The organism is Streptomyces sp. NPDC107765, from assembly GCF_055657085.1.
The window spans coordinates 56,475-113,224 of sequence record NZ_JBVKBL010000023.1 but is presented as its reverse complement, the minus strand read 5'-3'; the positions used below and the strand labels follow the sequence as shown (position 1 = coordinate 113,224).

The following is a 56,750-nucleotide window of genomic DNA, read 5'->3' as shown; positions in this document are numbered from 1 at the left end:
CGCCGTCGAGAGCCGGGGGGAAGCTGCCGACCCCTTCGGCGTCCAGTGCCTGGGGGACCGGTACGCCGATGCCGGCGAGCGTTGCGGGCAGCCGCAGCCGGACCACACCGTCGCGCCGCAGCCCGCCGGTGGAGTCCGCGAGCAGCTCCAACGGCCGGTAGCGGGGCCCGACTTCGGTGTCCAGCTCGATCGTGGAGATCTGCCACTGCACCTGCGGCGGCGTGCCCTCGCCGGTCGGCCGGGTACCGGGGCACGGCTCGGCGGAGAACATGCCGGGGAGTTGGGGGGTGAGTGCCACGCCGAGGTTGAGCTCGGCACCGGCGAGTGGTGAGCCGTCCTGCTTCCACGCCTCGGTGTCGTCGGCCCCGTCGGCGAGCACCGCCAGCCACACGGCGCCGTCCACCGCCTTCGGTACGTCCAGCGGGAGGGCACCGGCCGTGGCCGGGTCGTCCGCCAGCAGCGCCGTCCGGTAGAAGACGGGTTCCTCGTCGTCGCCGATGCCGTGGGCGTCGAGCGCGGCCTCGGCCGCAAAGAGGAGGTCGGGGTCGGTGGGTGCCGGCGCGGCGAGCTTCGCGGCCGCCCGGACGTGCACGGGCAGCGCGGTGACGTCCTGCTCGGTCTCGAACCGCACGGCTCCGGCGCCCAGCGCCGTGGGGGCGGCGAGCTCGACGGCGTCGGGCGTGCCGTCGGGCCGCTTGCGCGCCGGGGTGAAGGCGACCAGGCCGCGGGCGGGCTGCGCGGGCAGCAGCGGCACCTTGAGCAGCCTCAGCAGCCATGCCCGGGTGGCGTCCGGAATCTGGTTGAAGCGGTGGAGCAGCTTCTCCCCGAGGAACGCGACCAGTTCCAGCAGGGTGACGCCCGGGTCGCTGGGGTTGCGGTCGGTCCATTCGGGTGTGTAGACGGCGATGCGTTCCAGTAGTTCGGTGCGGAGGTCGTCGTAGGAGCGGTCGTCCAGGGCGGGCGGTGGGAAGGGCATCTCAGGCCCCCCTCGTCAGGGCGGTGCCGACCGGCACGGCGATCCGCAGCTCGGCCGGACTGCCGTCGCGCACATGGGTGTACGAGACGGTGACGACGGCGATCGCCGGGTCCGCGCCGGGGCTGACGTCGACTCCGCGCAGCGCGATCCGCGGCTCCCACACCGACAGGGCCTCCTCCACGGCGCGGGCGATCGCGGCCCGGGTGCCCGGGGTGTTCGGAGACGACAGGAAACGGCGCAGTCCGCAGCCGAAGTCCGGCCGCATCAGCCGTTCGCCGGGTTCGGTGACCAGGATGATCCTGATCGACTGGTGGACGAGCGCGGCGCCGCCGGCCAGGCCGAGGGCGCCGCGCTGCGGCAGCGGCTCGACCGGGAAGGCCCAGCCGCGACCGAGCCTGTCGCCGTGGGGATGGGTCATGAGGTGGGCACCTCCGCGCGTTCCACTCGCGGTTCGTAGCGCAGGTCGTCGTCGGGTGCGGTGCAGTCGTGGGCGCCGCCGAGCACGGAACGGGCGATGCGGAACCGGTCGGCCGCCGGCAGGGCGGACAGCTTCGTGCGGAAGTCGCCCTTGGTGGGCTTGCCGAGCCCGGCCTCGCCGGACGCGTTCGCGGTGTTTTCCGCGAAGGTGTCCAGCAGGGGGTCCAGCTTGCCCAGAAGGGTCGCGTCGGCGGTGGCGTCCGCTTCGAAGTCCGGTGGTTTCGCGGCCAGTTCGGCCTGGAGGCCGGCGTCGATGTCCAGGCTCGGCGGGATGCAGATCTTCAGCGCCAGCAGGAACCACAGCCCGAACGCGAAGACGACGACCGGCAGGAACAGCCGCAGGACGAACGTCGCCACGATGGTGATCAGTGGGATGGAGAACGAGCAGATCTGGAAGCCGCCGTCAGCCCGGTGGTCCAACCGCATGTCCGGTGGGCTGCCGACACGGATGCCGCCGATGCCCGGACCGAGCTTGACCGCGGCCTTCAGCTCGTCCTGGTTGGGCAGGCGGATGGTCACCGGACGGTTGGCGGAGCCGCGCGGGTCGAGCGGGCCGGCCAGTCGGAACGGTTCGCTCGGCTCGCTCCAGGTGAGCGGCCCGTGGCAGTCGCGCTGGCCGGGCCGGCGTGGGCAGGCGGGGTCGTGGCGGCGCACATAGCAGCGGATCTCGTAGACCGAGGTGTCGTCGAACCGCGGGGCACGGTTGTGCCCGCGTTCTCCGGGGGTGGTGGAGCCCGCGGTGCCGGCGGGGAGTTCGAGGTCGGGCGTGGTGGTCGGGACGACGCCGAAGTACACGGTCCGGCCCGCGGCGTCATGGTGGGTGTCCGCGGGGTCGGGAACGAGCGGGTAGAGGGGGAACGCCGCCTCGGTGATCTCCTCGGGCAGCTCGCTCACCGGTTCCCAGCGGCCCAGGCCGGGCAGCGGGCGCAGCGGGGACCCGGGGCGTTCCGGCAGGGACACCAGCGCCCCGGCTGGATCGACGGCCAGCGGCCGCCAGCCCTCCAGCGCCCGTCGCACTCCGGCGGCCTGTGCCCACTGGTGCAGTGCCGCCCGGCCCTCGGCGACCTTCCGTTCGGCGGCGGCGCACTGCTCGGCCAGGGCGTCCCGCTGTGCCTGCCCGGTCCGCCCCGCACCGGCGGCCTGGTGGAGGCGTCCGGCGACGGAACTCAGGCGGGCCCGCGCCAGCGCGAGGTCGCGCAGCAGCTTGCGGGCCTTTGTGCTCGCCGCCGGTGGCACCGCGGCCTGGCGCCGACGGATGACGAAGCCCGCCTCGCACACGGCTTCCCGGTGCGGTGAGGGCAGCCCCGGCCGGTCGCAGTGCAGCTCCACTGCGACCGCGTAGTGCCGGTGGTGGGTGGCGAGGTAGAGCTTGCGCAATTGCGCACCAGGGAGGTGCACGAAGCCGGCCACGCCGGGAGCCGGGGCGGCGACGCGGTCGGCCCGGTCGTCGAAGACGAGGCGGCGCTGCGGATCGGCCAGGAACTCGTTCACCAGGCTCGGGGTCGCGTATTTCTGGAGCGCGGGCCCGGTGTGTGCGGGCGGTACGTCCCGCTGCCGGGGCCAGTGCCACCAGGGCGCGGTGAGCAGCCAGCCGTGCGGGGCGGGGGTGCGGGGGGTCACCGGCGGCTCACCACACGTTCCCTGCGCCGGGGGTGTACGAGGGGGAGACGACCGCGCTGGTCTGGAGCGTCGCGCAGCTGACGATCCCGTCGAACGACGCGGTCGGGGCGTGCACATTGACGGCGGGTGCGCTGATGTCGACGGGCGCGTTCGAGGTGATGCGCACCTGACCGGAGGCGGTCAGCGTCATCCCGAAGCCGTCGGCATGGGTCAGCCGCACCTCGCGGGAGCCGCCGTCCAGGACGAGGGTGTGGCCCGATTCGGTCTTCACCGTGACCTTGGGCGCGTTGCGGGTGTCGTCGAATTCCAGGACGCTGCCGGACCTGGACCTGATCACCCGTTTGTCGTTGGGGCGGGTGGCGTCGACCGGGGCCGTCTCCTTGCCGTTCCAGCAGGACCCCACGAGGTACGCCCGGTTCACGTCACCGGCCTCGAATCCGATCACCACCTGTGTGCCGACCTCCGGATAGGCGACGAAGCCCTGATCGTCATCGGCGTAGGGGCTGAGCAGTGTGGCCGGCACGCGCAGCTCGTCGCCGTCCGTTTCGAGGGTGGGCATCCGCACCTCGATCCGGCCCAGCCGGTCGGGGTCGACGATGTCGGTCACCAGACCCGGGTAGAGCCCGTACAGCGCCTCGCTCACCGGTTCCCTCCTGCCTCGGTCGTGTTGACGGTCGGCCGCTCGGCCTCGAAGTGGCTGCGCAGTCCGCCGGCACCGCGTTGATAGGTGTGGCGCACCCGGGTCGTGTAGTAGCCGTCGCCGTCGAAGGGCTTGCCGACTCCGGTGAGGGTGAGCCGGCTGCCGACGGTCATCTCCGGCGTGCCCCGGGTGGTGCCGACCGCCGTGACGAAGCGGCGCGCCCTGGCCCGGATCTGTGCCTGCGCCCAGACCTGGGCCTCGGCCTCGGCCAGTGGGACGAGCCGGGTGCGCTGCTCCGGGCGCGGCCCTTGGGTCTTGAGCAGGACGTTCGGGCCGGTGCGCCCACCGGAGACCTCGGCGGTGACCGCGGCCGCGTCGGCCTCCGCTGCGAACCGCTGCCGGTCGCGTGCGTCGTAACCGGAGACCCGCACCGCACTGCGCTGGTGAGCCAGGTCGGCCCGTACGGCGATGGTCAACAGATCGCTGCCTTGGGCAAGGTGGACCGTCGGAGCCCGGCGCTGGTCCCGGGTCGCGAAGTGCAGTGTGCTGCCGGTCGCCCACACCTCCGCGCCGATGAGTTCGGCGCGGGTCCGCAGGAACGCCAGGTCGGACTCGTTGGCCTGCTGGACCAGCGGGTACGTCGGTCCGGTGGCGGCGGTGTCGGCGGTCAGCCCGTGGTCGGCGGCGATCCGGCGTGCCACATCGGCGTCGCTCACCTGCCGGTAGGTGCGTGAACGTCGGCTCATCCGCAGCCTCATCAGGGCGTCCTCGGCGAACACCGTGACATGCGGGGTGTCGCCCTCGTCGAAGGTGACCTCCAGCGCGGAGACGGTCCCGGCGAAGACCACCCGTTCGTTGCCCGGCGGGCCCACGGAGACCGACAGTTCGCTGCCGAACGTCAGCGTGCGGCCGTCAAGGTACTCCACGACATCGTCGTTGGGCCGCTGCCTCGGCGCGACGGCGAGGAAGTGCGCCGACAGCGTCCGCAGTCCCGCGGTGCTCTCCTCGATGTCGAGACCCAGGCAGTCACGGGCCAGGTCCGGCACCCGCTGCCCGCCCACGTGGAAGACCGGGTCCGCTGCGGTGAGTTGATCAGGCACGGTCGGCCTGCCCCGTCGCCGGGAGGACCGGGCGGTCACACATGGCGCTCCTCCGAGGCGGTGCGGGAGGCGTCCCGGAGCTCGGCCTCGGCACGTTGACGGTGCCGGTCGCGCTCGGCCCGGTCCGGCTGATGGGCGGCCGGCGGCTCACCTGGCTGGTGCGCGTCCGGGCCGGCACCGATCAGCTCCACCTCGTTGCTGATCTCGCCGATTCGCAGCGTCATGGCCTTCCTTTCTCGCAGCGGTGGGAGGAGGGGGTGTCGTGCGGTGCGGGCAGGGCGCGCCAGCGGGGGACCGTCGGGTCGTCGGTGACCGGCGGTTCGCCGGTGCCGAGCGCCGGCCGCCGCACGAGGTCCCGCAACGGCACGCCGGCGCCGTAGGTTAGGCCGCGCTGGTCGAGCGGCTCTGTCCAGCCGGAGCCCCTCGAGGCGGGGTAGGCGTGGGCTGCGGAGGCCGGCGGGGGTGGCTGCGCGGCGCTCGGGGCGCCGAATGCCGTGCGTTGTGCGTCCGCGGCCGCCTCGGCGCGGCGGTCCGCCGCACCGTCGAGCGCCTTCTGCAGTCCGCCGGCCGCGGTCACCGCCCGGGGGTCGGCGTTCTCGTCCACCGGCACCGGGGTGTCCGCGGTGGCGCCGACGGTGACCCCTGCCAAGAGCCCCAGGTCGGCGGAGGCGGATGCGGAGAAGCCGATGGTGGCCCCGGCGGTGAGCTGTAGCGGGTCCTGTCCGCCCAGTTGCAGGCCCGCCCAGCCCGTCGGGTCGAGTCCCATCCGTGCGGCGAACTGCGGGGCGCTCTCCCCGGCCAGGGAGGTTCCGCTGCGGTCGGGGCGGGCCGCGGGCGGGCCGCCGGCCAACAGCCCCAGGTCGTCCTTGGCGCCGGCGCCCGTGTTGGATGCCGGGCCGACCCGCCCGGCTTCGTACTCCGGCAGCTGCTCCTTGATCGTCACTGCGAGCTTGGCGCGCAGCGGCACCCCGTTTCCGGAGAAGAGATCGAACTCCTGGTTGAGCGCGGTCATCACGCCGACCAGCTCGAAGGTCCCGTACGAGAACCGCACCTGGGGAGGCACCGATTTGGCGCCCTTGGCCGGCAGCAGGAACTTCTCCAGCTTCCTGGTGCGGACCCGGACGTCGATCGGCTGCTCGGTGGTTCCCTCGTCACTGGTGTCAAAGACCAGGTCGAAGGAGACGGTGGACGACGAGGTGCCGTCGTACTGCACCACGGGCCGATTGCCGAATGCCTTCTTCATGTCGACGTTGTTGGCCATCTGCACCCGCAGTGAGCCCGGGTTGAACTGCACCGTGACCGTCTCCGGCGGCGGGCCCCCGGGAACGGTGCTCACCTCCTGCAATGTGGCCTTGGCCAGCGGAGTGGTCATGGCGTCACCATCCGCAGGCCTTCATGAGCGAGGGTGAGTTCCTCGATCGCCACCTCGCCGGTGCGGGCGTTCAACTGCGGGCCGACGACCTTCGCCGGCAGCGCCCGGCGGAACGCCCAGGCGGCCACCGCCTGCTGTCCGGGCCCGAGGAGCTGCACCAGCCCGTCGTAGCGGCGGATCGGCCGGACCCCGCCGGTCACTTCGGCGATCCAGGTCCACAGCTCGGGTACGACCTGGCCGTTGCCGCCGAGCACCATGCCCCGCCGGAGCACCAGCCGGGCGACCTTCATCCGGCCCGCTCGCTGCACCACCCCGTCATTGCGGCCGCCCTCGGCGTACTCACTGACGTCCATCTCGACGTCCAGCCCACTGCATTCCTGGAACCCGCCGCTGCCCAGCCCGGAGGGCGCGGTGGGATCCGCCGGCCCGCCGGAGGGGGTAAAGGTGACCCGGAACCGGTACGCGGTCGCCAGGAGTCCGGTTTCGGTCATCCGTTGCCCTCCGTCCGCACCGTGCCGTCGTCCATCCGCAGCACCCGCACGACCAGGAACTCCAGCGGAGCGCTCGGCGCCACCCCGACCTCGCAGAGCAGTGCGGCTTCCCCCGCCGTGCCGCGATCGGCCTCCTCGGGGCCGGGCACCCGGACGAAGAACGCCTCGGCCGGGCTTCCCCCGGCGAAGGCGCCGGTGGCGAACAGATCGAGCAGCAGGTGCTCGACGGCCAGCCGGACACGGTCGCGCAGCAGGGCACCGTCGGGTTCGAACACCGCCCAGGCCAGGTCCCGTTCCAGCGTCCGCTCCAGGTAGCTGACCGTGCGCCGGGCGGTCAGCTGGGTCCAGGAGCGGTCCTGGGCGAGGGTGCGGGCCGCGGTCATCCGCACCCCGGTGCCGTCGAGCACGCAGACGTTGATGTCGGCGCGGTGCAGGACGCCCAGTGCCGCCGCGTCGGCCGCGCCGGTCCCGTTCATCCCGCCGGGGCCGTCGGCAACATCGACCGGCCCGGTGAGCAGTATCCGGTACGGCCCGGAGGCGAGCCCCCTGGTGTGCTCGGTCACGGCGATCACGCCTGCGGCGTACGGTGCGGGGGGCACGGTGACCAGCCGGTCCGCCCTCGGATCGGGCACCCCCAGCCAGCCGTGGTAGGCCGCGGCGTACGAGGAGTCGAAGGCCGACCGCCAGGCGAGTACCTCCCGCTGGCGCAGGCCTGGTGGCACATCGAGGAGGGCCACCATGTTCTCCCGCTCGGCGAAGGCCACCACGCGCTGCTGACGGATGATCAGCTCGGCCCGGTCCGCGCGCTGCGTGGGATCGAGGCGCAACCCGGGCAGGTCCACCTGCGGCTGCCGCGTCGGGCCGGTGCCGGGGATCGGCACACACGGGGCGAAGCCCGCGCCGGACAGCGTCGTAGGGGTGCTCACGTTCTCTTCCGGGGGCTGGTCGGCCGGTGCGTACAGGTCCGCGACGACCACGCTCGCGCAGTCCGGGAGGTCACGCAGCGCGTCCAGGCCCTCCGGCGGCGCCTCCGGATCGGTGGGATCGACACCGAAGAAGTCGTCCGGGACGAGGAAGGCGTACCGGTCCGTGCCGCACGTGGTGAGGGAGGCGGTGGCGGGTGCCAGCCGGGCGTCGGCCGGCAGTGCGGAGTCCGAGGCGGTCACCGGCTCGACCAGCCGGGAGGCGTCGGAGACCACCGTGCCCAGCCAGCGCGGGTGTTCCGTGGTCAGCCCGAGACCGGTGAAGCGTTCGCTGCGTGCGCGTGCCGGATCGCCGTCCACCACCTGCAGTACCCCGGTGATCTCCTCGGCGCGGTCCACCGGCCCGGTGATCGGCTCGTCCAGCACGGCCAGCCGCTCCCAGCCCCCGCTGCCCGGTGCGGGCCGTTGCGCAACGCCGGTGACCCGGCGCAGCTCGGCGGCGCCGCCCCGCGGGCGCAACCGCAGCAGCGTGCCGACCGGCAGCGCCGCCCCGGGGGGCAGCACCAGCGTCCGCCCTTCCACCACCGGCAGTGCGAGCTCCGCCACGGTGAACGTCAGCGTCGCGGACAGCAGGTTCCCCCAGCGGCCCTCGCTGCGCGCCTGCAGGCGCAGCCCGGTGCCACTGCCGGCCCCGTCCTGTGGTGCGAAGGCCAGCACCGCCCGGGCCGGCGGCTCGGGTGCCGGTGCGGGCTGGCGCGGTACGACCCGTACGACGTAGGCCCGGCTGCCGCCCTGGGTGAAGAACGCGGCCACCGCATGCGGCAGCAGCCCGGGACCGGCGTAGCCGCCGAACAGTTCCTCGTACTCCTCCCAGCTCTGCACCGGTACCGCCACCGACCGGGACCGCTCGGCGCCCGGGTCGTCGGTGCGTTCCCAGGCCGGACCGCGTGGTGCCACTCCGACGAACGCACAGACGTCCATCCGGACGCCCGCAGGCGGTGCGGGCGTGGCGTCCGGGGCGAGGTACACCCCGGGCGCGCCGAGGGCGGACAGCGGGGCGGCGAGGGCCGGGGGAGTGGTCGAGCTCATCTCACAGGCCCACGTACTCGATGCCTTCGTGGACCAGGTGCAGCTCCTCCATGGCCACCTCGCCACCGCCCTTGGCGGCCAGGGTCGGCCCGACCCACTTCTTGGGCTGGGCGTTGCGCAGCTGCAGCGCGAGCACCTTGTTGCGGGCCTCGTCGAGCACGGTGATGGTGACCCGGCGCGGCGCGTAGATGCCGTCGCGCACCTCCTTGAACCAGGCGAAGACCTCCGTCGAGCCGATCAGGCCCCGCTTGAGGGTCACCTCGTCGGTCTTGTTCGTGTTGGGGATCTTGCGAACCACGTTGTCCGGGTCGCTGCCCTCGCGGTAGTCGGAAAAGTTGATCTCGTTGCCCAGCCCGGAGACATCGGAGAACCCGGCCGTGATCGGGTCACCACCGGTCGGCGGTGCGTCGAACTCGACCTGGAAGTTGAACGCTCCGTACGGGTTGCTGCGCGTGGCCACCGCGGCCTCCTCTCAGCACGGCGCCGGTCAGGACCGGACGTCCGCGGTCCACTGTCCGATGCGGAAGATGACGAATTCGGCGGGCCGGACCGGTGCGACCCCGATCAGGCAGATCAACCGGCCGTTGTCGAGGTCGTTCTGGGTCATCGTGGTGCGGTCACAGCGCACGAAGTACGCCTGTGCCCGGGTCGCCCCGAGCAGTGCGCCGTTGCGCCACTGCAGGTCCAGGAAGTCCTCCACGGTGCGCACGATCTTCTGCCAGAGGTCGGGGCCGTTCGGCTCGAAGACCGCCCACTGGGTGGCCTTGTCGATGGAGTGCTCAAGGAAGAGGAAGAACCGCCGGACGTTGACGTACTTCCACTCCGGATCGCTGGTCAGCGTGCGCGCTCCCCAGACCCGGTTGCCACGGCCGGGGAAGAACCGCAGGGCGTTGATCCCCTCCGGGTTGAGCACTTGCTGGCGGCGGGTGTTGATGTTGGCCTCGAACCGGGTCAGGCCGTAGACCACCTCGTTCGCCGGTGCCTTGTGGACCCCGCGGGTGACGTCCGAGCGGGCATACACCCCGGCGACGAATCCCGAGGGCGGTAGCAACAACTTGCCGGGCTGGGCGCCCTGTTCGGGACTTTCGTTGGGGTCGAGGGTCTCGATCCAGGGGTGGTAGAGCGCGGCGTAGGCCGAGTCGAACTGGCCGCGGAACTGCCGGATCTCGTTGATCGACGCATTCGGCGGACCGTCCACGATGGCGATGCGGTAGGCGCCGGGAGCTTCCGCATGGGTGATCAGTGCCTGGACCGCAAGAGTGCTCTGCTCCTTGCTGTCCAGGTCCCCCACGTCGGGCAGCGCAACGATCGCGATGTCGTCGATCTCGGCCAGCGCCCCCAGACCGGTCGCCTTGAGGGTGGCGTCATCAGGGTCGGCCTCACGGCCCTCGAGGTCGCTGGCACTGGGCACCTGGCCGTCCACGCCGCCCGTCAGCTCGAAGTGACCCCGCACGGACTTGTCGACGTCGTCCACGCCGTTCGTGAGCGCAACGGCCAGCGGAATCGGCTCGGCGTCGCCTGTGTCGAGCCACACGACGGCGGCCTCGTCCTCGGGGTCGTCCTTGTCGAGGACCTTGCCGATCCACCGCCGGTTGTCGCGGTGGCAGCCCAGGCCCGCGATCCGGTCGGTCCGGTCCGGATCGACGAGGACGGTGACCTCCAGTTCGACCAGGACCAGCTGGTCCGTGGCGGACAACGGGTCAGTTGTGCCCTCGGCCCGGCGGAAGGTCTGTGCGCCCAGCGTGTCGACCTCAACGGTCCGCAACGCGGTGGGATCCAGCGAGGTCCTCGGGCCGGGCAGTGGCGCGCCGGCCGGCACTACCTCGACGAGCGAGCCGTTGCGGGCCCGGTTGGCGCGACGGGCGGCCGGGGCACCCGCCGGGGCGTCCACGGCCACATTGCGGCTGCGCACGGGTCGTACCTCGACCCGGACATTGCCCATCTGCCCGGGCCAGCGGGCCTTCCAGGCCGCGGTCGCCGTCGTGCCGCCGTCGTTGTGAACGACCACCTCGTGCGTGGCCACACCCGTCTTTCCCGGCGGCGGGACGTAGACCCGGGAGACGTACAGCCGCTGCCCACCGTTGAGGAAGAAGGCGCGGGCCGCGTGCGCCAGATAGGGCGTGCGGTCAGCGTTCAGCAACTCCAGCTTGCCGTAGAGCCGCTCGAACTCGACGAAGCTGGTGACGAGACGCGGCTCGGTGGAGGTCGGGCCACCGCCGTAATGCACCGGTCCGTATCGGGTCATGCCCGCGAAACCGGTCGTGCTGGTCGGCACCCCCTCGATGGACTTCGCACGGAAGCTGACCTCTTCGACGAAGACACCGGGTGCCAGATACTCGGGCATGGCTCCTCATGGGGTTCAGTGCAGGATGAACGGGCTCGGGGGACTCACCAGACGACCGAGCCGCACGGACACGGTCACTGTGGTGCGGACCGAATGCTCCGCGGGCACCGAGGCCCCCGCGGAGACGTCGTCCGGTATGCCGGCCGCCGGCAGCGTCTCCAGCAGCAGATCCGCCAGAGGATCGTCGCGGGTGCCCACCGGGCCGTCGAGCGGCGGAGCGGGCCGGGCCGCCAGATCGAGCCGTACGTCGAGGGCGAAGCCGGCAGGTCCGGTGAGCGCCGACGGGGGAACACCGAGGACCAGCAGGAATTCCCCACGGTCGTCACCGTGCGCCCCACCCAGCACATCACCGTGCGTCGCGTGCCGTGCGGTGACGCGTACCCAGCGCACCGGGGCGCCCGCCGCATCGACCACCCGTCCGCGGACCCCCGTGGCATTGCCCTGCGGACCGTAAGCCGTACCGGGGAACACCCCGATCCGCCGGGCACGCGACGCGGGCCGGGCGCCGGACGCCTCCTCGGCCAGCACAGTCGCGAGCGGAACGAACGGCACCTCCAGCCGGCGGGGCACATAGCGGCGTGCCGTGTCGTAGACCCGCAGGCGCACCGGCGGTGCCGTGCGGTCGCCGAACAGCAGCCGGAACCGTCCGGGGCGCCGCCCACGGGACAGGGCTGGCAGACCGATGCCCGGGTCGTACAGCATCGTCGCCGCGGCATCCAGGCTCGCCGGCGGCGGCACCTCGTAGGGCCGCGGCACCTCTTCGACGGCCACCGCGACATCGGCTGGCTCACCGCGCAGCGCGTCGATCACCTGGAGGCCCAGGGCGAGCCGGTGCGTCCGTACGACCGGGCCCGCGGCGCGGAAGAGGGCACGGGCAGTGGCGGGCACCGGGCCGGTCACTGCCGAGCCCCGGTGGCCACGGTGAGGGTGTCCGGCGCGGGCACCGGATCCTGCCCGGTGACGACCACGACCCGGGCGATGTACGGAAGGGAGAGCCGGAAGTCGACCGACAGGGCCTCGAAGGTGCGCATCAGGTCATCCGTGGACAGGTCCTCCAGCACCAACTGGACTCCCTCATCCGGCTCCCACCCACCGGAGGGATCCAGCAGGGGCCCCGAGAGGACGGCGACGTTCTCCAGCGCCTGCAGCGTGCGGCCCAGGATGAGGTGCTCGTGTTCGGCGTTGTCCGCCCACGCAGTGAGGAGGTAATGCAGGTCCAGGGGCAGATAGCTGCGACCGTCCTCGGCACCACGTGCCGACCAACTGGCCCGCAGGCTCTTGTCGAAATCGACGCGGTAGAGCAGCAGGGAGAGCGCGGGGAACTGGATCGACGAGTTCTGGGCGAGGTCCAGGTCGTCGGTGCGGATCAGCACGGCCTTGGTCGAGACCCCCGCGATGGGCTGCTCGTCGGCGAAGGCAAGGGTGAGCAGCCGCTCCAGACTCTTGCTCACCGCGCTGACACCGCCGAAACCCGCCATGTGCACAGCGTGGCCCCCCGACGTTCACCACCCGTCGGCTACCGCGTATCCGCCCACGTAGCGATATCCGTCAAGAACGCGTCAACGCACCGTCGGCATCTCCATCAGCGCCCTCGCAACCGTCCAAGAACACACAGGTCAGCCGCCGTCCACCGAGCCCCCGAGAAGCTGGCTCCCCCTCCCGCCGGTATGAGGCCGCCACCCGGGTGAAATTGACCAGTAGGGGGCCACGGCCCTTCACCACGTCCGGGACGTGGGAGGCGATACTGCGCAGCGTCCGCAAACGCATTTCCGTGCCTCTCCGGCGCGTGCTGACCTTGGGATTCCATGCCCGGAAATGACCACCACCCAGGACACGCCTCAGCAGACCCCAACCACCGCCTTCGGCTCCTGCCGACCTTCGAACTGAACTGTCACGGCCGTCCGGTCCGGCTGCCGGCGGCGGCCCAGCGGCTACTGGCCTACCTCGCCCTCCGCGAGCGACCGCAGGACCGCGGCACGGTCGCGGCCCGGCTGTGGACGGACCTGCCCGACGAGCGGTCCGGTGCCGCACTGCGCACCACCCTCTGGCAGATCCGGCAGGCGGCACCACGTGTGGTGGCCACCCATGGCTCACAGCTGCGCCTGTGCCCTTCGGTGGACATCGACGTGCACACCTCCGTCAACTGGACCCGGCTGCTGGAGAGCGGCGAGCACGCCGAGAAGTGCCTCCCGGACTCCTTCCGGTACGACCTGCTGCCCGACTGGCCGGACGAGTGGGTGACGACCGAACGGGAGCGGTTCCGGCAGATCCGCCTGCACGCCCTCGAAGCGCTGTGCCGCCGCCTGACCGAACTCGGCGAACACCGGTCCGCCATCGACGCCGGGCTGAGCGCGGTCGCCGCCGACCCGCTGCGCGAGACCGCCCAGCGCGTCCTGATGGAGGCCCACCTCGCGGAGGGAAACCTCTCCGAGGCGGTCCGGCAGTACCGCACCTACGCCGGCCTGCTCCGCCGGGAACTCGGCGTCGAACCCACCGCCCACCTCACCTCCCTCCTCCCTCAGGCAGCACGCCCCCGCCTCCATGCCCCCCGACCCCGAACCGGCGGTTGCACCACGAGTACCTGAGGCGGGTCCGGGGTGGTGACGGGTGGCGGGCGGAAGGGGGCCTGTCCTCCTGCCATGGAGGCACTCGTCGAACGACTGTCACAGCTGGATTCGCAGGTCGAAGGCGCGACCGCCTCGTCGCGCGCTACGACGCACCCAAGCCCGGATCGGGTCATCCCCTCCGGATTGCATCCTCCTGCCCCGGATCGGGCTCGGCTGGATTGTTCATGGTGTCACCGGCTCCCTTGGATGCGCTGCCCCATCCCCCAACGACGAGCCGACGTATCGAACTGTGAGGTCGGCACGTCGCCTCACATCTCACGGGGCTGCCTCGTCGTACCGATCAGACTGCATCCGATCAAGCCGCACCTGATCCGACCGGCACTCGATCCGACCCCCGCAGGAAGAAAACCGATCATGGAACCCATGAACGTGGCGATCATCTACTGCAGCTCCACCGGCACCGTACATGCCTTGGCGCAGGCGGCCGTTGAGGGCGCGGAGAAAGCCGGCGCCCACGTGCGACTGCGCAAGGTTGCCGAAACGGCCCCACCGGAGGCGGTCAACGCCAGGCCGGAGTGAGCCGGACACCTGGCGGACACCGCCGACGTCGCCGAGGCCGGTCACGACGACCTGGAGTGGGCCGACGCGGTGCTGTTCGGCAACCCCCCGCTTCGGCAATCCGGCCAGTCAGCTCAGGGCGTTCATCGACACCACCGGCCCGCTGTGGTTCCAGGGCAAGCTCGCGGACAAGGTGTACTCGGCCTTCACCGCATCCAACACCGCCCACCGCGGGCAGGAAACCACCCTCCTGGCGCTGGCGAACACCTTTTACCACTGGGGCGGCATCATCGTGCCCCCCGGCTACACCGACCCCATCCAGTTCCAGTCAGGCAACCCCTACGGCACCTCCCACGTGACCGGCGAGGCCTGCCCGGTGAGGTGGCCCTCCAGGCGGCCCGCTACCAGGCCCGCCGCGTCGTCGACACCATGGCCGCCTTCAAGGCAGGCCGCGCCGCCTGATCCGGCACGTACGCGACAACAGCCTTCGCCTGCTCCCTGCCTCGTTACCAGGCACGGGAACCAGGCGAAGGCCGTTGCTGCCTGTCTTCCGGGTGGGTGGTGTACCGGTCGTCCTGGACGGAGGCGCCGGCCTCACGCGATGTCCCTCAACTCCGCCAACACCATGGTCATCTCCGTTCTGGAACGCCGCCCGGAGATCGGCCTCCGCCGCGCCCTCGGCGCCACCAAGGGCGCGATCCGCCGGCAATTCGTCACCGCGTCACTCCTGCTCTCGGCACCGGGCGGGGCCGCGGGCGCGGCACTCGGCGCCGGGGCGACGCCCACCTTCGCCATGGCCCAGGACTGGGAGGTCGGGAGGTCGTCACACCCCTGTGGTCAGTCGGCGGCGGCCTGGGATCCACCTCCTGATCGGCATCCTGGCTTGCCTTTACCCGGCGATCCGCGCTTCGGGTCTCCCTCCGACGGTGGCTCCGCATGCGCCGTGATGTCCGGCCGCGCGGGGAGGGGACGAGTCAGCCTTCGTCGTCCAATGCCGCGAGGAGGGCCCTGGCCTCGGCGTGCAGCCGGTCGACGTCAACGTGACCACAGCAAACCTGCAACCCGGGGGAGGTCAGGTCTGGCCTGCCAGGAACCACGTAGTGCGACCGGTAGTTGAGGTACGGCAACCACGCGCGGTCCGCTTCCCGCCCGATCGCCAGGGTGGCATAACACCATTCCGACGTCGAAGCAGAGCCCCGCCTCGGCATCTCGTCGCCCTCGTCTCTCTCGTCCGTCTCGTCTTCTGCGAGGTCCACCTCCCGGCAGTAGGGCCGGGCCACCGTCGGCAGATCCAGCACCGCCTGGGCGAACTCCCTTACATGGGCGGCGTCTTGGAAAGGTACGAACTCCCTGAAGGCCGGCGAACCGGCCCAGAGCAGCCACCGTCGCCCCGCCTCCGTTGGCTCGTACACCACCGAAAGGATCGAAGGAACCTCCGTCGTGGCGTCGTCCCGCCATGCGTAGAGGAAGACCTGCTCGAACTGCTCGAGGCTAGTAATCATCGTCGTCGTCCGGATACTCCCACCCGATGTCTACCTTTGCTGACGGCGCGACCTCCTGCACCGCCTGATGGACGCGCTCCTCGAACTTTGGCTGCCAGCGGCCGAGGCCGCTGATGATCAACGGGTAGTCGGTGCCGCCCACCACCTCGAGTTGCCCCTCCCACTCCTCCACCGCAAGGCGGACCGAGTGGTCCATCCCCTCGTCATGTATCACTGCCTCAAGGGCCTTCAGTATCCGCTCCGCCTGCTCCGGGTCGCTCGGCCCGGTGACGGTCAGCTCAAGATCGATGTTGACTGACATGGGGCAAGGCTATGGGAAGGGCCGAGGTGCGTCGGGCCTGGCCTGCGCCTTCGCCGTCACCTTGGATTGTGCGCCGATGGCCAGTTTCCTACCTGCCCGTTGACCAGTGGGGAAATCTGGGCACCAAGAGGCTCGCCCCGGGCGGCTGCGGCCGCGCGATCACCCCGGGCTGTCGAAGACGCCGGCCTGGAGGCCCGGATCACCGGCCACTCCGGCCGACGCGGCGTGGTCACCACCGGCCGCAAGCGCGGCAAGCACGCCGAAGTAATCGCCGCGTCGCGTCCGTAACGGGCTGTACTACAGGTCCGAACGCGGCGGCACGGATCAGCCCGTCGAGGCGAAAGGCCGTACTGCGTGCGTAAGTTCCCGGAGGCCGGTCGAGGCTTCGAGATGCGGAGGTGCCCGGTCGGAGCCACAGTGGATGTGACACCAAGTGACTGGAGCTTGAATGGGCAACCAGGGCCCCACCGATTTCGGAAGTCTTTGATCCGCTCGGTCCCCCTCTCCGGCTGGACTCCGAGCCGGACGGACTCCCGCTTCCCCTTCGGCCGCTCAGAGGGACACTCCCGCGCTGGAGACTTCCATGACAAGGCTTCGCACAGCGCTCACGCTTCCCAACAGCAAGAGCTATCTCTTCTTCGATGACGACACGTACCACCGCTACGACGCGGTCACCGGTGTCCGTGAGCAGACCAACCTCAGCGTGTCGGAGAACTGGTCCGGTCTCACCCACAGCCCGGACGCGTTCTTCTGGTGGGGTGCCGGGAAGGCCTACGCTTTCACCGGCTCCACTTATGTCCGCTATGACGAGCGGGCCGACCACGTCGACCCCGATTACCTGCCGCCCAACCCGCCGTTCGTCCTTGCAGGGAATTGGACGGGCCTGCCCGAGGCGTGGGAGAGCGGCATCGACACGGCCCTCAATCTGGGCAACGGCAAGATTTACCTCTTCAGGGGGGACTCCTACGTCCGCTACGACATCACGGCCGACCGGGTCGATCCCGACTACCCGTTGCTCATCGACGGTCGCTGGCCGGGGCTCTTCCCGCGGGATCTGACGGCGGCACTGTACCCGGGCGGGCAGTTCGCCTACTTCTTCCGGGGCGACCGTTACCAGCGTTACGACCTCGACGCCGATGCGGTCGACTTCGAGGACGCCCTCGCCAACCTGAGCTTCACTCCGGCGCCCGCCGGCGGTGTCGCACCGGCCCGCCTGCTCACTGTGGACCAGGCGAACAAGCTGACCCTCGACCTCATCGCGCGCGGCAAACTCACGCTCAAGGGCGGCTCTACCACCCCGGCCGTCGGCCAGCGCCTGGCCGTCCAGCCACCGGCCATCGACGGCATCGGCTACGTCAACGCCCTCAATCCGAGCGCGGGGTTCTTCGACAACGTCGATCAGCGCATGCTGATCGCGCTGTACCGGCTGACCAGGTGGATCAACGCGTCCAAGCCGAACGTGAGCGAACTGCGACACCTCGGAATAGGGCATGGCAACGGCCCCGCCAACGACTGTCACAACCAGGGTCGTGCCCTCGATCTGTCGGGTATCTTGGGGGCGCTTGACGGTTCATCGTTCAACAAGTCGATCCTGACGGACTGGGGCGACCTACCGGCGATCCCGGGCAGCAATGTGCGGATCTCACCGTCCGTCGACGCGTTGACATTTCAACTGTTCTCGACCGCCTTCCGCTTCGGCACCTACGAATGTGAAGGAAACGGGGTCGGGGCCGGCAACAAGTGGCCCATGCCGGACCTGGGCGGGAGCGGGTTCGTCATCTACCCGGACTACGGGGGTGACCCGGCGCTGCGGCAGGCCCATCAGGACCACATCCATATGCAGGTCGGAAAGACTCGGGCATGATCCCCCACGACTGAGGTGAGTGTTGTGCGGCCGGGACTCGTATGCCGTGCCCGTCAGGAGGCGGAGCATCGGGTAGCCGGGGCCTGAAGGGTCGGCCGGAAGCGCTGTGGTGCGGCAGGCGGTCAACCTGAGAACGTTTGATGAGTGTGCCGACGGTAGGTCGCCTCGCAAATTACCCCACTTCTCGCTATGGGCGCGGACAGATCTGCTCGCCGAACGTCCCCCACCTGCACGCAGACTTGCTTATGGGCGCCGCAAGGAAGGGGTGTTCCCGACGGGTCGTGTCGGAGCCGGTAGGACGGATCGAACGGTGGCCGCTGGGCTTCGCGGAAAGATCGTCGGGTGGGTGTCGGCGCAGGCTACGGCCCGCCTCGCGCCAGTGGCGTTCATGACGGAGCAGCACGGCCATCGCCTCCCATAGTTCTCTCGCGCGTGCCGCTGGCCGGATGGTGAGGTGGCACGGTGACCAACCACGATGGGGCGGCGGCTGTCCGACCGTTGACACGGGCTTGGGTGAGCCGTCACCTGGAGGTCGGCGAACGGATTGTCAGGACCGAGGCACTGCACGGCGGCATCACTGCCGAAATGCGGAGGCTGACCAGGGCGTGCCGGCTCCTGGACTGATCGCGGATGTTCCGACCGCCGCGCACTGCGAGTATCCGTCGCTCCTGATGACACATCTGGCGGGCCGGACGGTCCTCAGTGATGAGGAATGGGAGCCGCGCGTTTCTCTGCTGGACCGTCAACTCGTGGCGATCCACGCGTTGCGACCCGCCGAGCGGCCCCAGGAATATGTGGCGTTGACGACCGCGGACACCGTGGTGACTCCGAAGGGTGCCGATGCGGCGGTATGGGCCACGGCGATCGCCGTGATCCGAAGGCTCGCGCCGCCCTATGAAGGGCGGTTCCTGCACCGGGACTTCCCACCCGGCAACGTGCTGTTCGACGTGCCGCCCCAGGGCCGGCAGGTGCCGCGGAAGGTGCCCGGAACACCGGCGTCGTCGACTGGGCACATGACTCCTGGGGCCCGGCGGATCTCGATGTGGCGCACTGCTCGACCCATCTCGCGCTGCTGCACGGGCCGGCGTGCTCAGAAGAAGTGCAGTTGGTGTCGCAACCATGGCAGGAGGCGGGGAGGACTGAGCTGACGGCGCGGGCTCTGGAGGAGCGGCTGGATGCCTGTGTCACTGTCCTGATGGACGCGCTGGGCTGAGCCAAGGCGGTCCAGGGCCCGGCCTCCGGCCTCATCGTTCACCCGCTCCACCAAGTGGGGAGTCGAGCAGACCTGGGGAATTTCGGGAGTCCGGGATTCTGGCGGCGGTTGCGTGATGGCTACGGTCCCCTGTGGATCTGTCACGCAGCTGTACTGGCGGCACCTCTTTGGGGCATGTCCGGGCCGGCAAGACGGGAAGGGCGACCGGCAGGTGGGCTCAGATGGACGTCGCCTTGGCCCGTGGGGGAGTGCATGAGGTCCCCCACGGGGCCGTGGGCGGTGGCTTTCAGTAGCCGATGGTGAAGCGGCGCTGCACGAAGCGCGGCAGCTCCGCCTCATCGATCAAGGCGATGGCCGCGTCCTCCACCGAGATACGGCTGCGGCCGTCAGCGTCCAGGACCGGCTGGTCGCCGCCGATCCGGAAGCGGCCGGTGCGCTCGCCGGGGCCGATCTCCTCCGCGGGGCTGAAGTAGGTCCACAGCCGGTTCGAGGTCCGCAGGACGGCCAGGGCATCGCGGTGACCGCGTACCGCTGCGGCGTATTCGCGGGGCAGCCCCAGCTGGTCTAGTGCGGCGTGCAGCAGCTCGTCGGAGTCTGCTCGCACCACCCCCGGTTCGATTTCGAGGCTGCCGGCGCCGCCGATCACGATGAGCCGGGTCTGGGGGCGGCTCTCCAGGGCCTTCAGCAGGGCTCGCGCCGCTGTCGCGTAGACGGTGGGGTCGGCGATCGAGCGCCGGACGGTGTCCGCGAAGTCCTTTGCGGCATTGCCCGGCTGGAAGCCGCTGATCAGGACGTCGAGTCCGGAAAGGGCGCCGGCGACGCTCTTCGCGTCCAAGACGTCGACGCTCGCCCAGGTGATGTTGTCTCGACGCTCCTGGCGCTGTGCCTGAGCGGCGTCCCGGCTGAACGCCTTGACGGTGTGGCCGCGGTGGAGGGCCTCGGTGACGACGCGGCTGCCGATTGTGCCCGTGGCACCGATAACTCCGATGTGCATGGTTCTCCCCTGTACATGCAGAAGTGGGACGCCACCAATCGTGACGCCGTGCAGAAACTATACGCCGTGAAGTATCCGTACGGGACGAAGTAAGTCGACGCTGTAGAGTGCCCGTTATGGCAGTCACAGGAAGCACCGGAAGGCGCGAGCGGCTACGGGCCGAAACCACCGCCGAAATCAAAAAGGTGGCACTGGCGTTGATGGCCTCGGGCGGGCCGGACGCCATCACCCTGCGGGCCATCGCCCGCGAGATGGGCATGACCGCCAACGCCATCTACGGGTACTTCCCGACCAGGGACGACCTAGTCACCACGCTGATCAACGACGTGTACACCGCCTTGGCCGACGCTGTGGACACGGCCTGGGAAGCCACGCCCTCCGTCGATCCCGCCGTCCGGATCGAGGCGTGGGCCAACGCCTTCCGGACCTGGGCCCTGGTCAACCCCCAGGGATTCCGCCTCATCTACGGTGACCCCGTGCCCGGCTACCAGGCCCCCGAGGGAGGCCCCGCCCCCGACGCCGCACGCCGGGTCTGCACCGGGCTCACCGCCCTCGCGGCAGCCGCCTGGCCCCACGCCCAGCACCTCTACCAGGGCAGCGCCTTCGACTGGTCCGACTTCGACTCCGGGCTCCTTGCGAAGGTGCGTCCCGCCTTCCCCGACTTGCCGCCCGCAGCCGTCGCCCTCGCCCTACGCATTTGGGGGCACCTGCATGGACTGGTGTCACTGGAGGTCTACGGCCACATGCGCAACCAGACCACCAGCCCGGAGAAGCTCTTCAGGGAGGAACTCGCCCAACTCGTACAGACGTTGGGCATCCCGCGTCGGCGCTGAGCATCCCAAGCGCCGACAGGCTCTTTCAACTGCGGAACTGCGCAGGCCCACAGCGTGAGGACGGAGACGTTCGAGGCTCTGTCCGCAGTTTCCATCCGTCGCGGCTTCGGTCTTCCTTCCGCCTGGGACTTGTCCGGCCGATCATGTGACGATTCCCCATCGTGTCGTTGATGTGGGCATGGGGCGGGGTGATCTGACGGATGCCGAGTGGGAACGGCTGCAGCCGTTCCTGCCGGTCAGCAACAGGCGTTGTGGCAGGTGGCGCGATCACAGGCAGGTGATCGACGGGATTCTGCACCGGATGCGGACCGGCGTTCAGTGGCGTGACCTGCCTGAATGGTTCGGCCCGTGGAAGACCGTCCATGAACGCCATCGCCTGTGGTCGGCCGACGGAACCTGGGAACGCCTGCTCCAGCAGGTTCAAGCCGAGGCGGACGCGGCCGGGGAGGCCGACTGGGACATCTCGGTCGACTCCACGCATCGTGCGGGCACATCAGCACGCGGCCGGCGCCCGCACCGAACCACCGCCGGCGCCCACCTCAAAGGGGAGCCGCAGCGGCAGAACGCCAGGACGAAACGCCGTGGCAGAGCCTGCTCACCCCCTGGTGGAGGTGGTGCAGGAGACGACGTCGAGGACGACACTCCGGCGGCGGACCGCACGGCCATCGGCAAGCGCGTCTTGGGCGACACGATGCACAAGGTGGCCGATAAACCAGCCCGCCCTGGCAACGTCACCAAAGGATGGATCGGCCGCGGCACTATGCCCAGTCTTGCCGGCCGGGCAGACCAGGCGGCGGAAGCCGATGAGTCCGTGGGCCGACACCCCGAGTTCACCGATGTGTGCCAGGACCGTCACGAGACACAAGAGCGGTGATCATGGCCACCGTCCGCCGCGTGCCTGAAGCGAGAGCGAGCACTTAACCGCCTGAGATGTCTCCTGCGGGCCGTTACCCGGGGATGTACTGATCGGCCCAGGCGCTGATGATGTGGGCGGCTCGCTGTGCTTGTCCCCGGGCGGTCAGGAGGTGGTCTGCTCCTTCGAGCGAGACGAAGCTTCGCGGGTGTCGTGCCTCGCGGAAGATCTCGCCGGCGTTGTCGATGTCGACGGTGTTGTCGGTCGGCGAATGCAGGACGAGGAGCGGCAGGTCCAACTCGCCGATCCGGTCCCGCAGGTGAGCACGGCGGACGTCTTCGACGAAGGCGCGCTTGAGGACCAGGGTCCTCCCGCCGACGAACCACTCGTGCGACCCGTCACTGAGCACGCGGTCCACGACCGCGTCGTACTGTCGCTCGACGTGGCTGGGATCGACCGGCGCCCCGATCGTGGCGACCGCGCGGACGCCGGTCGCCTCGGCCGCCGCGGCGAGGACGGCGGCGCCTCCCCATGAGTGCCCCACCAGCAGATCCGCCGGGGTCCCTCGCTCCGCCATCATGGCTGCGGCACGGACCGTGTCCTGGACCTTGACGGTGAAGGAACCGTCCCCCCAGTCGCCGTCGGAGTCCCCGATCCCGAGGTTGTCGAAGCGCAGCATGCCGATCCCCTCGCGTGCCAGCTGCTTGCTGACACGCGACGCGGCCGGCGAGTCCTTGCCGAGCGTGAATCCGTGCACGAAGATCCCCCAGCCGCGGATCTCGCCGTCCGGCAGGTCGATCACTCCGGCCAGTTCAGGGCCGACGACGCTCGGGAATCGCACTTTTTCGCTCATGTTGTGATCACCTAGGCAGGGGCTGTTCGTGGAGCAGGGAAGACAAGGGTGCCACCGGCCGGCGCCACGCGCGCGCTCAGGGCGGGGGAGCAGCGGGCGCGGTGCCTGCCGTGATCGGCGCGTTAGGCGGTCGGCTTCTGGTCGGAGGACTGCCCGGCGGTGAGCAGTGCGGCGATCTCCTCGGCGAGGTGCGGGCCGAGCTCGCCCCAGCCGTCCTTGTAGCCGTAGACGCCGGCCAGGGTGCGCGCCTCGTAGTCGCCGTTCATGATCTCGATGTCCGTGGCCGTGATGAGCGCCGGGTGGGCGACGCCGACGGCCGCCGAGACCTTCAGCAGCTCCTTGCGGAGGGTGCGCAGGTAGACGGCGGCCCGGGTGGCCTTCGAGGCCGGGTCGAGGCCGCGGGCCAGCCACGGGCTCTGGGTGGCGATGCCGGTGGGGCACTTGTCGGTGTGGCACTTCTGGGCCTGGATGCAGCCGATCGACAGCATCGCCTCACGGGCCACGTTGATCATGTCGGCACCAAGGGCGAAGGCGACCGCGGCGTTCTCGGGCAGGCCGAGCTTGCCGGAGGCGATGAAGGTCAGGTCGTCGGTCAGCCCCTGCTCGGCGAAGACGCCGTAGACCCGGGAGAAGCCCATCCGGAAGGGCAGCGACACCGAGTCGGAGAAGGTGAGCGGCGCCGCCCCGGTGCCGCCCTCGCCGCCGTCGATGGTCACGAAGTCGACACCACGGTCACCAGGCGCCATCAGCGTGGCCAGCTCCTGCCAGAACTCCATCTCTCCGACCGCGCTCTTGATCCCGACCGGCAGGCCGGTCTCGGCGGCGAGCAGCTCGACGAAGTCGAGCATCGAGTCGACGTCGCCGAACGCGGTGTGCCGCGACGGGGAAGCGCAGTCCTCGCCGAGCGGGATGCCGCGGATCTCGGCGATTTCCGGGGTCACCTTCGCGCCCGGCAGCATTCCCCCCAGCCCGGGCTTGGCACCCTGGGAGAGCTTGATCTCTATCGCCTTGACCGGGGCGCCGGCGACCACATCCTTGAGTTTGTCGATGCTGAAGCTGCCGTCCTCGTTGCGGCAGCCGAAGTAGGACGTACCGATCTGAAGGACGAGATCGCCGCCGTTGCGGTGGTACGGCGAGAGACCGCCCTCGCCCGTGTTGTGCAGGGTGCCCGCCAGCGCCGCCCCCTTGTTGAGCGCCGTGATCGCCGCGCCGGAGAGCGATCCGAAGCTCATCGCCGAGATGTTCACCACGCTCGCCGGTCGGAACGCCTTGGCGCGCCCGCGCGGCCCGCCCAGCACCTTGGCCGACGGCAGGGGGGCCTGCGGGTCGTGCACGTCGGGCAGCGTGCCGGCAAACGTGCGCTGCTTCAGGTAGGCGTGCCCCTGCGTGTGCTCGACGTCGTTGTCGGTTCCGAACCCGAAGTAATTGTTCTCCCCCTTCGCCGACGCGTAGATCCAGGTGCGCTGGTCACGACTGAACGGGCGCTCCTCGTCGTTGGAGGTCACTATGTACTGCCGCAGCTCCGGCCCGATCGTCTCCAACAAGTACCGGGCGTGCCCGAGCACGGGGAAGTTCCGGAGCAATGCGTGCTTCTTCTGGACAAGGTCACGAACAGCCACCAGCGCCAATGCTGTTGCGGTGGCCGTGGCGATGCTCCGGACGCGCATGAACTTTCCTCTCCTCGATGCTCGACTCCATGCCATACGGTGGAGTCGTCGTGCCGGGCGTTGGGCGGCGGGCACGATCCAGCGGGCGTCAGCGTCCGTCGGAGAACGCCCGATGATATTAGGGGCTCGCCCGGATAGGTACGGGGGGCAGGGTCGCGGGTGGGATGGTCTCCCCAGTGGTGGGTCCGGATTCCCGGTGACCGAGCCGTTGCCCGTCACCTTCCGTGGTGGGACAACGCGGGCCACCGACGCCGAAATCCCGCCGCACCGGGTGAGGTGGAGGAGGCACCAGCCCGCGGTGCCGACTTCGAGCAGTGGTGCCGCTCCGAGCTCTTCCAGGTGCTCGTTGACTTCCAGGTCACCTATCTCCCGCCGGACCGCTTGGTTGAGCGCGCGTCCGCAGGCGCGGGCGGGGGCCTCCAGGCCGCGTCATAGAGCAGGGCGACACCGCGATCCGCCGTCCAGAGTTTGTTCATGACGGTCTGCGCCGTGGTCATCCAGCCGTCCTCGTCGGCGCCCCAGGGTTCCGGGCGGGTGTAGGCGGCCCGCAGCAGTCTGTGAGGAGCTGGTGGTGATGTGGCAGCGCGAGGCGATCGAGGTGTCGGCTCCGAGGTACATCGCTGCGCTCAGTCCTCTTGGTCTTCCCATTCTTCGCCGCCTCGCATGGTGCGCCAGTCTTTGAGGTCTTCCAGTGCTGTGCGGGCCAACTCGGCGTATTGCACTGGGCACTCCCACAGTTCACGGGCCGAGAGCGTGGTGGGTACGGGGGTGTCCGGGTGGTCCTGCGGCGCGTACAGGTGGACCACCGCGCGGTACCGGTCCTCGGTGGTGGCCTCCGCGGCGGACCAGGGATGCTGCGGGTGCTCGCAGGAGGCGCCCAGGTCAATGGTTGCCACAGCGGCGGCCAAGTCGCGGGCGTACGAGGGCGGCAGGCCCTCGTATGTCTGGGCGATGCCCATCCACATGCACAGGAACAGGCCGATCCGCTCCTCGTCTCGCACCTGCCCGGAGAGCCAGCGGCGGGCGGACCACAAAGCGACCGGCCCGGTGTTGTCCTCCCAGGACCGGCGGATGGTCTCTTGCATGGCGACGACGTCGAGACCGCCGTCGTCCCGGACGAATTGCGCGTCGAGGTGGCTGACGTCGATACCACCGAAGACCTCTCGGTGCGCCTGGCGCATGTGGCTGACGGCCCGGTCGGCGAGGTCGGCGAGAAATCCCTCGCAGTCGAACGCCGCCAGGTCGTCGCCGTGAACAGCGCCGTCCGCGGTGAATGCGGCCCGCCCGGCCGCGGTCAGCATGCTCACCCCGGCCTCGATCCCGTGCTCGGAGTCCAGGTCCGCGGGATGGGTGCCGGCCGGGCAGGTGCAGCAGGTGGGATCCAGCGTGGCACGGATCGCGTCCAGGACCGCCACGTAGGAGGTGAACAGGGACTTGTTGAAGATGCGTGCGCACAGATACCAGCAGGTGGCATAGAGCAGGACCGTATAGCCGGTCCGCTCCTGGCGGCCTTGTGGGGTGCCGTGGAGGTCGAGGGCCTGCGCTGCGTCCTCGGCGAGAAGGGCGAGGGTCGATTCTGGGTCCACAGAGGGGTAGTCGCTGACGATCCCGGACAGGTCGGAGATCAGTCGGCGGTGGTGGGCGGGCAGTGCGGAAGGCGTTTCAGTCACGTCCGTATGCGACGACTGCGCTTCACGGGGCGGTTCCCGGCGCAAGGCGACTTTCGCACCCGCACGCGTGGCTGCCACCAGGCTTGGTCGAGCACCAGTATGTACGGCTCTGCGAATGCCGCGCCTGATACGCCGGCGGGGAAGAGGGGGGTATGGCAGTGCTCGTGGCAATGACGGGTTGCGCGCCGTCTGTCTTCGCGCGTGGGGAGCGGGCCTGTACGAGCCGTCGGTGGGTAAGGCTGTGCTGTCGCTGGCCGAGGAGCCTTCCAGCTCCACCCTTCCCCAGGTCGCCGAGCACGCTCCGAATATCTGCTGGGAGTGCATCTTCACTCCTCGTACGAGGTTGGGAAAGTGCGATGTCGGCAGGGGAGTCACCGGCCGAGGCGTCAACGCCGTCAGGTCAGCATCGCCTCCGACGCGCAGCGGGCCACCCCACGCAGGGAGGTTTCTGATGGACGACAGTCTGGAGTGGATCGGAGCGTACGCCTACGGTGGACCGTCCGCGTACGGGATGTCGGGCGGATCTCGTTGACCGCCGTGCACCGGATGCCCGTCGCGGATGTGCTGCTTCAGCTCGGCGCTACCCAGGTCAGATGTCCGCGGCCGTCCCCTACCGGGACTTCGACCAAAGCGACGGGGCGCCCTGCATGTACGGGACCTTCGGTGACTGGTCCTACGTCCTGAAAGGACCGTGGCCGGTGCACCTGGGCAGAGTGACTGGCACGACGGGGGTAACCGGGTCGACGTCGGGCCCGAGGAACAGAAAGCACGGCGGCCGGCCCCCGGTCACTCACCGACGACATGCTTCACACCGTGCTCCGGCGCCGCGCGGACGGCGCGTCCGACGAGCAGATCCAGCCCGACCTGATCAGTCCCACCGGCAAGCGCAAGGGCCAGAACCCTCGGTGGCGAGCATCTATCGGGCGCTGACCGAGCACGCCAAGCGCGAGGCGCACCCCGAAGCCGTCGAACAGGCCCACGCCGACTTCACTGCCCTCCAGGTCGGCGAAGTCCCCGGACCTCGCCCCGCTACCCCTGACCGAGCGTCACGCTGATTACAGAGTGCTACTCGTCACTTCGTCGTAGCTTCGGGAGGACAGGGCCGGTTCGGGGAGCATCCGTCGTGCACCGGGTGGACGCCCTGATCGGCCAGCCGGCGCTGTGCCGCATCCGAACGAAGTGGCCTGCGGCCGCGGGCCGAAGGCTGGGAGGCGGATGTGGCTGGCGGCCGGGTTCTCGCCCGCCGGGCCGCGCTCTAGACTGCGACCGCTCCGAAATCTGACGATCTTTTGGAGGGTGTGCAGGATGAACCGAGCTCTCATTGCCGCATTGGCGGCAGCAGCGTTGGTCGTGTCCGGAGGCAGCACCACCGCCTCCGCTTCCGATGCCCCGCCGCGAACCACGCACGGTCCTTGCCAGTACACCCAGACCCCGGACGAGCCGGCGGCGCGGTGGGTTCCCCTGCCGCCCGATCCGCGGCACACCCCCAGTCACGGCACGGTCGGTATGGCTGTCCGGACCAGCCAGGGCTCGCTCCCGCTGCGTCTGGACCGGGCGAAGGCGCCGTGTACGGTCCAGAGCTTCGTGCACCTGGCGCGGCACCGGTTCTACGACCGTACGGTGTGCCATCGGCTGACGGCGTATCCGACGCTGAAGGTCCTGCAGTGTGGCGACCCGACCAGCACTGGCGAGGGTGGGCCGGGGTACAAGTACAAAGACGAGCTGCCAGTGGACCTGCCGCCGGCACCGAGCGATCCGACCGGCGTCCGTCGCCTTTACGGGCGAGGCTTGCTGGCGATGGCCAACGCCGGGCCGAACACGAACGGTTCGCAATTCTTCGTCGTCTACGGCGATTCCGCGCTGCGACCGAACTACACGGTGTTCGGCACGGTCGGTGCCACCAGCCTGGAGACTCTCGACAAGATCGCTGCTGGCGGTATCGAACCAACTGCGCAGGATCCGGCGCCTGTCGACGGCACGCCCGTGCTGCGGACTGAGCTGCTCAGCGTCCGGCCGTCCTGCCGACCCTGACGAATTGTGGCACGGTCAGCGCGGTCCAGCTGTACGACTGGCTGCGCCATGGTGATGCCAGTCACGGCGATGACGGTGTCGTCGGCGTAGGGCAACGGGCCGCGGAGGAGGCAGCGATCGCGAGGTGCCCCTACGTTTTTGGTCAAGGGAAACGGGGGTGCGTTGGGTCGGGGGCCGGGCAGCATGGCGGGGTGGCTTCGCGCCCGTCCGGGACGGCGGTCTATCTCGCCGCCGCGCACATGGCCCCCGCCCCGCTCGCCCTGGACGTGGTCACCACCGCCCCCGTCGACGAGCAGACCAGGGCCGCACTGCGACTGCGGGCCCCCTGGTCGCTCATCACGCACGATGCCGTCCCTCTGCGCGCGGCGGAAGCCGATGACGACGAACTCGCCGCACTCGTCGAGGCCGGGGTGTGTATCGGACCGGAGCCCGTCACCCTCGGCGGCCTCCTCGCCGCTCAGCCCGATGGCCGGCTCGACACGATGTCCGGATTCCTGCTCATTTCCGCCCTCGACGCCGCGGGCAAGCGGTACTGGATGCTGCAGCCAGCCACGTACGGTGGAGGCGTGCTCTACGGAGATGCCGCAGCTCGCGTTCGCCCGGTGGACGCCCCCGCCTGTGCTCCCGGCCTCGGGGCCGCGGCCCAACTCGCGCAGCGCGCCGGGAAGGATCGCCACGAGCGAGGCCGGCCGGTCCGGTGGGTTCCATGGAGTCTGTGTCCTGGATTTCACCCCTCCGCCGGAAGAGCCGCCCGAGGAGCGCACAGCGCCGGCAGGGGCACGCAGGCCGCTCGAGTTCGGCACGTGGCGGCGGGCGCACTGGAAGCCCGGCGTGCGGATCGGGATCCGCGACAGCGACGGACGACTTGTCGGTCCGGTCTACAAGGACGGCGCCGTGGAGGGCACGACATTCACTCGTGAGCGCCGGTTCTTCCCTCGCACCCGGATCCGCCGCGACCTCCCGCTGGCCCCGACCACAGCCGTGTACGAACTCTCGAACTCGGCTGCACCGCGTGGTTGTTAGGTCCCATCCGGTGCAGGCCGTCCGCGCGCTACCTCGGTGGGGACGAGTCCGTCTCCACGACGACATCCTGGATGTCGGGCCATGCCCACTTCCACACCCCGGGTGGCCTACTTGGCGGCCCAGCAGCCCAAGGTGTTCCGGTTCCCCTCTGCCGCCCGGCGCGGCGCGTCCGGCGATCCCAGCAGACCGTACGGCAGATACCCGGACCGGACACCGAGTTCCCACCCATGGACCTGGACGGCGAGGCAGGCCAGGGCGAGGGTGCCGAGGGGGAGGAGGGACCGGGGCGCGGGATCACCGGCATCGGCCTCGACGCTCTCCCGGTACGCGACCAGCCGGGCGACGAGGGCGTCCTCGAAGGCATGCTGGTCGTCGTCGAGGAGTACGCGGAGCAGCCGCTGGTCCGCGCTCAGCGCGTCGCCGACCTCGTCGAGCCGCCGGGCGGCCTCCGCGCGCTCCCCGGCGTCCGGCTTGCGCAGCGGAACCGTAGGCCAGTCGCGGGGCAGATGCCCGGCCGCCTCGGTGAGATAGGGGCACAGGGCGTCCATGGCGGCGAGGTCGGCGGGGTCGGAGACGGAGGTGTAGCGGTTGTAGGGCACGCCGTCACGGATGGAGGACGCGTAGCCGCCGCGCAGCAGCAGCCCGGTGGCCCGCTCCCAGTCCCACACATGCCCGCTGACGACACATATCTCGAACATGTCGAGCCAGGTCCGCGCGGTGGGTGCCTCGTTGACGACGTTCCGGAAGGTGATGGGCCCGTCCCCGAACTCGTCGTCGTCCGGGTCCGTGCTGATCTTCTCTCCGATGAGGGGGAACCGGAGTTCTTGGTCCCCGTCCGGGAAGCACATGATGCTCAGCACTCCGTGCACACACTCCGCGGCGGTGACGGCGACCGTGCCGGCCGCAGCGTCGAGCCCCGGCTCCGTCACTGTTCGCGCGGCGACATGGTCGAGCAGTTCGTCCGACATGGCCCGGATCAGCGTCGGCGAGATGCTGCCGTACCGCAGCGAGTGCCACCGCGTGTAGGCCCGCCCGTCGATGTTGTCGAGCGCCTCGGCCAACCGCTGCTCGCCGACCTGATGGCATGCCACATTCCGCACGTACCCCGTCCCTTCATGAACTCCACGACTGGACGAAGCACGTTATCAACGGGCACTGACAGAACTAGGGCCTGCCCGGTGAATCAGTAACGAGCCGGGCTGCCTATGCACACGCGCTGAACCCGCGCGCCCTCTTGTATCTGGGGACGCACGGGTTCAGGCGATCTGGCCCGACAGTCAGCGCCGGATAGAGGACCTCAGAGGACGAAGACGCTCCGGCTGCCGTTTGGGTGGTACGTCTCACCGGGGTAGATCAACCAGGTGACCCGCCCTGTGCAATCGGGCCCGGAGTGCACCTCAGCGATCGCGTCTGTGTAGTTGCTAACCACTGGAGGAACGGAGTCCCCGAGCGGGAAGCAGCCGCTCGGATCCTCGTGGGCCACTCCGTCGATGACTAGCACTCCCTGGGCCGCGTAGGCGGAGTTCGAGACAGTGAGCGCGAGTGTCATAGCTACCCCGAGAGTCCCCAAGGCCGTTGCCGCGCGTCGCATCACGCGTGTACCCCTTCGGTCGGTGCGAATCGCACTGCGCGACACGCCGAGCAACTTAGGGTATTCAAGCGATAACACGATGCTATCGGTGCAGTGCATCAAACCACCTGAAGGGGTGCCTGCCGGTGCAAAGTTGAGGAGATGCCCCCTCGGCGCCAGTGGCCCAGATTGCCACTGTCCGTTGGCCTCCGAGCGAGGAGGGCTATGGACTGTTACCCGCGCAGCCATAGCCGGATCGCGGCGAGGCTGACCGTGCCGTGGAAGACGTAGGCTCTCTTGTCGTACCTGATTGCCACAGCTCGGGAGCCCTTGAGCGCGTTAATGGTCCGTTCGACCTCGTTCCTGCGGGCATACCGTGCCCGGTCGAAGCCGGTGGGGCGACCGCCTCGGCTGCCCCGCCGCTGGCGGTTGGCGCGCTGGACCCGTGCGCTCGGGGATGGTGTGCCGTATCTGCCGTCGCCGCAGGTAACGGCGGTTTCGGCGGGAGCTGTACGTCTTATCGCCGCACATGCGGTCCGGTCGTGTCCGCGGACGCCCTCCGGCAGGGCGCGAGACACGGATGCGGTCCAGGACCGTGATCAGTTGCGGTGCGTCACCCCACTGCCCAGGCGTGACCAGGACAGCCAGCGGGCGGCAGCCGCCCTCACTGGCCAGGTGGATCTTTGTTGTGAGCCCGCCGCGCGAGCGCCCGATCGCCTCGTCCGGGCGATGCCGCGCCAGGCGACGACGTCGCCCGGGAATCCGGGCCGGCCGTTGACGGGCTCCGGCGGAATGCTGGTGCGCACGGCACAGTGTGGAATCCACGCTCACGACACTCCAGTCGATCCGGCCCTCCGCATCCGCGTCAGCTTGGACGGCAGGCAGGCCCCGGTCCCATGTACCGCCCGCTGACCATCGCCGGTGACGATCGTGAACCGTCTTCCACCTCCCGAACCGCGCGGGCAGGTCCCGCCACGGAACACCGGTCCGCAGCCGGAAGGGAATGCCGTTGATGACAGTACGGTGATTCTTCCAACGCCCGTCCCGACCCGCGTTCTTCGGAAGGTGCGGCTCCAGCCGAGCCCACTCTCGAACAGACAGATCGCCCCGCCCCATACCGCGTCGAACGATCCGCTGATGAGAGCGTTACACGACCCACCGGACACGGCCTAGTCCCACCAGAACGACCAGGAGGCCCGTCCCACGAGGTCCGTGGCGTACTCGGGGAACGGTGTGGGCGGGTCATCGACGATGTTGTTCGCGGTCGACAGCACGTGTTCCAAAGCGAGCAGATTCGCGTCTTCTGTTTCAACGGGAGGCCTCGCGACCGAGACGTGTAGCTCGCTGCCGAACACCGCGACGACCTGGGCGCCGAAGCGGTCCTCCCAGCTCCGCAGGAGTGCACACAGCAGAGGCAGTGGTGCCTCCGCGGACCAGCCGATCGACGCCAGAGCATCGCTGCCGCGACGGGCAGGGACGAGCACGAGGCGGCACTCGTCCAGCCCGAAGTGGCCCGTCTCGATGAGCCGGGCCAGCAGGCTTGCGGCCGCTTCCTCGGGCTTCGGGTCTGCGGACGTAGCTGGCATCTGCGGCGCCAGACCCGGCCACTGTTCGAAGGGCGGACCGGGGTCGTGTGGCCATGGCTCGATTCCTTCGGGTGCCGGGGCCGGTGTCGGATCCGTCCAGAAGGGCAGCCTCCTGAGCCGGTACTCGGCGAAGTCCGTGGCCAGCACCTCCTCCAAGCGGACGGCATCGACGTGGTCCAGGCCGAGCGGGCTTCCCATGGCGTCGGGCCAGCACAGGAGCGGAACCAGACCGCAGGCTTTCTGCTCGCTCAGCAGGCGAGGCCATAGCTGGTCGACGTCTTGAGGAAATTCGTCAGAGACCCATATGCGTACAGGGCCGGAAGACAGGAACCGGCCGGGAGGCAGGCCATCGGGCAGGGCGAACGACATGGTCGCACCGTAGACCGTGGTGCTGACAGCGCAGCTATACGGAGGCCGTGCCTCGGCGTGGTGTCGCGTTGCGCCGAGGCATCGTGTTCCATTCCCGGGCTCCCATTGCGACGGCGATCATGGGACATGGTGTGGGAGTTTTCCCGCCAGGGAGGTTGGTTTGGCGGTCCCCCTCCGCGGGACTACGCGGTGGCAGGCAGGACGTGATCGCCGACCTTGTCGGTGCTCAGGCACAGGGAGCAGACCACGGCGTCGTGGGTGGCACACGCGGCCAGGTCCGGGCGCTCGTAGGGCTGGTGGCAGACGTGGCAGTCGAGGGTGGCTGCGCTGGGGTTGCCGTCCTCGTCCAGCAGTGGCTCGTCGATGCCGTCGTCGGTGCGGCGCAGGTAGTACTTGCCCTTGGTCACGACCGCCATCAGCGGGGTGAGGACGAAGGCGATGACGGCCGCGGCGACGGGGGAGTACGGCTGGAGGGTGTCTCCCAATGCGTGGAAGTACAGGGCGATGGACAGCCCGGAAGCGGCGACGAAGGCCACTACGCCCACGGGGTTGACGGCGTAGAGCATGCCGCGGCGGAATTCCGGCTGGAGCGGGGACAGCTTGAGGACGTACTTGTTGATGCCGATGTCCGTGGCCACGGTGACGACCCAGGCGATGGCGCAGTTCGAGTAGAAGCCCAGGATGTTGTTGAGGAAGCTGAACATGTCGGCTTCCATCAGGGCGAGCGCGAAGCCGAGGTTGAACAGGACGAAGACCATGCGGCCGGGGTAGTGCTTGGTGATTCGGGTGAAGGAGTTGGTCCAGGCGAGGGAGCCGGAGTAGGCGTTCGTCACGTTGATCTTGATCTGGCTGATGACCACGAGGGCCACGGCCAGCGGCAGCACCAGCCAGGACGGCATCATCGCGTCGAAGGCGCCCTTGAATTGCTGAATCGGCTCGGGGGCAACGTCCCGGCCAACCTTGGCAAGGATGTACACGGCGAGGAAGACACCGATGGCCTGCTTGAGCGCGCCGAGCACCACCCACCCGGGTCCGGCCATGACGACCGCGGTCCACCAAGTGCGCTTGTTCTCCTCGGTCTTGGGCGGCATGAAGCGCAGGTAGTCGATCTGCTCGCCGATCTGCGCGATGAGCGACAGACATACGCCCGCGCCGAGCAGCACGGAGGCGGTGGTGACGCCGCCGTCGCCGTCCGTGCCCGCGTAGGCGAGGAAGCGGTCGACCGTGCCCGGGTCGGTGGAGATCAGGTAGACCAGCGGGCCGACCATCAGCAGCAGCCAGATCGGGGTCGTCCACACCTGGAGCTTGCTGAGCGCCTTCATGCCGTAGATCACCAGGGGAATGACCATGAGGGTGGAGACCAAGTAGCCGAGCCACAAAGGCAGTCCGAGGCCCAGCTTGAGGCCCTGGGCCATGATCGAGCCTTCGAGGGCGAAGAAGATGAAGGTGAAGCTGGCGAAGATGACGCTGGTGAGGACCGAGCCGTAGTAGCCGAAGCCGGAGCCGCGGGTGATCAGGTCCAGGTCGATGTTGTAGCGGGCGCCGTAGTAGGCGAGGGGGAAGCCGGTGGCGAAGATGACGACGGCGGCCACGGCGATCGCCACGAGCGCGTTGCTGGTGCCGTGGGCGAGGCCGATGCCGGCGCCGATGGAGAAGTCGGCCATGTAGGCGATGCCGCCGAGGGCGGTGGTGGCCACGACCATGGGGGTCCAGCGGCGGTAACTGCGGGGCGCGAAACGGAGGGTGTAGTCCTCCAGGGTCTCCTTGACCGCCTGGTCGGCGGCGGGCTTCGCTGCTTCTGGCGTCGTCTGCGGTGACTCGGTGGTAGTCATGCCACGTCTCCCGGTGGGGCTGGGTGCGGGTGCGGTGATGCAGTGGGGCGCCCCGCGCGGCGTCATCGGCGAAACGGGGGAATCGTGCGGGCCGTCGTGAGTCGTTCTGGCGGCCCTGTATACGACTCTGATCCCACGGCCGGTCACGCTAGAAAGCGGTTGTTACCGGCGATTCCCCTTGACGTGAACACGATGTTTCCGCAGGTCCCGATCTTCAGAGGGGGGTGGCGAGAGCGCGCGCCGGGTGGCGCGGACTGAGGAAGACTACGATGCCCGTTCCCTCGGGTGAGGGATGGGTGGCCTGGGTCCAGCCCTGGCGGCGGTAGAAGGCGACGGCGTGCGGCGAGCGGACGGACGTGAGCAGCCAGGAGCGGCCTTCGGGGGCGGCCTCGGTGACCGCTTCGAGCAGCTGGGTGGCCGGGCCCGTGCCGTGGGCGGCGGGGCGGACGGCGAGTTCGTCGATCTCGCGGGCGCCGCACAGCCAGTCCACCGTGCGCTCGGGTCCCAGGCCGGCGGCAGTCTGCGGAGAGCAGCGGTCGGTGGGGAAGGTTGCCACGGTCGTCCAGGCGGTGGCGAAGCCGATGACGTCTGTCCCGGCGAAGGCGAGCGCCGCGGTGAAGCCGGGGCGCCGACCATGAGCCTGCCCGGCCCCCATCGTCACCCCAACGACACAGGTTTCTCTTCGCACGGGTGCCGCCAATTGCCCTCTGGCATGATGCAGGAGATCACCGACTGGATGCGGTTCGCAACGGTCCGTCAGTAAGGTGCCGAAGGGCGCGCGTTTGTGGAGCCCTGGTCCGCACATTTGACGGGCCGCTTCGATGACCCTCCAGTCCACCGCATCAGTCAGGCAAGACGGTCGAGCCGGGCCTCAACGGCCGTCTCGCTTGACCTCTTGCGCGTCAGTCGGCAGCCAGTGCCGCTCGTGCGCCAGGGTTTTGGCGACGGCACGGATGCGGCGGTGTAGTGGCGACTGCTCGCGTGGGAGGACCAGGTGGAACGTCAGGCTGGGCGCGCCCCGCAGCGGTCGCCAGGTGAGACCGGCCGGTTGTGCCGTGGCTGCGGCTTCTCCGGCCGGGGCGAGGGTGACCCCGTCGCGCAGGTCGCGCTGAGACATGTCGAAAGAGACTGCGGGCGTGTGGAATCGGGGGTGTGGTCGGATGTCTCGGAACAGCGCGGACAGCTGATCGTGGATCACGGGGTTGGCCGCACGGTCCGGGAGTCGCAGCGGATACGCGGCCGCGTCGGCGATCTCGATCTCCGGGCGTTCGGCCAGCGGATGGTGCTGCGCCAGTTGGACCCCGACGCGCGCACGCCGCAGCAGGAACCGGCGCACGCCACGGCCCGGTTGTTCACCGCGGGTGATCCCGGCATCGATGCGGCCGTCGGCGACCGCGGGGGAGATCTCCGGTGTCGCCATCGGGACCGCGCCGACCTCGAGTCCGCTGTGGTCGCGATTCAGCCTGTCCACCAGGGCCGGTGCCGTCTCGGCCCCGGCGCTGAGGCTGTATCCGATGCGCAGCGTGCCCAGTTCACCGGCCGCCGCGCTCCGGGCGGTGTCCCACGCCCGGTCCAGCGCCGCCAGGGCGGGCGGCGCGGACTCCGCCAAAGCCGCACCGGCCGTGGTCAAAGCGACGCTACGCGTGTCGCGGACCAGCAGGGCCGTACCGAGTTCCGCCTCCAATCGGCGCATCCGGGCGCTGAGTGCGGGCTGTGCGATACCGATCCGTGCGGCCGCGCGTGTGAAGTTCAACTCCTGTGCCAGCACCAGGAAGTACCGCAGGCTCACCGTATCCGGCGCCACGTACCCTCCCTGCGGATTGATAACGATCCGTTCTGAGTTTATCCCGTACCGGTCTTTCCCTCGGCCGCACATCAAGCCCTAGCCTGCGCATGCCGGGATCGATCGATCTGAGTGTCCATTCGAAGTCGGACGTGTCCGGCCGAACACAGGAGGTTTCCGTGGCTAAGGGCTACTGGGTCAGTGTCTACCCCGCCATTTCCGATCCTGAGAGGCTGACTGCCTACAACAAGCTGGCGGGTCCGGCTGTCCTGGCTGCGGGCGGGCGGACCCTGTCCCGTGGCGGTCGAGTCGTCGCCCACGAGGCCGGAATCACGCAACGCGTCGTTCTGGTCGAGTTCGACAGCTTTGAACAGGCCGTCGCGGCATACGAGAGCGAGGCATACCAGAAGGCGCTGGTGGCCCTCCCCGACGGCTTCGAGCGCGACTTCCGCATCATCGAAGGCATCGACTGACCGGCGGGCCCAGCCATCGCTGAGCATCCGTCATCTGATACGCACACGGTGCTGAACGGCGACTCACACGACGAGTTCGAAGCGATGCCCCGCGTCCCAGTCCGTCGTCGACGTCCTCGACGGCCTGATCCCTGTCTACGGCTCGCCGCGCTACCCAACGTCGAGCAACGTGCCTGACTTGCCTGGCACGGCGATCAAGCTCTGACCTGGCGCAACGGCGATTCACCCGAGATAACCGGTGAAACGAGTGCCTACAGCAGCAGCGGTGTCCGTCGCGTCCGCGTCCACGGCGGAAGCGGCCCCGCCTCTGTGAACGTCATGCACCTCGCTGCAGGCGGACGCCTTGGCCGACATGTCGCGCCGGTGCCACAGGTCCTCATCGTCACGGACGGCCAGGGATGGGCCAGCGGAACGAACGGCGAACCCACGCCTCCGCCCAGGAATCCACTGCGGGGCGCCCCAGGCCAGCTTCGCCAGGGCCGCACCGGCCTGTTCATCGGCGCACAGGGTGAGCGAGGTACTCGGCCCAGTCACGTTTGGCGTAGGCGGCCCAACGGAGTGCGGTGTGGCGGTGCATGCCGGTCACGTCGGCGAGGATGGGGTTGGGGAGATCACGACGGTCTCGTGGAGCCTTGCTTGTGCGGAGACGTTCCCGGACTGGGGGGGGGAGATCAGTTCGGTTGGCTGCTGAAGGCGTGCGCTGCGGCGGCGTCCACGGCGAGTGTGGCCACTGGGCGCTTGCGAATGTCGGAGTGGGCGCCGGAGAAGGATTCTCCCTTCACGTCGTTGATGACGCCGGCGGCGTTGACCCGGTAGAAGGTGCCGGGCGCAAACCCGTAGTTCGTGTTCCCCTCGGGTGGCATGACCCGGTCCTCCGATGGGTTCACTGCCTGGTACCCGTCGGCGCCCATGCCGCCCCAGCGCCCCACGGCCTCAGCCTGTGAGTCCTGCCGGGCCAGGAAGGAGGCCTTGGGGTACCACACGCCAACTGCCCAGTCGTAGATGCTGAATGTGGCCACCAATGGGCCGTGTACGCGGTCCGCGAATGCGTTGAGGGCACCCGCGCTGCCGAAGGGGTTGTCCTTGGCCTGTGCGAACGACCAGTGGGAGAACGCACCCTGTAGGAGCAGTAGTGACGCGACCGGGCTGTTCACCGGTGCGCGGATGCCGGACAAGGCGAAGGAAACCAGGCGGGCGCCGAAGCTGTGCCCGATCAGGTGCACCCGCACGGAAGGTGACCGGCCGTGCAGGGTCTCAAGCAGCGGTCCCAGTGCGCCGCGGCCGATGTCGCCGGCGCGCGCTTTCATGATCGTGTATGAGAGCACGCGCACGGCGTCCTTCGCGCCGTTGATGGCGTGGTGGAACCAGTCGCCGATGCCCTGGGTCGCGGAGCCCGGGGGAGCGCTGCCGAAAGCCTCGGCAGCCGCTTGATATCCGGTCTTCGGGTCGGCGGTCAGCAGGAGCGCGGTCTCGCCCGAGTCCTCGAACTCGCCGTTGGGTGCCGGCGGCACCAAGGACTTCAGGAGCTGGTGGATCTGCGCCAGCCGTTCCTCCTTCTCCGTGTCGGACTCGTTCGAGCCGACCGCTGCCTCTCCCTGGTCGATGAGCCGGCCGATGTCCCGCACCTTCTGTTGCTGCGCCGGGTCGGCGAACCCTGACTGCAGGGACTCGGCGATCTCCCTCCCGGAGAGCGCTGTCGTTCCTGCGCTGAGATCCACCAGGGCGCCGCTCCCGGCCTGTGTCGCGCCAGCCGATGGGGGAGGGGTCGCCTGTGTGGGCGGGAACCACAGGGAAGGCCAGTAGATGCCGGCGAATCCCACCCTGCCGAGGTCCGCCGCGTCGGTCGCGGCCTCCTGGATCATCGGAAACATCTCCTGGTACAGCGCGCGAGCGTTGTTCTCCGACGTGCCCCATCCGTGGCTGAACATGAAGAGGTCGTCCACCCCCTCGGCGATCACCTGGTCGAGGAAATCTCCCTCGGCCGGCGCCGTCAGCCGACCCTTCTCGTCGAATTCGAGGTCCCACACCGGCGCGTTCGCCGCCAGTCGCGTCATGGCCGTTGCCCTTCGTCATACGTTCGCGAGCATGCGCATCAGGTCGACCAGGCCCGCACCTTGCGCGTACCGTTCCCGGCCGATGTCGGTGGCGCTGTCGGTGAGCAGGCTCTTGACCTGCCGTGGTCGGCCGATGAACTCCGGGCGGGCGGAGAGGAAGGCCGCGATGACACCGGAGACGTGCGGCGCCGCCATCGATGTGCCGGACTGTTCGGCATACGTCAGCCGGCTCTCCGGCAGCGGGTCCCCGGCGGCCGGGTCCAGCCCGGCCCTGGCCCGGACCTTGCCGGTGGCGGCCGAGGCGATCCACTCGCCGGGCGCCACGACGTCCGGTTTCATCCGCCCGTCGAGCGTCGGTCCCTTGCCCGAGGTCCAGGTGACGCCGAAGGCGTGCGGCGCGTCCCGGTGCGTGGAGCCGACCGCGATGCAGTCCTCGGCATGCGCGGGTTCGGTGATCGAGCCCATGACGGCGGAGGTGTTGGCGGAGTCTCCGGTGGAGGTGCGGGCACCGTAATTGCCCGCGGAGACCACCACGACCACGCCGGACGCGACAAGCTGGTTCACTGCCTGGCAGAGCGGTGACTGGCCTGCGGCGTACTGATCGGGTCTCCACTCGGAGCCGAGGCTCATGTTGACTCCGTGGACGCGCAGAACCCCGGGGTCCACATTGACCTCGTGTCGCAGGTACGTCAGGGCACGGATGACTGCGCTGGACGAGGTGACCCAGGTGCCCTGACGGCTGGGCCGCATGACCTTGATGCTCACCAGTTCGCACCCGGGCGCCATTCCGGACAGCTTCTCCACATGGGCCCGCTGGACGTAGCCGCCGTCCCCGGGGTCATTTGACTCCGCCACACGCGGCGTCATGCCGTCCGGCGTGCAGCCCGAGATGATGCCGGCGACGTGAGTGCCGTGCCCGCTGTCGTCCACCAGGGGTTGGAGCTGGTACGGATCACCCGGCCCGTCGGGAGTTTCCTGGGCGACCGGTTCCGCCGGATCGTCGGGGTTCACGAGAAAGCTGAAGTCGCGGTGCAGTTGGCTGCTCAGCCCCTTCAGCTGGTCCTCCTTCAGCTGGTCCTCCCCTTGGTCGACGGCGGCAGCGAGTTCCAGTTGGGAGAAGTGCGGGTGGCATGCATCGATTCCGCTGTCGATGACCGCCCAGACGATTCCGTGGCCACGTGCGTCGTAGGAGCGCCATGCGGCGTTGGCCTTCACGGTGGGCGCGGAACGGTCGATCTGCGGATGGAGCGGGTAGTCCGGCCACACCCGGAAGATGGTCGGCGGCCGGTGGCTGTACTCGGCGAAATGGCGGTCTCTCTCCACCATGTCGCGCAGTACTGCGCGGGAGAGCACGCACTGATACAGCTTCGGCGCGATGAGTGCGAGACCGTGCGGAACGGGCGGTTGGACGGGGCTCGCCGACGTGGTCTCCTCGGGCCACCACCCGCCGGCCATCGTCGAGTAGCCCTCCCAGAGGTCGTAGAAGGCCTCGCGGACCGCCAGCAGGCCTCCCGGATAGCGCACGTTCAGCTCGATCAACATCGGGACTTGTCGCTGCGGGTCCACCGAGGCGGACTCCTTGTCGGAAGTACCGTCCGGCGGCAGGTTGAGGTCACCCACGATGGGGGACCGGAACGGCCCCTCGGGCTCGTGCATCATGAGCGTGTCTTTTCTTCTGAATCCAGAAGCGGGCGGGGCACCGCGACATACCTGTATTGGCGTTTGTTCCCGACAGGTCGACGAACGCGGCCGGGATAGAGCTTTGGACCGGTGCTCTGCCCCCGGGTAGCCGATGAATTCGGTGGTCTGCCGGTGGTCTACCTGTCAGACGCCTGCAGCGCAGAATGTCCTGCGCTGCATGGGTCGATCTACGCCAATGGCGCCGTATATTGCACCGTTATATGGAGAGTGTCAGTCAGAGTCGTGGACATCGCAAGTGGACGCGAGGAAAGCTGACGGCGTGACTGCAGTAGGCCCCACACCTCGGTGCTCGACCGAATCGGAAGCGGCAGTGGGCGGTTGACTTCGAGCCTCGAAGGGCGACGACCGCCGAGCGGTCCGTCACGATCCGGCTTCACGTTCTCCGTTCACGTTCTCCGTTCACGTTCCGAATCCCATGCCGCAGAGGGATCTCCGGCGCGTCCCCTCCCAGATGGCCCGGCGGGTGACGAGCGCCGATGTCACCCGCTTCCACTCAGTGCACACCCGGCTGCGTGCGGTCTTTACGGCGGCTACGCCACCGCCCCCGGGATGGGCTGCCTCGCCTTCCCCTGATGCAGCTCGGCCCCGACCGCTGCGCAACCCGCACCAGCGTGGCAGCTCCCGGACCGCCTTCAACGGAGGGAGTGACTCCTTGTTGGTGGCCGATGCCTCGGTGTTGTCCAGACGTACGGCGTAACTCCACGACGTTCTGAGGCTGGCTCTGTTCGCGAGAAAGGGGCTTTGGCGCTGATCTTGGGGAGCTGTTACGGCGAGTGATACCGCCGTTTTCGAGTTACGCTCAAAGGACTGGGGCCGACACGTCTGATCGTGGAGATCGGCATGGATGTCACGATAGGAACGTTCAACCTCAACAATCTCTTTTCTCGGTTCAACTTCCAGGCCGAGATTCAACAGATTCAGCCGGTCGGACCGGACGGCGAGCTCACCTCGAAGTATGTGTTCGACGACCCCGAGGAAGTGCGCATCCGCACCTACAAGGGCAAGCTGGTCAAGGGCAAGGCCTCCGAGGACCAGGATCTGATCGCCAAGCGGATCCAGACGATGGACCTTGATGTGCTGGCGGTTCAGGAGGTCGAGGACATCGACACCCTGCGATACTTTGCCGCTCAACATCTTGGTAATGTCTACAAGTTTCTGTCGCTGATCGAAGGCAATGACCCACGGCTGATCGATCTGGCCGTGCTCTCCAAATTCCCGCTGGGTGCGGTCACCTCCTGGCAGCATGCCGTCCACCCCGCGGCACCCGGCGAGCGAGTATTCAGCAGGGACTTGCTGGAAGTGGACATCCTGGATCCACGCGACACCGATCGTCGTCTGCTGACGCTCTTCAACAATCACCTCAAGAGCAAGTTCGTCGAGCACGGAGTGGACCCTGAGGAGGGCAAGGCCGCAGCCGATGCCCGCAGGCACCGGCAGGCGGAATCGATCGCCCGCATTGCCGCCGCACGCACCCGCCCCGACGGGCGTTTCCTCGTGCTGGGGGACATGAACGACTCCCCCCACGCCGCGACGCTCGCCCCGCTGGCCACCTCTCCGCAGTTGAGCCTGACGGAGGCGCTCGCGCATCCGCAGGAGACCCGCGACCCCAAGGCCGACGATCCCCCGCCACCTGCTTCGGGGTCCTGGACCCATCGCTTCAAAGCCACCGGGCACAACGCCCAATACGAGCTGTTCGACCAGATCTGGCTGAGCCAGAGCCTCACCTCGCAGCACAAGAGCTCGCATATCGACCGGCGTACCCGGCACGGCGGCGACGGGTCCGATCACGACCCCGCCTGGGTGGTTCTCAATTTCTAGCCGCTGCCAGCCGCCTTTCTCGCTTCGGAGTGATGACCAATGCCACTGAAGAACTACGGAGTTCTGGCGTGTCGGGTCGTCGAGCGGCGCCGCGAGGGCGCCCCCGACGAGACCCCCCATTACCAGCTCCACCTCACCGACAACGCCGGAACCCACTACCGGGCCGCAATCAACGTCAAGTCCCAGCAGCTACCGCCCGATCTGCTCTACGTGGCCGATGACAACTTCCGTCATCCACTGACCGGGCAGCTGCCCGCGGCCGGCAGCGGATGGAAGGTTCTGGCCTCGCAGCCGGGGACGGCCAGCCTGGATTTCATCCGCGGCAATCTCTTCCCGCCGGACGCGGTACGGCCGCTGCCGCCCGATCTGCCCGGCATGGACAACGACCTGGAGGACATGCTGGACCATCACGTGGAACGAGCCATCGCAGACTCGAACACGGAGATCTATGTCTTCGGAGAGCGGTACGGACCCGAACCCAACGAACCTGACAAGGTATTCGGCTTCCGCCCCGGCAACGGTGTCCACGAAATTCACATGAACCAAGGCAGCATCGGACAGTTCTGCCCCAGCAACGGTGTCTGGCAGGACGGCGGGCTGCTACTGCACTTCCCCGCCGAATCGCGCTGGGTCGCCGTCTTCCTGGCGTTCCAGTCCCAGGCCTGGCACACCGACGACACGACCGGCCACCCCCTCGCCGCCGCACCGCCACGGCCCGTCACCCGCGATGCGTCGGTGCGCATCCTGGCCGCGCTGGTCAATCCCACCGGGCCCGCACCCGAGCGCGAGACGGTCACGCTCCTCAACGCCTCTCCGGTCGCCATCGACCTCGACGGCTGGCGTCTGGCCGACCAAAAGGATCACCTGCTGGCGCTGCCCGCGCAGCCGCTCGCCGCTGGCGCCACACTCGCCGTCGCAGGCGGCAACGAGTTCCAACTCGGCAACCATGGCGGGTCGATCACGCTCCTCGACCCTGCCGGGCTCAAGGTCGACGGCGTCTCGTACACAGAGGAACAGGCCCAGCGCGAGGGCTGGACCGTCGCTTTCTGACTGCGACGCACTGGCTGGTGCGGGGGGCTTCATCCGGAAAGGCTGACAGACGGATTCGCACGAGCGTCCGATGAGCAGGAGGAGAGCGACCTGCGACTCACGTATACGCCGCCGTCCGGAGGGCCGGGCCACCATGATTCCCTGGTGTGCTGTCGCGCGACGTTGTAGAGGCGACATGCCTTGAGTGGTCCTTGAAAGGGTCGAGGGCCTTCTGGTTTCGGTGTGGATTGCGAAGTCTGCATCGATGCCCGGAGGCCCTCGTGATTCACCGTAACGCCCGCTGACGCCGACCGGCAGGCTGCGTCTGGCCCGGTGCATTGTCGATGAGGGCTGGCCGTTGCGCCGTGCCGCGGAACGGTTCCAGGTCAGCCACACCACAGCTGCTCGCTGGGCCGGCCGCTACCGACGCTACGGTGGTGTGGGGATGGAAGACCGCTTCAGCAGGCCACCACCAGCCTCGCCGCACGTCCGCAGCGGTGGAGGACGAGGTCGTCCGCATGCGGCGCGAGCACCGGATCGGCCCGCTGTGGCTGGCCGCCCGTGTCGGTGTCGCAGCTTCCACCGCCCACCGGATCCTCCAGCGCCACGGCCTGCCGCCGCTGGCCGCCACCGACCGAGCCACCGGCGAGCCCGTCCGCCGCTACGAACGCCAACACCCCGGCGAACTGGTCCACACCGACGTCAAGAAACTCGGCCGCATCCCCGACGGCGGCGGCCACAACGCCCTCGGCCGGGCAGCCGGCCGCAAGAACCGCAAAAGCACCGGATATGCCTACCTGCACACCGCTCTTGGACAACGGCACCCGACTCACCTACATCGAAGACCTCCCCTTCACCTGCGCAGACTTGCTCGCCCGCGCCACCGCCTGGTTCGCGCAAAGCGGCGTCACCATCGAACGTGTCCTGACCGACAATGCCTGGGCCTACCAACAGCCCAACACCTCAGAGGCCGAACGACAAGAAGCGTTCCCCGACTAGGGCGCGTATCGAGTCGTGATCAGCCGGGTGCGGAATGGCGCCCCGCTTTATGGTGTGGCCGATCCCGTGAGATGCTGCGCGCGGTCACGGATGAGACCATGTACGCGATCACCTATCTGTCGGAGCAGGCGTGGACGCGTGGGTATGTCCACGCCGAGTGCGCTGAGCACATGCTCGAGGAGTTCGTCAGAGGCGAACTCTGAGACCCAGACGGCGAACCGCCGGGTGTACTCGGCCAAGTTCTCCCCGTCAATGTCGTCCGAGTTGTCGAGCGGTATGAGCCCGAAGTTCTGCTGCAGCCATACGAGATACCTCTGACGTGCGGGGGCGAGGCGAGCGCGGTCCTCGGGGTCGTCCGGTTCAAGGGCGAGTGACTGGAAGAGTTCGCGCAGGCTGCCGACTTCGACCCAGAGATCGCCCTCGTCACCGAAGAAGATGACGGGCAGGGTGGCGAGGTCAGTGCGGTCGTCACAGCGCCACAAGGCGTAGTACGAGCCAGAGTGCGTTGCGTAGGCGAAGGGGATCAGCCGGTCCAGGTAGGCGTCGGGTGCATCGCCGCAGAACCAGTCCAGGTCTTTGTTGTACTTCATCAGCTCAAACCCAGGCGCGAAGAACTGCCCTCCGAGGCTGTCCTCGAACTCCTTGAGCAGGTTCAGTTCAGGGATGGGAGAATACGCGTCGCTCAAGAGAGCTCCTTCGACAGGGCGATGGCTGGGTAGTGCGGACACTATCCGCAGGGTCTGACACCGCAGCGCACGTTCAGGGGATCGACGGCACGATCTTCAGAACGCACCGCTCTCCGTGACGGCACTTTCTATGAACCCCGCCCCCACGCCTTGACGAAACCAACAGGGGTAAGCAAGCACCCGCCGGCAGTCGACAAGGCGTGCAGCGCAGTGGTGAGGCTTGGACCGGTAGATCTTCTTCTGTGACGCGAGTGCAACTGACAGAAACCGAGTGGGAGTTCATCGGGCCGTACCTGCCAATTGGTGAGTACGGTCCGTATCCCGAGCGGTTGCGGCAGCAGTTCGAGGGTGTGCTCTGGCGGTTCAAGACGCGCGGGCAGTGGCGGGAAATGCCGGAGGAGTTCGGTGCCTGGTCGACCGTTCATAATCGCTTCCGGCAGTGGCGTGACTCCGGCGTCTTCGAGGCCTTGTTGGAGGGCCTGATCTCGGAAGCGGCGAAGCGGGGTGAGGTGGACCTGTCCCTGGTCAGCATCGACTCCACCACCGCTCGTGCTCACCACGACGCGGCCGGGATGCACCTGGACAAGGACGTCCTCGGCGCACTGGAGAAGGCTGCCGCCGAGGCGGAGAAGGTCAGGTGAAAAGGGCCAGCCTCGAAGAACAAGCTCGAAGAACAAGATGGGCAGGACGTCGGGATCGATCCGGAGCGTGAGGAGCGACGACACATCCAGTGCCGGCGAAAACTCCGGCTGAAGGCCGCTCTCCTGGGACGCTCCAGGGGCGGGCAGACCAGCAAGGTTCACCTGGCCGCCGACCGCAAGTGCCGCCCGCTGGCGTTCCTGCTGACCGCGGGCCAGGCCGCGGACAGCTCGCAGTTCATCCCCGTGCTGGGGAAGATACGGGTCCGCGGCCCCGTCGGCCGCCCCCGCACCCGGCCCGGCGCAGTTGCCGGCGACAGGGCCTACTCCTCCCGCGGCAACCGGGCCCACCTGCGGAAACGCCGCATCAAGGCAGTGATCCCGGAGAAGCGAGACCAGGCCTCCAACCGGAAGAAAAAAGGCTCCAGGGGCGGTCAACCCGTCAGCCACGACGCAGCCCTCTACAAGGAGAGGAACACCGTCGAACGCCTGATCAACAAGCTCAAGGCCTGGCGAGGCATCGCCACCCGATACGACAAGACCCCGGACAGCTACCTCGCCGGCCTCCAGCTACGAGCCTCGATGATCTGGATCAAAGACCTCACCCGAACCACCAATTGATCACAACTCGATACGCGCCCTAGCTGGATTGGTACAACTACCACCGACCCCACACCGGAATCAGCGGCCCACCGCCAGCAGCGTCACCCGGCATAGGGTGGCGGACGCGGGCCGGGACGCCGTGGCGGGATGTCCCGGAGCGGTACGGCCCCTGGGCCCGGGTGTACGACCTGTTCCGCCGTTGGCAGCGCGACGGGAGTGGTACCGGATCTTCATCGAGCTGCAGGCGCGGGCCGACGCCAAGGGCCTGATCACCTGGGACCTCAACGTGGACCCACCGTCTGCCGGGCACACCAGCACGCCGCCGGGGCGAGGGAAAAAAGGGGACTTGCAAAAGGAGCCGCCCGGCGGTCTCGCCACCGAGCCGGACGACCACGGCCTCGGACGCTCGCGAGGCGGCCTGACCACCAAGCTCCACCTGGCCGTCACCCGCGGGCAGATTCGGTTCTCCCGCACGCAGGGCATCAGCGTGTGGCAATGGGCTTGGACGTCAGTCCAGATCGTTGATCGGGATCCGGTGGAACCCGATCGCCTTCGGATCCTTCACGCCAGCTGAGAGAACACGGAGGTCCGACTGCTCAGAGCCGTCCGAACTGGAGGCTGTCTTCGAACTTCGATCTCAGCGGCGCTTTCTGTACCTCAACTCCTCACCTCGCTATCCCAGACGCTCGGCCCAGTCCTCCGGGACTCGTCCGGCGGGGCCGGGGGTGGGCTGATCGGCCGGGTGGCTTTCAGGGGGAGCCAGGGGTGGGCCCGAGACGTACGTCTCCGAGGTCTCGTAGTTGTAGAACCAGGTTTCGCCCGGTTCGAAGCTGCGGATCAACGGGTGCCCGGTGGCCCGTGAGTGTGCCGTCGCGTGCTTGGCGGGGGAGTCGTCGCAACAGCCGATGTGGCCGCACTGTGCGCAGCGTCGCAGGTGGAACCACCAGCCGCCGTCCGCGTCGCACTCGGCGCAGCCGGTTCCGCTGGGTGGGACCGAGGGGTCGATTCCGTCGGGAGAACTCATGACGGCTCCTGTGGGGGATGGGGGTCGGAGGAGGCCAGCGGGAGGCGTACTTGGAAGCGCGTGTCGCCGGGGACGGAGTGGAACCGCAGGTCACCCCTGTGTTTGTTGACGACGATGCGCCATGAGATGTCCAGGCCGAGACCTGTGCCCTCACCCACCGGTTTGGTGGTGAAGAAGGGGTCGAAGATGCGATCGCGGAACTCCGCGGGGATTCCTGGACCGGTGTCGCAGAATTCGACGAGCAGGTGGTCGCCATCACGCGCGGTTCGTACGGTCAACGTGCCGTCGGCTCCGGTGCTGTTCATCGCCGAGACGGCGTTGTCGATGAGATTCGTCCATACCTGGTTGAGCTCGCTGGGATAGGCCGGGATGTTCGGCAGGCTGCGGTCGTAGTCCTTGACGACGGTGATGTGCGGGCCGATCTTCGCGGAGACCATCAGCAGGGTGCTGTCGAGCAGTTCATGCACATTCGCGACCTGGTGGGGCGCTCGATCGAGTTGTGAGTACTGTTTGGCCGCGGTGACGAGGGCCGAGACGCGAGTGGTCGACTCCTCGATCTCGTTCATCAACAACTCGGTTTCCACGGTGTAGTTGAGCCACCGCACGGCACCTTCGAGGGTGTCCGCGTCCACCGCCGCGGCGACCTGGTCCAGCCAGTCGGTGTCGAGACCGGCCTGTACGAAGGTCGGCGCGAGCTGCCATCCGTCCCCGATGCCATGGTCGTCCAGCCAGTCGGAGAGGGCGTCCTCCCGGTCCGAGGCTTCCAAGGGGCTCAGGTCGGTGGCCTTGGCGACGCGTTCGGCCGTGCGTTCTTGGACGTCGATGAGTGTCTCCAGGCTGTCCCGCCGGTACGGGCGTGCCGCGATGATGCCGAGCTTGTGGCGCATCCCGGCAACCCGCTCGCGGAGCGCGGAGGTTGCGCGCACGGCAGCGGCAGCGGGGTTGTTCAGCTCATGGGTCAGCCCGGCGGACAACGACCCGAGAGCCAGCAGCCGTTCTCGCTGGCCGACGGCCTCCTGAGCGCTCTTGGCGCCGAAGAAGAGGCCTTCGAGCAGATGCACGGCCATGGGAAACCACTCGCGCATGATCGCGGCGAAGGTTTCCGCGGGCAGCACGAAGAAGCGGGTGGGCTCGATGACCCGCAGGGAGCTGTTGTAGACCTGCCGCAGGCGGTCGCCCAGGTATGCCTGGAAGGCTCCCGCGTACACTCCGCGGCTGGAGCTCCGGGTGATCTCCACGTCGTAGTCCCCGATCCGGCGCGAGAGAACGATGGTCCCTTCGAGCAGCACGTAGAAGCACGTGGCATCGTCGCCCTCGCCGTAGACGGGCCCGGGTGCGAACTCCTCCACGCGGCCTTCGCGGCAGAGCCGTGCGATCTGGTCCGGGGCCAGCTTCTCGAACAGGAACAGCGAGCTGAGTTCGTCCTGGCTGCACGGCAGCGGCCCGCCGTTCATGACTGCTCCAGATATCGGTGGGCGAGCATGACCGCCATGGCTCCCTCTCCCACTGCGGAAGCGACACGCTTGGCAGACTCGGCGCGGGCGTCCCCGGCCACGAACACGCCCGGGACGTTCGTCTCCAAGTGGTAGGGCGGCCGGTCCAACTCCCAACCGGCCGGCGGGCGCCCGTCGGCGGTCAGATCGGGGCCGGCCAGGATGAACCCGCGGGAGTCCCGGAGCACCGTGCCCTCCAGCCAGTCGGTCAGCGGGGCTGCGCCGATGAAGACGAACAGCCATTGGGCGTCGACGAGTTCGGTGTTGCCGGTCGCGGTGTCGCGCAGGGTGATCTGTTCCAGTTGACGCGAGCCGTGGGCGGCGTCGACCACGGTGTTGGTGCGCACGGAGATCGTGGGTGTCTCGTCCACCTGCTGGATGAGGTAGTGCGACATCGACGTGGCCAAGGACGACTTACGCACCAGTATGGTGACCGAGTTGGCGCTCCGGGCCAGGTATATCGCGGCCTGGCCGGCGGAGTTCGCGCCGCCGACGATGAACACGTCATGGCCCTGGCACGCGGCTGCTTCGGTCAGGGCCGAGCCGTAGAACACTCCGCAGCCGGTCAACTCGGCCACGCGGGGTGCGTCCAGTTGCCGGTACGACACACCGGTCGCGAGAATCACGGAGTGCGCGGCGACGGCGGAGCCGTCCGAGAACCGGACGACGCGCGACGCGCCATTGATCTCCAGCCCGGTGACCTCGCACGCGGTCAGTATCTCGGCACCGAACTTCGCCGCCTGACGTCGAGCACGGTCGGTGAGCTGTGCGCCGGAGACTCCGTCCGGAAAACCGAGGTAGTTCTCGATGCGCGAGCTCTGGCCCGCCTGGCCTCCGGTCGCGGAGCGTTCCACGAGGACGGTCCGCAGGCCCTCGGAGGCCCCGTACACCGCCGCACCCAGACCGGCTGGTCCGCCGCCGATGATGACGAGGTCGTAGACGTCGGTTGCCGGGGTGGTCGCCAGGCCGACCCGCATGGCGAGCTCCCGGTCCTCGGGCTCGATGAGGGCCGTACCGTCCGGAGTGATCACCAGCGGGAGCCGCAGGCCCTCCTGGCCCGCGGCGCACAGCAGCCGCCGGCCTTCCGGATCGTCGGACGAGTACCAGCGGTACGGCACCTGGTTGCGGGCCAAGAACTCCCGTACGGCCGACGAACGCGCCGACCAGCGGTGTCCGACGACCTTGGTGAGCGTCACCGGCCGGTGGTCGGTGACCCGCCAGGCCGACAAGAGATCGTCGATGACGGGGTAGAGCTTCTCCTCGGGCGGCTCCCAGGGCTTGAGGAGGTAGTGGTCGAGGTCGACGACATTGATCGCGTCGATGGCCGCGTTGGTGTCCGCGTAGGCGGTCAGCAGGACTCGCCGGGCGTCGGGGTAGACGTCGAGAGCCTGCTCCAGGAACTCGATGCCGTTCATGCTCGGCATCCGGTAGTCGGCCACGATCACCGCGACGGCGCCGCCGCGCAGCTTCAGCTCGTGCAGGGCGTCAAGAGCGGACTCGCCGGACTCCGCGCGTACGATCCGGTACGAGGCACCGTAGCGTCGCCGCAGATCGCGGGCGACGGCGCGCGAAACGCCCGGGTCGTCGTCCACGGTCAGGATGACGGTCCGCGCCGGACTGGCGGCCTGATCCATAGGCATCCCGTCCCGGGTCGATCGCCCTTCGGCACCGCCTTGACGTGCCTGTGTGGCACTCCAGGGCGGGCAATGTCCATCCTATGGGCGATCGTCATCCTTGGCCGTGCAAGAAGAGAGCGGGTCGATGTCGATTGCTCCGGGGGGTCCAGGCGCGCGGCATTGCCGGGCACCATGCCAGCAGGGCCGATCAGCAGCCTGGCGCCGCACCCGCATCGCGTGCCTCAGCAGCGGCCGGCCCGTGCCTTCGGCCCACCAGACCGTCGAAGTCGCGCGGTGACGGCAGTACCAGCACCGACCGCCGCCGCCAGCCGTCGGACGGGCCTCGGTGATCTCGTACAGGCGGTGCGGTCCTTGCTGGCGGATGCTGTGGACGGGGTGACGTGGGTGGAGACGGCGCGGGCGTCCAGATGTCCTGCGGCCGGGCTGTGCAACGGCAGATCTTTGGGAGGACGCGCACATGTGCCCCTCCGATGCCGCGTGCCTGTCCCACGGCTCGTGTCACAGGCACTTAAATATCGGAGCGTGACTACACAGCCGCAGCGCTTCACGATCTTGTTGGTCCCCGAACACGTTGAGGACAGAGGCGGTGCCTCCGTGGAGGACTCAGCCGTGCGATCGGCGGTCGTCGAGGCGACGGGCGAGACGGGCGCCTCGGGCTACCCCCGCTACGCCGGGCACGGGATTGTGGCCGACATCGACCCCAGTGCGCGCACGGTCGAGGCGATGCTCGTCGACGGTGCAGAGCTGGACTACGGGCTGACCGCCTTGGTCACCTCCTGACCGCGGCGGCGTCAGCGAGCTGCTTGTTGTCAACAAGCTGCTCGTCGTGACACCGGCGCAGGTCGAGCGGTAGGGGCTGCCGACGGCTCCGCAAGAACCGGAGGGCTACGTCTTTCACGGCACCGTGACCGTCGCAGCCCTTCGCCTCTGACGTTGTGCAGGACCCGCCAGACAGAACCTAGGCGGGCCGGGCGAAGCGTTCTTTGAGGGCACCTAGGTGTATTGACCTGGAGCGTTGTTCACACGGCTGATGGGTGGCTTGCCGCCGAGTGCGGTGTGGCAGCGGTTGTGGTTGTAGGTGTGGAGGAAGTCTGGCAGGGCTTCGGTGCGTTCGGTGTTGGTGGTGTAGGGCCGGAGGTAGGCCCATTCGTCGAGCAGGGTGCGGTTGAAGCGTTCGACTTTGCCGTTGGTCTGTGGCCGGTAGGGCCGGATGCGCTTGTGGGTGATGCCGGCCGCGGCGAGGGCCGCCCCCAGTCACGGATGCGGCCATGAACACCGGCTCCTACGACCAATTCGCCACCGGTTACTACCTGAGCCGCAAGATGATGGAATGGGTCTGGGACGCCTACACGGCCGACCCGAACCAACGCGCGGAGATCACCGCGTCGCCCAACCACGCCACCATCGAACAGCTCTCCGGACTGCCGCCCGCCCTGCTGATCGTCGACGAGGCCGACGTGCTACGCGGTGAGGGCGAGGCGTACGCCGCCAAGCTCCGAGCAGCCGGCGTTCCGGTCACCACAGTGCGCTACGACGGCACGGTCCACGACTTCATGATGCTCAACTCGCTGAGTCACTCCAAAGCAGCCCGCGGAGCCATCGACCAGGCAACGGCGTTCCTGCGCAAGGCCCTTGGAACGGCCCAGGCCTAACTGATCGTTTCAGAACGCAAGGCGTAGTGCGCCACCGCCCCGCCCGCTCGATCGAGTCTCCAGTTCCCCGACCCGCGCCATTACCGTTCCCCACCTGCGGATGCGCTGCGCGCCCTGTCCCCAGGTCCGCAGTCTCCCCGCTCAGGACGTGCTGAGCATCCCCGAAGGCGTGCCGTTCCCGCTCGACCGTTTCTCTGAAGCCATCGCACTCGCCGAAGCACCCGCACATGGCGCAAAACCGTTCTTCGTCTTCGAAGACGGCCGGGACGAAGACAGGTAGGACGTGGGCCGGCCACACGCCAACGCCGAGCACGTGCAGCCACTGAGGCCACCTGCGCAAAACGGAGGCAGGGGCGACAGCAGGGCGAGATCGATGCTGCCCGCCCCCAGAGCGCGCGCCCGTGCCGGAGTGCCTCCTTCGCGGCTGACCACCTCTGAGAGCCGGCGGACTTCTGCCCTCAGGCCTCTGCACGTTCGTGAAGCCACGACGCGGCCAAAGCCGTCCACATCGAGGCGTCCCCCGAGTCTTCGGCCAACCCCAGACTGTGCGGCCCGTGCGCGAACACATGTACAGCATGGGGTATCTCGTGGGCCGCAAGTGCCGTGGCGAAGCGGTAGGTGTGCTGGGGAGGGACGTAGATGTCCTCCGCGGTGTGCCACATGAAGAACGGCGGCGACTCACGCGTCACCAAGGCGTCCAGGGACGTCGAACGCCGCAGCTCCGCGCCGGCATCCTCCCCCAACAGGATCAGCCTGGCGGGACGGTAGGTTTCCGTCTCCATCGACGTGATGGCATATCCGAGGACCACGAACTGCACGCCCTCCTCCGCCTCGGCAGCAGGCGTGAGGGCCGCGAGGCCAGCCAGGTGACCACCGGCGGAGAACCCCATCAGTCCGATGCGGTCCGCGCCACTCGCGCGGCGACGCCGGATCTCGGCACGGAGGGCATGAAGCGGTATCGGGTGCCTGACGTTGAGTGGATAGCGGAAGACACTCGCCGCTATCCCAAGTCCGCTGAGCCAGTCGACGATCGGGTCGGCTTCGTGCACCGCATGCTCGGCGTATCCCCCGCCCGGGAGGACGATCACGTGCATTCCTGGCACCGCGGTCCCTCTCTTCGGTCAGCTCTCGGCCGGTTACGGCTCAAGCGCCCAGCAGGGTGTCCTGGCTCGGCTCCCACGTACGACGGCTGTCGACTTCCATCTTCCCCGCACTTGCGGCATTGCGCCCGTGCCGACAGAGCCGTCTGGCAATTCGTAGAGTTGCGCAGGTGGCCGCTCCCAGCGGTCGCTTCGAGGCCTCCGAGCTGGAGGCACCGCAGTCGACGGGGCGCTCCCGTCTGTCCACGACGCCGCGACACGGCTCCCTCGTCCAGTGGCTCTCTCGACCACCGCCTTCGTGCCATTGCTCTGCGCACGGAGCTGGAGTGCCATCGGAACAGTGGCAGCTCACGACGCAGGATTCAGAAACCCGTTGACTCCGGCATTCACTTGCCCAGCCCACTTCTGCAACCTGGCTGGAGTGCGTGGCCGCGCCTGCCGGTGCGGAGAGCTGAACACTCAGGTGCCGTAGGACTCACGGAAGGCATGAACACCATGGCAGCATTTCCGGCACCCGGCTCTCGGCGCCGAATACGTCGCACACACGTCATCGCGGCTGGGTGCGTCACGGCCCTGTGCACGTCCGTGGCGGTCCCTGGCGCGGCGGACGGGGGCGCGACCGTGACCAAATCCACCATCGTGCTGGTGCACGGGGCGTTCGCGGACGCCTCCAGCTGGAACGGGGTCGTCGAGCGGCTCGAACGTCGTGGTTACGCCGTCATAGCCCCCGCCAACCCGCTACGCGGGCTGTACAACGACTCCACCTACATCGCCTCCATACTGGAGAGCATCAAGGGCCCGATCGTGCTGGTGGGCCACTCGTACGGCGGCTCCCTGATCAGCTCGGCCGCCGCGGGCAACCCTCGGGTGAAGTCCCTGGTGTACGTATCAGCACTCATGCCCGACGTGGGCGAAAGCGGCATGTCCCTGGCCGCCAGGTTCCCCAGCGAAATCGGCACTGCCACGAAGTCCGTTCCCTACCGGGCCGGCGGCGTCAACGGGACCGACCTCTACCTCAAGCCCGACAGGCTCCATCAAGTGTTCGCCGCCGACCTGCCGGAGAGCACCACAAGGCTGATGGCAGTGACCCAGCGGCCCGCGGCCACAACCGCTTTCTCGGAGAAGGCCAAAGCAGCGGCCTGGAGACACATCCCGTCATGGTTCCTCGTCGCGAAGCAGGACAAGACCATCAACCCCGACCAGGAACGCTTCGAGGCACAGCGCGCGGGTTCACACACGGTGGAGATCGACTCCTCCCACGTGGCCATGATCTCGCACCCCGAAGCGGTCACCGACCTCGTCCTCCAAGCCGCCACTGCGGCCGATTCCGTCCGGCCCTCCCTGCCTGCCACGGGGGCTGCTCATGACGCCCGGGCCGAGACCGCACTCACCGGCATCGCTGCCGCCTCGCTGATTGCGGGCACCGGAGCACTCCTCCTGAGCCGCCGACTGAGACGCTCCACGCGCTGACGAGGCCCCAGGGGGGCATCCCGCAGCAAGAGCCACTGCCCGAGGAGACGCCGAGGAGCTAGGCGATCGAGGTGATGGAGCGACAGTCAGCAGCTTGCCGAACAGGCCGGTCACACGGCGGCTTCCCCACCACCGCCATGACGCCCGTGGACCATGGCTTCGTCAACGAGCCCCCGCGAACGCGCCCTGCGCCCAGTCGGCGAAGCCGGTCCAGGGGATCTCCGGATGAGCGTCGTGCAGTGCGGGAATGTCGACTCGATAGCCAGGTCCGTTCAGAAACGTCCACATCGCGTGCATGTCCGGATTACTGATCGCCGTCAGCGGTACTTGCTCATGGCGGACCTCCCGGCCCAGCACCGCGCTGAGTGCGGCCGCCATCTGCACCGGAGTGGGCGCATCGCCGGCCAGCTCGATCCGCCGCCCGACGTAGGGGGCGGGGTTGAGCAGGACTTCCGCCGCGAACGCACCGAGGTCGGGGCGCGCCAACTGCTGCAACGGCAGGTCGGGCGGCAGCGGCAGATCGAGAATGCCGCTGCGGATGCGCTCCGCACCGCCCAGAGCATTGTCGAAGAAGTACGTCGGCCCCAGGATCGTGTAAGGCACCTCCCCGGAGGCCAGCTCGGCTTCGACGCGCGCCTTGCTGTCGAAATGAGGTACCCCGCTGTGCTGGTCGGCCCCGGCCACCGAGCTGAAAACGAGGTGGGGCACGCCCTCCTGCCTGGCGGCAGCCAGGATCGTCCGCCCCTGGGCCACCTCCGCGTCCGGGCCTTCCTCGAAGGGAGTGGTGAACGCGAAGACGCCCGCCACCCCTCGCATCGCCGCGGCGAGCGACCCGCGATCGCTCAGGGATCCCGCCACCACTTCGACGCCCTTGTCGGCGAGTTCCCGTGCGTTTCTCTGCTGGGGGTCACGCACCAGAGCCCGGAGGGGGGCCTCGCGGCCCAGCAGTGCGTCGGTCACGGCCCCGCCCTGCCCTCCGGTCGCGGCAAGCACCAGGATCGGCTCATTGACCATCGAAGAGCTTCCTTCCTTGTGGGCAGGCGCGGCAGTGGATCAACGCACCGGTCTCACCGTAGCCATCCGCCTCGCGCGGCAAGCCGAGCCACGCGGCGCGCCCGCTCGTTGTCACGGCTGTGAGAACGTCCGTCCATCAACTGCGCGGTGTGTGGCGCGATCCGGGCCGCCTCGAAGTCGACCCCGGCGCGACGCCTCTCGTAAGTGCCACCACGGACCTCGTACCCGCACTGCTCCTCTCGACCGGAGCCGCACCGCGGATGCGCGTAGCACCGCGCCTCAACCGACTCGTCGGTCGTTCAGCCGCCCTGGCCCCGCCCCTGCGCCTGGGCCTCGTGCCGGGTCTCGCCCTGTAGATCAGCCACGCGACGGAACGCCTCCTTGAAGGTGGCGTACTCCTGCGCACCCAAGGCAATGGCGTGCCGGTCCTCGATCGTGCGCATGATGGAGGCCGCGGCCTCCATCTGGAGCAGGCCGCGTTCGGTGGGGCAGATCAGTTTGGCGCGGCGGTCCGCGGGGTCGGGTCTGCGCTCGACGTAGCCCAGGCGTTCGAGGTCGTCGACGAGGGTGCCGATGACCTGCTTGTGCTGGCCGGAGGCGCGGGCGAGTTCGCTGGCCCGGATGCCGTCGGTACGCAGGTACGCGAGGACGGCACCGGTGCGGGGCTGGATGTCGTCGAACCCCTGCTCGGCGAGCGCGGTGAACAGCTCACGCTGAACGGAGAAGAGGACCCGGGCGGCAAGCACACCGAGGTCCGGTTCCGCGGTTTCGTGGCCGCTCATCGCCCCTCCCGTCCCGGTTTTCGTCCGCCATTGTGTGGGTCACCAGCGATTTTATCCATCCGCCCTAGGGGCACGTGGATCCCGGCGACCCGCCAGGGTACGGCGCTTGCGCTCCTGAAAGCCGAGGTATACGTTGAAAAAAGTCACCTATATTGACTATCAAGATTAGTGACTAGCGCGCTGTGGCTCTACCCCGAAGGAGCGGATGATGAGCGAGCACGGCAAGTTCCTGGAGTCGATTACCCGGGAGAACGCCGCAGTGGTGCTGGTCGACCACCAGGTCGGCCTGCTGTCCGGCGTCCGGGACATCGCGGTCGGTGAGCTGAAGCACAACGTGGTGGCCATGGCGCGGGCGGCGACCGTGCTGGGGCTCCCGCTGGTCGTCACCACTACCGCGGCGGACAGTATGTGGGGTCCTACGACCCCTGAGCTGGTCCAGGCCCTGCCGACCGGACACAAGATCATCGACCGCAGCA

Annotated in this window: 46 protein-coding genes and 10 pseudogenes (2 of these 56 cut by a window edge); 21 read left to right on the top strand and 35 right to left on the bottom strand. The window is 68.8% G+C overall.

The features are described 5' to 3' along the window. The 13 genes in view from ACZ7MX_RS36980 to ACZ7MX_RS36920 are tightly spaced (at most 35 nt apart) and all read right to left on the bottom strand, a layout consistent with a single transcriptional unit that may run on beyond the window. Positions 1–976, bottom strand: partial view of a putative baseplate assembly protein gene (locus ACZ7MX_RS36980; protein ID WP_472138735.1) — the start only. Its footprint begins 1,226 nt before the window's first position; the window shows 976 of its 2,202 coding nt (coding positions 1–976); the start codon lies at positions 974–976; its stop codon lies off the left edge, out of view. A gap of 1 nt (position 977) precedes the next feature. Beyond that, a complete protein-coding gene (locus ACZ7MX_RS36975) occupies positions 978–1,394 on the bottom strand; it encodes a GPW/gp25 family protein (protein WP_472138734.1) in 417 nt (138 codons plus the stop codon). Continuing rightward, entirely contained in the window at positions 1,391–3,073 is a 1,683-nt protein-coding gene (locus ACZ7MX_RS36970; protein WP_472138732.1) for a hypothetical protein, read from the bottom strand. The genes ACZ7MX_RS36975 and ACZ7MX_RS36970 overlap by 4 nt, the downstream gene beginning before the upstream one ends. A 7-nt stretch (positions 3,074–3,080) precedes the next feature. After that, positions 3,081–3,716 carry a phage baseplate assembly protein V gene (locus ACZ7MX_RS36965; protein ID WP_472138730.1) on the bottom strand — a complete coding sequence of 212 codons (636 nt, stop codon included), beginning with the start codon at positions 3,714–3,716 and terminating at the stop codon, positions 3,081–3,083. Further along, positions 3,713–4,813 carry a phage late control D family protein gene (locus ACZ7MX_RS36960; RefSeq protein ID WP_472138728.1) on the bottom strand — a complete coding sequence of 367 codons (1,101 nt, stop codon included), beginning with the start codon at positions 4,811–4,813 and terminating at the stop codon, positions 3,713–3,715. The genes ACZ7MX_RS36965 and ACZ7MX_RS36960 overlap by 4 nt, the downstream gene beginning before the upstream one ends. Positions 4,814–4,848: 35 nt before the next feature. Continuing rightward, positions 4,849–5,037 (bottom strand): hypothetical protein, encoded by a 189-nt coding sequence (locus ACZ7MX_RS36955; protein ID WP_472138726.1) that lies wholly within the window; start codon positions 5,035–5,037, stop codon positions 4,849–4,851. Then, positions 5,034–6,185, bottom strand: coding sequence for a CIS tube protein (locus ACZ7MX_RS36950; RefSeq protein WP_472138724.1), 1,152 nt, complete (start codon positions 6,183–6,185; stop codon positions 5,034–5,036). The genes ACZ7MX_RS36955 and ACZ7MX_RS36950 overlap by 4 nt, the downstream gene beginning before the upstream one ends. Further along, on the bottom strand, positions 6,182–6,676 hold the full coding sequence (locus tag ACZ7MX_RS36945; protein ID WP_472138722.1) for a phage tail protein: 495 nt from the start codon (positions 6,674–6,676) through the stop codon (positions 6,182–6,184). Before ACZ7MX_RS36945 ends, ACZ7MX_RS36950 begins: the two co-directional genes overlap by 4 nt. After that, positions 6,673–8,688 (bottom strand): hypothetical protein, encoded by a 2,016-nt coding sequence (locus ACZ7MX_RS36940; protein ID WP_472138720.1) that lies wholly within the window; start codon positions 8,686–8,688, stop codon positions 6,673–6,675. The genes ACZ7MX_RS36945 and ACZ7MX_RS36940 overlap by 4 nt, the downstream gene beginning before the upstream one ends. A 1-nt stretch (position 8,689) precedes the next feature. After that, complete coding sequence (locus tag ACZ7MX_RS36935; RefSeq protein WP_472138718.1) at positions 8,690–9,148, bottom strand: phage tail protein; 459 nt, start codon at positions 9,146–9,148, stop codon at positions 8,690–8,692. Between the two features lie 27 nt (positions 9,149–9,175). Then, positions 9,176–11,032 (bottom strand): phage tail sheath family protein, encoded by a 1,857-nt coding sequence (locus tag ACZ7MX_RS36930; protein WP_472138716.1) that lies wholly within the window; start codon positions 11,030–11,032, stop codon positions 9,176–9,178. A gap of 15 nt (positions 11,033–11,047) precedes the next feature. Next, the gene (locus ACZ7MX_RS36925; protein ID WP_472138714.1) at positions 11,048–11,920 is read right to left on the bottom strand and encodes a serine/threonine-protein kinase; all 873 of its coding nucleotides are present in this window, start codon (positions 11,918–11,920) and stop codon (positions 11,048–11,050) included. An 8-nt stretch (positions 11,921–11,928) separates the two neighbouring features. Continuing rightward, a complete protein-coding gene (locus tag ACZ7MX_RS36920; protein ID WP_472138712.1) occupies positions 11,929–12,510 on the bottom strand; it encodes a Pvc16 family protein in 582 nt (193 codons plus the stop codon). 327 nt (positions 12,511–12,837) lie between these two features. Between ACZ7MX_RS36920 and ACZ7MX_RS36915 the strand changes: the two genes are divergently transcribed. The 3 genes and pseudogenes from ACZ7MX_RS36915 to ACZ7MX_RS36905 all read left to right on the top strand — a co-directional run. Continuing rightward, positions 12,838–13,617, top strand: coding sequence for an AfsR/SARP family transcriptional regulator (locus tag ACZ7MX_RS36915; RefSeq protein WP_472138710.1), 780 nt, complete (start codon positions 12,838–12,840; stop codon positions 13,615–13,617). Positions 13,618–14,013: 396 nt separating this feature from the next. Then, a pseudogene (gene wrbA / locus ACZ7MX_RS36910) lies at positions 14,014–14,619 on the top strand (NAD(P)H:quinone oxidoreductase). A gap of 139 nt (positions 14,620–14,758) precedes the next feature. After that, positions 14,759–14,887 (top strand): annotated as a pseudogene (locus ACZ7MX_RS36905) (ABC transporter permease); the annotation flags it as partial. Between the two features lie 244 nt (positions 14,888–15,131). Here ACZ7MX_RS36905 and ACZ7MX_RS36900 read toward each other — a convergent pair. Together ACZ7MX_RS36900 and ACZ7MX_RS36895 are read right to left on the bottom strand one after the other, a co-directional pair. Beyond that, complete coding sequence (locus ACZ7MX_RS36900; protein ID WP_472138765.1) at positions 15,132–15,659, bottom strand: hypothetical protein; 528 nt, start codon at positions 15,657–15,659, stop codon at positions 15,132–15,134. Then, on the bottom strand, positions 15,649–15,960 hold the full coding sequence (locus tag ACZ7MX_RS36895) for a hypothetical protein (RefSeq protein ID WP_472138708.1): 312 nt from the start codon (positions 15,958–15,960) through the stop codon (positions 15,649–15,651). The genes ACZ7MX_RS36900 and ACZ7MX_RS36895 overlap by 11 nt, the downstream gene beginning before the upstream one ends. Before the next feature lie 583 nt (positions 15,961–16,543). On the opposite strand from ACZ7MX_RS36895, the gene ACZ7MX_RS36890 reads away from it, so the two are divergent. Both ACZ7MX_RS36890 and ACZ7MX_RS36885 read left to right on the top strand, forming a co-directional pair. Continuing rightward, positions 16,544–17,824 (top strand): hemopexin repeat-containing protein, encoded by a 1,281-nt coding sequence (locus ACZ7MX_RS36890; protein WP_472138706.1) that lies wholly within the window; start codon positions 16,544–16,546, stop codon positions 17,822–17,824. A gap of 462 nt (positions 17,825–18,286) precedes the next feature. Continuing rightward, positions 18,287–19,037 (top strand): annotated as a pseudogene (locus tag ACZ7MX_RS36885) (aminoglycoside phosphotransferase family protein). Between the two features lie 286 nt (positions 19,038–19,323). Here the strand turns inward: ACZ7MX_RS36885 and ACZ7MX_RS36880 are convergent. Beyond that, positions 19,324–20,031 (bottom strand): NAD(P)-dependent oxidoreductase, encoded by a 708-nt coding sequence (locus tag ACZ7MX_RS36880; RefSeq protein WP_472138705.1) that lies wholly within the window; start codon positions 20,029–20,031, stop codon positions 19,324–19,326. Positions 20,032–20,147: 116 nt separating this feature from the next. On the opposite strand from ACZ7MX_RS36880, the gene ACZ7MX_RS36875 reads away from it, so the two are divergent. Continuing rightward, positions 20,148–20,864: a TetR/AcrR family transcriptional regulator gene (locus ACZ7MX_RS36875; protein WP_472138703.1), complete on the top strand. Its 717-nt coding sequence runs from the start codon at positions 20,148–20,150 to the stop codon at positions 20,862–20,864. Positions 20,865–21,042: 178 nt separating this feature from the next. Beyond that, positions 21,043–21,409: pseudogene (locus ACZ7MX_RS36870) on the top strand (IS5 family transposase); the annotation flags it as partial. A gap of 402 nt (positions 21,410–21,811) precedes the next feature. Here ACZ7MX_RS36870 and ACZ7MX_RS36865 read toward each other — a convergent pair. From ACZ7MX_RS36865 to ACZ7MX_RS36855, 3 genes are all read right to left on the bottom strand, one after another. Beyond that, the gene (locus ACZ7MX_RS36865) at positions 21,812–22,570 is read right to left on the bottom strand and encodes an alpha/beta hydrolase family protein (RefSeq protein ID WP_472138701.1); all 759 of its coding nucleotides are present in this window, start codon (positions 22,568–22,570) and stop codon (positions 21,812–21,814) included. Positions 22,571–22,692: 122 nt separating this feature from the next. Next, positions 22,693–24,237 carry an FMN-binding glutamate synthase family protein gene (locus ACZ7MX_RS36860; RefSeq protein ID WP_472138699.1) on the bottom strand — a complete coding sequence of 515 codons (1,545 nt, stop codon included), beginning with the start codon at positions 24,235–24,237 and terminating at the stop codon, positions 22,693–22,695. 626 nt (positions 24,238–24,863) lie between these two features. Further along, positions 24,864–25,907, bottom strand: a complete 1,044-nt coding sequence (locus tag ACZ7MX_RS36855) for a hypothetical protein (protein WP_472138697.1) — start codon at positions 25,905–25,907, stop codon at positions 24,864–24,866. Between the two features lie 801 nt (positions 25,908–26,708). Here ACZ7MX_RS36855 and ACZ7MX_RS36850 point away from each other — a divergent pair. Both ACZ7MX_RS36850 and ACZ7MX_RS36845 read left to right on the top strand, forming a co-directional pair. Continuing rightward, positions 26,709–26,837 (top strand): hypothetical protein, encoded by a 129-nt coding sequence (locus ACZ7MX_RS36850; protein WP_472138695.1) that lies wholly within the window; start codon positions 26,709–26,711, stop codon positions 26,835–26,837. A gap of 375 nt (positions 26,838–27,212) precedes the next feature. Next, a complete protein-coding gene (locus tag ACZ7MX_RS36845) occupies positions 27,213–27,938 on the top strand; it encodes a peptidylprolyl isomerase (protein ID WP_472138693.1) in 726 nt (241 codons plus the stop codon). Between the two features lie 1,130 nt (positions 27,939–29,068). Here the strand turns inward: ACZ7MX_RS36845 and ACZ7MX_RS36840 are convergent. From ACZ7MX_RS36840 to ACZ7MX_RS36815, 6 genes and pseudogenes are all read right to left on the bottom strand, one after another. After that, positions 29,069–30,061, bottom strand: a complete 993-nt coding sequence (locus ACZ7MX_RS36840) for an immunity 49 family protein (protein ID WP_472138691.1) — start codon at positions 30,059–30,061, stop codon at positions 29,069–29,071. 703 nt (positions 30,062–30,764) lie between these two features. Beyond that, positions 30,765–31,647 (bottom strand): IS5 family transposase gene (locus ACZ7MX_RS36835; protein ID WP_472138689.1). Its coding sequence is split into 2 segments (ribosomal slippage): positions 30,765–30,980 and positions 30,982–31,647, totalling 882 coding nucleotides; the frame shifts between segments, so codons are not numbered across the junction. A gap of 53 nt (positions 31,648–31,700) precedes the next feature. After that, a complete protein-coding gene (locus ACZ7MX_RS36830) occupies positions 31,701–32,486 on the bottom strand; it encodes a DUF4253 domain-containing protein (RefSeq protein ID WP_472138688.1) in 786 nt (261 codons plus the stop codon). A gap of 182 nt (positions 32,487–32,668) precedes the next feature. Beyond that, positions 32,669–34,318 (bottom strand): purine-cytosine permease family protein, encoded by a 1,650-nt coding sequence (locus tag ACZ7MX_RS36825; protein ID WP_472138686.1) that lies wholly within the window; start codon positions 34,316–34,318, stop codon positions 32,669–32,671. Between the two features lie 214 nt (positions 34,319–34,532). Then, positions 34,533–34,955 (bottom strand): annotated as a pseudogene (locus ACZ7MX_RS36820) (GNAT family N-acetyltransferase); the annotation flags it as partial. A gap of 234 nt (positions 34,956–35,189) precedes the next feature. Next, entirely contained in the window at positions 35,190–36,122 is a 933-nt protein-coding gene (locus tag ACZ7MX_RS36815; RefSeq protein ID WP_472138684.1) for a LysR family transcriptional regulator, read from the bottom strand. Between the two features lie 158 nt (positions 36,123–36,280). On the opposite strand from ACZ7MX_RS36815, the gene ACZ7MX_RS36810 reads away from it, so the two are divergent. Then, a complete protein-coding gene (locus tag ACZ7MX_RS36810) occupies positions 36,281–36,574 on the top strand; it encodes a DUF1330 domain-containing protein (RefSeq protein WP_472138682.1) in 294 nt (97 codons plus the stop codon). Positions 36,575–37,245: 671 nt separating this feature from the next. On the opposite strand, the gene ACZ7MX_RS36805 is transcribed toward ACZ7MX_RS36810, so the two are convergent. Both ACZ7MX_RS36805 and ACZ7MX_RS36800 read right to left on the bottom strand, forming a co-directional pair. Then, positions 37,246–38,532 (bottom strand): hypothetical protein, encoded by a 1,287-nt coding sequence (locus ACZ7MX_RS36805; RefSeq protein WP_472138680.1) that lies wholly within the window; start codon positions 38,530–38,532, stop codon positions 37,246–37,248. A gap of 111 nt (positions 38,533–38,643) precedes the next feature. Beyond that, positions 38,644–40,287, bottom strand: a complete 1,644-nt coding sequence (locus ACZ7MX_RS36800; protein ID WP_472138678.1) for a S8 family peptidase — start codon at positions 40,285–40,287, stop codon at positions 38,644–38,646. Between the two features lie 870 nt (positions 40,288–41,157). Here ACZ7MX_RS36800 and ACZ7MX_RS36795 point away from each other — a divergent pair. The 3 genes and pseudogenes from ACZ7MX_RS36795 to ACZ7MX_RS36785 form a co-directional block, all read left to right on the top strand. Further along, positions 41,158–42,147 (top strand): endonuclease/exonuclease/phosphatase family protein, encoded by a 990-nt coding sequence (locus ACZ7MX_RS36795; RefSeq protein ID WP_472138676.1) that lies wholly within the window; start codon positions 41,158–41,160, stop codon positions 42,145–42,147. A gap of 39 nt (positions 42,148–42,186) precedes the next feature. Then, complete coding sequence (locus ACZ7MX_RS36790; protein ID WP_472138674.1) at positions 42,187–43,197, top strand: DUF2278 family protein; 1,011 nt, start codon at positions 42,187–42,189, stop codon at positions 43,195–43,197. 260 nt (positions 43,198–43,457) lie between these two features. After that, positions 43,458–44,327: pseudogene (locus ACZ7MX_RS36785) on the top strand (helix-turn-helix domain-containing protein); the annotation flags it as partial. On the opposite strand, the gene ACZ7MX_RS36780 reads toward ACZ7MX_RS36785, so the two are convergent. Continuing rightward, the gene (locus ACZ7MX_RS36780; RefSeq protein ID WP_472138672.1) at positions 44,223–44,861 is read right to left on the bottom strand and encodes a hypothetical protein; all 639 of its coding nucleotides are present in this window, start codon (positions 44,859–44,861) and stop codon (positions 44,223–44,225) included. The pseudogene ACZ7MX_RS36785 and the gene ACZ7MX_RS36780 sit on opposite strands and share 105 nt — an antisense overlap. 242 nt (positions 44,862–45,103) lie before the next feature. On the opposite strand from ACZ7MX_RS36780, the pseudogene ACZ7MX_RS36775 reads away from it, so the two are divergent. From ACZ7MX_RS36775 to ACZ7MX_RS36765, 3 genes and pseudogenes are all read left to right on the top strand, one after another. Then, a pseudogene (locus tag ACZ7MX_RS36775) lies at positions 45,104–46,120 on the top strand (IS5 family transposase). Positions 46,121–46,143: 23 nt separating this feature from the next. Then, positions 46,144–46,371 (top strand): transposase, encoded by a 228-nt coding sequence (locus tag ACZ7MX_RS36770; protein WP_472138763.1) that lies wholly within the window; start codon positions 46,144–46,146, stop codon positions 46,369–46,371. Positions 46,372–46,547: 176 nt separating this feature from the next. Further along, positions 46,548–46,676: pseudogene (locus ACZ7MX_RS36765) on the top strand (ABC transporter substrate-binding protein); the annotation flags it as partial. Between the two features lie 99 nt (positions 46,677–46,775). Here the strand turns inward: ACZ7MX_RS36765 and ACZ7MX_RS36760 are convergent. The 3 genes from ACZ7MX_RS36760 to ACZ7MX_RS36750 are packed head-to-tail and all read right to left on the bottom strand — an operon-like array spanning position 46,776 to position 50,253. After that, a complete protein-coding gene (locus ACZ7MX_RS36760; protein ID WP_472138670.1) occupies positions 46,776–47,126 on the bottom strand; it encodes a UBP-type zinc finger domain-containing protein in 351 nt (116 codons plus the stop codon). Next, positions 47,123–48,580: an ATP-binding protein gene (locus ACZ7MX_RS36755; RefSeq protein WP_472138668.1), complete on the bottom strand. Its 1,458-nt coding sequence runs from the start codon at positions 48,578–48,580 to the stop codon at positions 47,123–47,125. Before ACZ7MX_RS36755 ends, ACZ7MX_RS36760 begins: the two co-directional genes overlap by 4 nt. Beyond that, a complete protein-coding gene (locus tag ACZ7MX_RS36750; protein ID WP_472138761.1) occupies positions 48,577–50,253 on the bottom strand; it encodes an NAD(P)/FAD-dependent oxidoreductase in 1,677 nt (558 codons plus the stop codon). The genes ACZ7MX_RS36755 and ACZ7MX_RS36750 overlap by 4 nt, the downstream gene beginning before the upstream one ends. A 525-nt stretch (positions 50,254–50,778) precedes the next feature. Here ACZ7MX_RS36750 and ACZ7MX_RS36745 point away from each other — a divergent pair. Further along, entirely contained in the window at positions 50,779–51,036 is a 258-nt protein-coding gene (locus ACZ7MX_RS36745; protein WP_472138667.1) for a hypothetical protein, read from the top strand. A gap of 213 nt (positions 51,037–51,249) precedes the next feature. Here ACZ7MX_RS36745 and ACZ7MX_RS36740 read toward each other — a convergent pair. Then, positions 51,250–51,495 (bottom strand): annotated as a pseudogene (locus ACZ7MX_RS36740) (integrase core domain-containing protein); the annotation flags it as partial. Positions 51,496–51,506: 11 nt separating this feature from the next. Between ACZ7MX_RS36740 and ACZ7MX_RS36735 the strand changes: the two are divergent. Then, positions 51,507–51,908 (top strand): annotated as a pseudogene (locus ACZ7MX_RS36735) (alpha/beta hydrolase fold domain-containing protein); the annotation flags it as partial. A 148-nt stretch (positions 51,909–52,056) separates the two neighbouring features. After that, positions 52,057–52,188 (top strand): hypothetical protein, encoded by a 132-nt coding sequence (locus tag ACZ7MX_RS36730; protein WP_472138666.1) that lies wholly within the window; start codon positions 52,057–52,059, stop codon positions 52,186–52,188. Between the two features lie 178 nt (positions 52,189–52,366). Here the strand turns inward: ACZ7MX_RS36730 and ACZ7MX_RS36725 are convergent, their stop codons facing one another. Then, a complete protein-coding gene (locus ACZ7MX_RS36725; protein WP_472138664.1) occupies positions 52,367–53,002 on the bottom strand; it encodes an alpha/beta hydrolase in 636 nt (211 codons plus the stop codon). A gap of 501 nt (positions 53,003–53,503) precedes the next feature. On the opposite strand from ACZ7MX_RS36725, the gene ACZ7MX_RS36720 reads away from it, so the two are divergent. After that, on the top strand, positions 53,504–54,478 hold the full coding sequence (locus tag ACZ7MX_RS36720) for an alpha/beta fold hydrolase (RefSeq protein ID WP_472138663.1): 975 nt from the start codon (positions 53,504–53,506) through the stop codon (positions 54,476–54,478). A gap of 162 nt (positions 54,479–54,640) precedes the next feature. Here ACZ7MX_RS36720 and ACZ7MX_RS36715 read toward each other — a convergent pair whose 3' ends face one another. Beyond that, positions 54,641–55,492 (bottom strand): NmrA/HSCARG family protein, encoded by an 852-nt coding sequence (locus tag ACZ7MX_RS36715; RefSeq protein WP_472138661.1) that lies wholly within the window; start codon positions 55,490–55,492, stop codon positions 54,641–54,643. 299 nt (positions 55,493–55,791) lie between these two features. Next, positions 55,792–56,274 (bottom strand): MarR family winged helix-turn-helix transcriptional regulator, encoded by a 483-nt coding sequence (locus ACZ7MX_RS36710; protein ID WP_472138659.1) that lies wholly within the window; start codon positions 56,272–56,274, stop codon positions 55,792–55,794. A 208-nt stretch (positions 56,275–56,482) separates the two neighbouring features. Here ACZ7MX_RS36710 and ACZ7MX_RS36705 point away from each other — a divergent pair, with 208 nt between their 5' ends. After that, a protein-coding gene (locus ACZ7MX_RS36705; protein WP_472138657.1) for an isochorismatase family protein crosses the window boundary here: on the top strand, positions 56,483–56,750 show its 5' end (the start). The gene runs 359 nt beyond the window's last position; only the first 268 of its 627 coding nucleotides appear in the window; the start codon lies at positions 56,483–56,485; the stop codon falls past the right edge of the window.

Excerpts from the sequence above, each read along its gene's own strand:
- ACZ7MX_RS36975 (WP_472138734.1), bottom strand. The coding sequence starts at position 1,394 with ATGACCCATCCCCACGGCGACAGGCTCGGTCGCGGCTGGGCCTTCCCG.
- ACZ7MX_RS36955 (WP_472138726.1), bottom strand. The coding sequence starts at position 5,037 with ATGACGCTGCGAATCGGCGAGATCAGCAACGAGGTGGAGCTGATCGGT.
- ACZ7MX_RS36950 (WP_472138724.1), bottom strand. The coding sequence starts at position 6,185 with ATGACCACTCCGCTGGCCAAGGCCACATTGCAGGAGGTGAGCACCGTT.
- ACZ7MX_RS36945 (WP_472138722.1), bottom strand. The coding sequence starts at position 6,676 with ATGACCGAAACCGGACTCCTGGCGACCGCGTACCGGTTCCGGGTCACC.
- ACZ7MX_RS36940 (WP_472138720.1), bottom strand. The coding sequence starts at position 8,688 with ATGAGCTCGACCACTCCCCCGGCCCTCGCCGCCCCGCTGTCCGCCCTC.
- ACZ7MX_RS36930 (WP_472138716.1), bottom strand. The coding sequence starts at position 11,032 with ATGCCCGAGTATCTGGCACCCGGTGTCTTCGTCGAAGAGGTCAGCTTC.
- ACZ7MX_RS36920 (WP_472138712.1), bottom strand. The coding sequence starts at position 12,510 with ATGGCGGGTTTCGGCGGTGTCAGCGCGGTGAGCAAGAGTCTGGAGCGG.
- ACZ7MX_RS36915 (WP_472138710.1), top strand. The coding sequence starts at position 12,838 with ATGCCCGGAAATGACCACCACCCAGGACACGCCTCAGCAGACCCCAAC.
- ACZ7MX_RS36900 (WP_472138765.1), bottom strand. The coding sequence starts at position 15,659 with ATGATTACTAGCCTCGAGCAGTTCGAGCAGGTCTTCCTCTACGCATGG.
- ACZ7MX_RS36895 (WP_472138708.1), bottom strand. The coding sequence starts at position 15,960 with ATGTCAGTCAACATCGATCTTGAGCTGACCGTCACCGGGCCGAGCGAC.
- ACZ7MX_RS36890 (WP_472138706.1), top strand. The coding sequence starts at position 16,544 with ATGACAAGGCTTCGCACAGCGCTCACGCTTCCCAACAGCAAGAGCTAT.
- ACZ7MX_RS36880 (WP_472138705.1), bottom strand. The coding sequence starts at position 20,031 with ATGCACATCGGAGTTATCGGTGCCACGGGCACAATCGGCAGCCGCGTC.
- ACZ7MX_RS36875 (WP_472138703.1), top strand. The coding sequence starts at position 20,148 with ATGGCAGTCACAGGAAGCACCGGAAGGCGCGAGCGGCTACGGGCCGAA.
- ACZ7MX_RS36865 (WP_472138701.1), bottom strand. The coding sequence starts at position 22,570 with ATGAGCGAAAAAGTGCGATTCCCGAGCGTCGTCGGCCCTGAACTGGCC.
- ACZ7MX_RS36860 (WP_472138699.1), bottom strand. The coding sequence starts at position 24,237 with ATGCGCGTCCGGAGCATCGCCACGGCCACCGCAACAGCATTGGCGCTG.
- ACZ7MX_RS36850 (WP_472138695.1), top strand. The coding sequence starts at position 26,709 with ATGCTTCACACCGTGCTCCGGCGCCGCGCGGACGGCGCGTCCGACGAG.
- ACZ7MX_RS36845 (WP_472138693.1), top strand. The coding sequence starts at position 27,213 with ATGAACCGAGCTCTCATTGCCGCATTGGCGGCAGCAGCGTTGGTCGTG.
- ACZ7MX_RS36830 (WP_472138688.1), bottom strand. The coding sequence starts at position 32,486 with ATGTCGTTCGCCCTGCCCGATGGCCTGCCTCCCGGCCGGTTCCTGTCT.
- ACZ7MX_RS36825 (WP_472138686.1), bottom strand. The coding sequence starts at position 34,318 with ATGACTACCACCGAGTCACCGCAGACGACGCCAGAAGCAGCGAAGCCC.
- ACZ7MX_RS36800 (WP_472138678.1), bottom strand. The coding sequence starts at position 40,287 with ATGATGCACGAGCCCGAGGGGCCGTTCCGGTCCCCCATCGTGGGTGAC.
- ACZ7MX_RS36790 (WP_472138674.1), top strand. The coding sequence starts at position 42,187 with ATGCCACTGAAGAACTACGGAGTTCTGGCGTGTCGGGTCGTCGAGCGG.
- ACZ7MX_RS36760 (WP_472138670.1), bottom strand. The coding sequence starts at position 47,126 with ATGAGTTCTCCCGACGGAATCGACCCCTCGGTCCCACCCAGCGGAACC.
- ACZ7MX_RS36755 (WP_472138668.1), bottom strand. The coding sequence starts at position 48,580 with ATGAACGGCGGGCCGCTGCCGTGCAGCCAGGACGAACTCAGCTCGCTG.
- ACZ7MX_RS36750 (WP_472138761.1), bottom strand. The coding sequence starts at position 50,253 with ATGGATCAGGCCGCCAGTCCGGCGCGGACCGTCATCCTGACCGTGGAC.
- ACZ7MX_RS36725 (WP_472138664.1), bottom strand. The coding sequence starts at position 53,002 with ATGCACGTGATCGTCCTCCCGGGCGGGGGATACGCCGAGCATGCGGTG.
- ACZ7MX_RS36720 (WP_472138663.1), top strand. The coding sequence starts at position 53,504 with ATGGCAGCATTTCCGGCACCCGGCTCTCGGCGCCGAATACGTCGCACA.
- ACZ7MX_RS36715 (WP_472138661.1), bottom strand. The coding sequence starts at position 55,492 with ATGGTCAATGAGCCGATCCTGGTGCTTGCCGCGACCGGAGGGCAGGGC.
- ACZ7MX_RS36710 (WP_472138659.1), bottom strand. The coding sequence starts at position 56,274 with ATGAGCGGCCACGAAACCGCGGAACCGGACCTCGGTGTGCTTGCCGCC.